Annotated in this window: 54 protein-coding genes and 1 pseudogene (2 of these 55 only partly in view); 29 read left to right on the top strand and 26 right to left on the bottom strand. The window is 64.1% G+C overall.

Translation table 11 applies throughout. From position 1 onward, the window contains the following. Positions 1–689 carry the 3' portion of a transcriptional regulator HexR gene (gene hexR, locus ACZ46Y_RS00740; protein WP_311956236.1) on the top strand. 175 nt of this gene lie to the left of the window's left edge, so only the last 689 of its 864 coding nucleotides appear in the window; its start codon lies beyond the left edge, outside the window; the stop codon is at positions 687–689. 19 nt (positions 690–708) lie between these two features. Continuing rightward, on the top strand, positions 709–1,785 hold the full coding sequence (locus ACZ46Y_RS00735) for an NAD(P)H-dependent flavin oxidoreductase (RefSeq protein ID WP_464380059.1): 1,077 nt from the start codon (positions 709–711) through the stop codon (positions 1,783–1,785). A gap of 93 nt (positions 1,786–1,878) precedes the next feature. Here ACZ46Y_RS00735 and ACZ46Y_RS00730 read toward each other — a convergent pair whose 3' ends face one another. Further along, positions 1,879–3,594, bottom strand: coding sequence for an ATP-binding protein (locus ACZ46Y_RS00730; protein WP_464380058.1), 1,716 nt, complete (start codon positions 3,592–3,594; stop codon positions 1,879–1,881). A gap of 90 nt (positions 3,595–3,684) precedes the next feature. Here ACZ46Y_RS00730 and ACZ46Y_RS00725 point away from each other — a divergent pair. From ACZ46Y_RS00725 to ACZ46Y_RS00695, 7 genes and pseudogenes are all read left to right on the top strand, one after another. Next, positions 3,685–3,902: pseudogene (locus ACZ46Y_RS00725) on the top strand (transcriptional regulator); the annotation flags it as partial. Positions 3,903–4,255: 353 nt separating this feature from the next. After that, a complete protein-coding gene (locus ACZ46Y_RS00720; protein ID WP_311956234.1) occupies positions 4,256–5,188 on the top strand; it encodes an OmpA family protein in 933 nt (310 codons plus the stop codon). Positions 5,189–5,227: 39 nt separating this feature from the next. Continuing rightward, a complete protein-coding gene (locus ACZ46Y_RS00715; RefSeq protein ID WP_311956233.1) occupies positions 5,228–6,652 on the top strand; it encodes a hypothetical protein in 1,425 nt (474 codons plus the stop codon). Further along, complete coding sequence (locus ACZ46Y_RS00710; RefSeq protein WP_311956232.1) at positions 6,649–7,863, top strand: hypothetical protein; 1,215 nt, start codon at positions 6,649–6,651, stop codon at positions 7,861–7,863. The genes ACZ46Y_RS00715 and ACZ46Y_RS00710 overlap by 4 nt, the downstream gene beginning before the upstream one ends. A 48-nt stretch (positions 7,864–7,911) precedes the next feature. Then, complete coding sequence (locus ACZ46Y_RS00705) at positions 7,912–8,505, top strand: glycine zipper 2TM domain-containing protein (RefSeq protein ID WP_311956231.1); 594 nt, start codon at positions 7,912–7,914, stop codon at positions 8,503–8,505. 180 nt (positions 8,506–8,685) lie between these two features. Further along, positions 8,686–10,899 carry a DNA helicase II gene (uvrD, locus tag ACZ46Y_RS00700; RefSeq protein WP_311956245.1) on the top strand — a complete coding sequence of 738 codons (2,214 nt, stop codon included), beginning with the start codon at positions 8,686–8,688 and terminating at the stop codon, positions 10,897–10,899. Between the two features lie 168 nt (positions 10,900–11,067). Continuing rightward, positions 11,068–12,177, top strand: coding sequence for a TRAP transporter substrate-binding protein (locus tag ACZ46Y_RS00695; RefSeq protein ID WP_376717590.1), 1,110 nt, complete (start codon positions 11,068–11,070; stop codon positions 12,175–12,177). Positions 12,178–12,195: 18 nt separating this feature from the next. On the opposite strand, the gene ACZ46Y_RS00690 is transcribed toward ACZ46Y_RS00695, so the two are convergent. Continuing rightward, complete coding sequence (locus ACZ46Y_RS00690) at positions 12,196–12,630, bottom strand: acyl-CoA thioesterase (RefSeq protein WP_311956229.1); 435 nt, start codon at positions 12,628–12,630, stop codon at positions 12,196–12,198. A gap of 199 nt (positions 12,631–12,829) precedes the next feature. Between ACZ46Y_RS00690 and cysZ the strand changes: the two genes are divergently transcribed. Continuing rightward, the gene (cysZ, locus tag ACZ46Y_RS00685; protein WP_311956227.1) at positions 12,830–13,555 is read left to right on the top strand and encodes a sulfate transporter CysZ; all 726 of its coding nucleotides are present in this window, start codon (positions 12,830–12,832) and stop codon (positions 13,553–13,555) included. On the opposite strand, the gene ACZ46Y_RS00680 is transcribed toward cysZ, so the two are convergent. The 4 genes from ACZ46Y_RS00680 to ACZ46Y_RS00665 all read right to left on the bottom strand — a co-directional run bounded on the left by ACZ46Y_RS00680 (position 13,541) and on the right by ACZ46Y_RS00665 (position 16,784). Beyond that, a complete protein-coding gene (locus ACZ46Y_RS00680; RefSeq protein WP_311956225.1) occupies positions 13,541–14,539 on the bottom strand; it encodes a phosphate regulon sensor histidine kinase PhoR in 999 nt (332 codons plus the stop codon). The two genes, cysZ and ACZ46Y_RS00680, sit on opposite strands and share 15 nt — an antisense overlap. Before the next feature lie 6 nt (positions 14,540–14,545). Beyond that, the gene (phoB, locus tag ACZ46Y_RS00675) at positions 14,546–15,235 is read right to left on the bottom strand and encodes a phosphate regulon transcriptional regulator PhoB (RefSeq protein WP_311956222.1); all 690 of its coding nucleotides are present in this window, start codon (positions 15,233–15,235) and stop codon (positions 14,546–14,548) included. A 34-nt stretch (positions 15,236–15,269) separates the two neighbouring features. Further along, positions 15,270–16,160: a 4-hydroxybenzoate octaprenyltransferase gene (gene ubiA, locus ACZ46Y_RS00670; RefSeq protein ID WP_311956220.1), complete on the bottom strand. Its 891-nt coding sequence runs from the start codon at positions 16,158–16,160 to the stop codon at positions 15,270–15,272. A 66-nt stretch (positions 16,161–16,226) separates the two neighbouring features. After that, complete coding sequence (locus ACZ46Y_RS00665) at positions 16,227–16,784, bottom strand: chorismate--pyruvate lyase family protein (protein WP_311956218.1); 558 nt, start codon at positions 16,782–16,784, stop codon at positions 16,227–16,229. A 121-nt stretch (positions 16,785–16,905) separates the two neighbouring features. On the opposite strand from ACZ46Y_RS00665, the gene ACZ46Y_RS00660 reads away from it, so the two are divergent. The 3 genes from ACZ46Y_RS00660 to ACZ46Y_RS00650 all read left to right on the top strand — a co-directional run bounded on the left by ACZ46Y_RS00660 (position 16,906) and on the right by ACZ46Y_RS00650 (position 18,854). Next, a complete protein-coding gene (locus ACZ46Y_RS00660) occupies positions 16,906–18,105 on the top strand; it encodes an NAD(P)/FAD-dependent oxidoreductase (RefSeq protein ID WP_311956216.1) in 1,200 nt (399 codons plus the stop codon). Between the two features lie 120 nt (positions 18,106–18,225). Further along, positions 18,226–18,498, top strand: coding sequence for an HU family DNA-binding protein (locus ACZ46Y_RS00655; protein WP_311883993.1), 273 nt, complete (start codon positions 18,226–18,228; stop codon positions 18,496–18,498). After that, positions 18,498–18,854: a hypothetical protein gene (locus ACZ46Y_RS00650; protein ID WP_311956214.1), complete on the top strand. Its 357-nt coding sequence runs from the start codon at positions 18,498–18,500 to the stop codon at positions 18,852–18,854. Before ACZ46Y_RS00655 ends, ACZ46Y_RS00650 begins: the two co-directional genes overlap by 1 nt. Positions 18,855–18,951: 97 nt before the next feature. Here the strand turns inward: ACZ46Y_RS00650 and recG are convergent, their stop codons facing one another. After that, positions 18,952–21,033, bottom strand: a complete 2,082-nt coding sequence (gene recG / locus ACZ46Y_RS00645) for an ATP-dependent DNA helicase RecG (RefSeq protein WP_311956209.1) — start codon at positions 21,031–21,033, stop codon at positions 18,952–18,954. Next, the gene (locus tag ACZ46Y_RS00640) at positions 21,030–21,959 is read right to left on the bottom strand and encodes a hydrogen peroxide-inducible genes activator (RefSeq protein ID WP_311956205.1); all 930 of its coding nucleotides are present in this window, start codon (positions 21,957–21,959) and stop codon (positions 21,030–21,032) included. The genes recG and ACZ46Y_RS00640 overlap by 4 nt, the downstream gene beginning before the upstream one ends. A 132-nt stretch (positions 21,960–22,091) precedes the next feature. On the opposite strand from ACZ46Y_RS00640, the gene ACZ46Y_RS00635 reads away from it, so the two are divergent. After that, a complete protein-coding gene (locus ACZ46Y_RS00635; RefSeq protein WP_311956203.1) occupies positions 22,092–22,982 on the top strand; it encodes an SDR family oxidoreductase in 891 nt (296 codons plus the stop codon). A 64-nt stretch (positions 22,983–23,046) separates the two neighbouring features. On the opposite strand, the gene ACZ46Y_RS00630 is transcribed toward ACZ46Y_RS00635, so the two are convergent. The 5 genes from ACZ46Y_RS00630 to ACZ46Y_RS00610 form a co-directional block, all read right to left on the bottom strand. Continuing rightward, on the bottom strand, positions 23,047–23,436 hold the full coding sequence (locus ACZ46Y_RS00630; RefSeq protein ID WP_311956201.1) for a RidA family protein: 390 nt from the start codon (positions 23,434–23,436) through the stop codon (positions 23,047–23,049). A 128-nt stretch (positions 23,437–23,564) separates the two neighbouring features. Further along, a complete protein-coding gene (locus ACZ46Y_RS00625) occupies positions 23,565–25,691 on the bottom strand; it encodes a RelA/SpoT family protein (protein WP_311956199.1) in 2,127 nt (708 codons plus the stop codon). A gap of 38 nt (positions 25,692–25,729) precedes the next feature. Further along, a complete protein-coding gene (rpoZ, locus tag ACZ46Y_RS00620) occupies positions 25,730–25,987 on the bottom strand; it encodes a DNA-directed RNA polymerase subunit omega (RefSeq protein ID WP_311956198.1) in 258 nt (85 codons plus the stop codon). Positions 25,988–26,114: 127 nt separating this feature from the next. Continuing rightward, positions 26,115–26,729, bottom strand: coding sequence for a guanylate kinase (gene gmk, locus ACZ46Y_RS00615; RefSeq protein WP_311956195.1), 615 nt, complete (start codon positions 26,727–26,729; stop codon positions 26,115–26,117). Positions 26,730–26,859: 130 nt separating this feature from the next. After that, positions 26,860–28,074, bottom strand: a complete 1,215-nt coding sequence (locus ACZ46Y_RS00610; protein WP_311956192.1) for an MFS transporter — start codon at positions 28,072–28,074, stop codon at positions 26,860–26,862. A gap of 53 nt (positions 28,075–28,127) precedes the next feature. Between ACZ46Y_RS00610 and ACZ46Y_RS00605 the strand changes: the two genes are divergently transcribed. Next, positions 28,128–28,754 (top strand): DNA-3-methyladenine glycosylase family protein, encoded by a 627-nt coding sequence (locus ACZ46Y_RS00605; protein ID WP_311956190.1) that lies wholly within the window; start codon positions 28,128–28,130, stop codon positions 28,752–28,754. A gap of 10 nt (positions 28,755–28,764) precedes the next feature. Here ACZ46Y_RS00605 and ACZ46Y_RS00600 read toward each other — a convergent pair whose 3' ends face one another. Together ACZ46Y_RS00600 and ACZ46Y_RS00595 are read right to left on the bottom strand one after the other, a co-directional pair. After that, positions 28,765–29,607, bottom strand: coding sequence for a TraX family protein (locus tag ACZ46Y_RS00600; protein WP_311956187.1), 843 nt, complete (start codon positions 29,605–29,607; stop codon positions 28,765–28,767). Between the two features lie 89 nt (positions 29,608–29,696). Further along, positions 29,697–30,242, bottom strand: a complete 546-nt coding sequence (locus tag ACZ46Y_RS00595) for an O-acetyl-ADP-ribose deacetylase (protein WP_311956185.1) — start codon at positions 30,240–30,242, stop codon at positions 29,697–29,699. A 181-nt stretch (positions 30,243–30,423) separates the two neighbouring features. On the opposite strand from ACZ46Y_RS00595, the gene ACZ46Y_RS00590 reads away from it, so the two are divergent. The 6 genes from ACZ46Y_RS00590 (at position 30,424) to ACZ46Y_RS00565 (ending at position 35,305) form a co-directional block, all read left to right on the top strand. Next, complete coding sequence (locus ACZ46Y_RS00590; protein WP_311956182.1) at positions 30,424–30,717, top strand: sll1863 family stress response protein; 294 nt, start codon at positions 30,424–30,426, stop codon at positions 30,715–30,717. Between the two features lie 133 nt (positions 30,718–30,850). Continuing rightward, on the top strand, positions 30,851–31,816 hold the full coding sequence (locus ACZ46Y_RS00585; RefSeq protein ID WP_311956179.1) for a cytochrome ubiquinol oxidase subunit II: 966 nt from the start codon (positions 30,851–30,853) through the stop codon (positions 31,814–31,816). Next, positions 31,809–33,884 (top strand): cbb3-type cytochrome c oxidase subunit I, encoded by a 2,076-nt coding sequence (locus tag ACZ46Y_RS00580; RefSeq protein WP_311956176.1) that lies wholly within the window; start codon positions 31,809–31,811, stop codon positions 33,882–33,884. The genes ACZ46Y_RS00585 and ACZ46Y_RS00580 overlap by 8 nt, the downstream gene beginning before the upstream one ends. Then, complete coding sequence (locus tag ACZ46Y_RS00575; RefSeq protein ID WP_311956174.1) at positions 33,881–34,507, top strand: cytochrome c oxidase subunit 3; 627 nt, start codon at positions 33,881–33,883, stop codon at positions 34,505–34,507. The genes ACZ46Y_RS00580 and ACZ46Y_RS00575 overlap by 4 nt, the downstream gene beginning before the upstream one ends. Continuing rightward, the gene (gene cyoD / locus ACZ46Y_RS00570; RefSeq protein WP_311956171.1) at positions 34,504–34,809 is read left to right on the top strand and encodes a cytochrome o ubiquinol oxidase subunit IV; all 306 of its coding nucleotides are present in this window, start codon (positions 34,504–34,506) and stop codon (positions 34,807–34,809) included. Before ACZ46Y_RS00575 ends, cyoD begins: the two co-directional genes overlap by 4 nt. A gap of 67 nt (positions 34,810–34,876) precedes the next feature. Continuing rightward, positions 34,877–35,305 (top strand): carboxymuconolactone decarboxylase family protein, encoded by a 429-nt coding sequence (locus tag ACZ46Y_RS00565; protein ID WP_311956168.1) that lies wholly within the window; start codon positions 34,877–34,879, stop codon positions 35,303–35,305. Positions 35,306–35,345: 40 nt separating this feature from the next. Here ACZ46Y_RS00565 and ACZ46Y_RS00560 read toward each other — a convergent pair whose 3' ends face one another. Continuing rightward, entirely contained in the window at positions 35,346–35,966 is a 621-nt protein-coding gene (locus tag ACZ46Y_RS00560) for a GNAT family N-acetyltransferase (protein WP_311956165.1), read from the bottom strand. Positions 35,967–36,009: 43 nt separating this feature from the next. Here ACZ46Y_RS00560 and ACZ46Y_RS00555 point away from each other — a divergent pair, with 43 nt between their 5' ends. Beyond that, positions 36,010–36,342 (top strand): YnfA family protein, encoded by a 333-nt coding sequence (locus tag ACZ46Y_RS00555; RefSeq protein ID WP_311956240.1) that lies wholly within the window; start codon positions 36,010–36,012, stop codon positions 36,340–36,342. Between the two features lie 35 nt (positions 36,343–36,377). On the opposite strand, the gene ACZ46Y_RS00550 is transcribed toward ACZ46Y_RS00555, so the two are convergent. Then, positions 36,378–37,256, bottom strand: a complete 879-nt coding sequence (locus tag ACZ46Y_RS00550; RefSeq protein WP_311956162.1) for a YicC/YloC family endoribonuclease — start codon at positions 37,254–37,256, stop codon at positions 36,378–36,380. Positions 37,257–37,382: 126 nt separating this feature from the next. On the opposite strand from ACZ46Y_RS00550, the gene rph reads away from it, so the two are divergent. Further along, the gene (gene rph, locus ACZ46Y_RS00545) at positions 37,383–38,132 is read left to right on the top strand and encodes a ribonuclease PH (RefSeq protein WP_311956159.1); all 750 of its coding nucleotides are present in this window, start codon (positions 37,383–37,385) and stop codon (positions 38,130–38,132) included. A 2-nt stretch (positions 38,133–38,134) separates the two neighbouring features. Here rph and ACZ46Y_RS00540 read toward each other — a convergent pair whose 3' ends face one another. Beyond that, the gene (locus ACZ46Y_RS00540; RefSeq protein ID WP_311956156.1) at positions 38,135–38,902 is read right to left on the bottom strand and encodes an exodeoxyribonuclease III; all 768 of its coding nucleotides are present in this window, start codon (positions 38,900–38,902) and stop codon (positions 38,135–38,137) included. A gap of 86 nt (positions 38,903–38,988) precedes the next feature. On the opposite strand from ACZ46Y_RS00540, the gene pyrE reads away from it, so the two are divergent. Continuing rightward, a complete protein-coding gene (pyrE, locus tag ACZ46Y_RS00535; protein ID WP_311956154.1) occupies positions 38,989–39,675 on the top strand; it encodes an orotate phosphoribosyltransferase in 687 nt (228 codons plus the stop codon). Here the strand turns inward: pyrE and ACZ46Y_RS00530 are convergent. Continuing rightward, on the bottom strand, positions 39,668–40,153 hold the full coding sequence (locus tag ACZ46Y_RS00530; protein WP_311956152.1) for a tRNA (cytidine(34)-2'-O)-methyltransferase: 486 nt from the start codon (positions 40,151–40,153) through the stop codon (positions 39,668–39,670). The genes pyrE and ACZ46Y_RS00530 overlap by 8 nt on opposite strands. Positions 40,154–40,283: 130 nt before the next feature. Between ACZ46Y_RS00530 and rep the strand changes: the two genes are divergently transcribed. Beyond that, on the top strand, positions 40,284–42,353 hold the full coding sequence (gene rep / locus ACZ46Y_RS00525) for a DNA helicase Rep (protein ID WP_311956150.1): 2,070 nt from the start codon (positions 40,284–40,286) through the stop codon (positions 42,351–42,353). A gap of 82 nt (positions 42,354–42,435) precedes the next feature. Here the strand turns inward: rep and ACZ46Y_RS00520 are convergent, their stop codons facing one another. The 5 genes from ACZ46Y_RS00520 to ACZ46Y_RS00500 form a co-directional block, all read right to left on the bottom strand. Continuing rightward, positions 42,436–43,293 carry a c-type cytochrome gene (locus ACZ46Y_RS00520; RefSeq protein WP_311956147.1) on the bottom strand — a complete coding sequence of 286 codons (858 nt, stop codon included), beginning with the start codon at positions 43,291–43,293 and terminating at the stop codon, positions 42,436–42,438. Positions 43,294–43,448: 155 nt separating this feature from the next. Beyond that, the gene (locus ACZ46Y_RS00515; RefSeq protein ID WP_311956144.1) at positions 43,449–44,372 is read right to left on the bottom strand and encodes a metal ABC transporter permease; all 924 of its coding nucleotides are present in this window, start codon (positions 44,370–44,372) and stop codon (positions 43,449–43,451) included. Between the two features lie 41 nt (positions 44,373–44,413). Further along, positions 44,414–45,538: an iron chelate uptake ABC transporter family permease subunit gene (locus ACZ46Y_RS00510; RefSeq protein WP_311956141.1), complete on the bottom strand. Its 1,125-nt coding sequence runs from the start codon at positions 45,536–45,538 to the stop codon at positions 44,414–44,416. A 3-nt stretch (positions 45,539–45,541) separates the two neighbouring features. Continuing rightward, positions 45,542–46,405 carry a metal ABC transporter ATP-binding protein gene (locus tag ACZ46Y_RS00505; protein ID WP_311956138.1) on the bottom strand — a complete coding sequence of 288 codons (864 nt, stop codon included), beginning with the start codon at positions 46,403–46,405 and terminating at the stop codon, positions 45,542–45,544. A gap of 26 nt (positions 46,406–46,431) precedes the next feature. Further along, entirely contained in the window at positions 46,432–47,409 is a 978-nt protein-coding gene (locus ACZ46Y_RS00500) for a metal ABC transporter solute-binding protein, Zn/Mn family (RefSeq protein WP_311956135.1), read from the bottom strand. Positions 47,410–47,645: 236 nt separating this feature from the next. Between ACZ46Y_RS00500 and mntR the strand changes: the two genes are divergently transcribed. Next, the gene (gene mntR, locus ACZ46Y_RS00495; protein WP_311956133.1) at positions 47,646–48,134 is read left to right on the top strand and encodes a manganese-binding transcriptional regulator MntR; all 489 of its coding nucleotides are present in this window, start codon (positions 47,646–47,648) and stop codon (positions 48,132–48,134) included. A gap of 13 nt (positions 48,135–48,147) precedes the next feature. Here the strand turns inward: mntR and ACZ46Y_RS00490 are convergent, their stop codons facing one another. Then, on the bottom strand, positions 48,148–50,316 hold the full coding sequence (locus tag ACZ46Y_RS00490) for a heavy metal translocating P-type ATPase (RefSeq protein WP_311956130.1): 2,169 nt from the start codon (positions 50,314–50,316) through the stop codon (positions 48,148–48,150). 135 nt (positions 50,317–50,451) lie between these two features. On the opposite strand from ACZ46Y_RS00490, the gene ACZ46Y_RS00485 reads away from it, so the two are divergent. After that, on the top strand, positions 50,452–50,907 hold the full coding sequence (locus ACZ46Y_RS00485; protein ID WP_311956128.1) for a MerR family transcriptional regulator: 456 nt from the start codon (positions 50,452–50,454) through the stop codon (positions 50,905–50,907). Positions 50,908–50,915: 8 nt separating this feature from the next. On the opposite strand, the gene nhaD is transcribed toward ACZ46Y_RS00485, so the two are convergent. Beyond that, positions 50,916–52,382 (bottom strand): sodium:proton antiporter NhaD, encoded by a 1,467-nt coding sequence (nhaD, locus tag ACZ46Y_RS00480; RefSeq protein ID WP_311950969.1) that lies wholly within the window; start codon positions 52,380–52,382, stop codon positions 50,916–50,918. A 732-nt stretch (positions 52,383–53,114) separates the two neighbouring features. Here nhaD and ACZ46Y_RS00475 point away from each other — a divergent pair. Together ACZ46Y_RS00475 and ACZ46Y_RS00470 are read left to right on the top strand one after the other, a co-directional pair. Continuing rightward, the gene (locus ACZ46Y_RS00475) at positions 53,115–53,519 is read left to right on the top strand and encodes a transposase (protein ID WP_464380057.1); all 405 of its coding nucleotides are present in this window, start codon (positions 53,115–53,117) and stop codon (positions 53,517–53,519) included. After that, positions 53,516–54,391, top strand: partial view of an IS3 family transposase gene (locus ACZ46Y_RS00470; RefSeq protein WP_464380030.1) — the 5' portion only. 237 nt of this gene lie beyond the right edge of the window; 876 of the gene's 1,113 nt are visible here — the first part of the coding sequence; its start codon is at positions 53,516–53,518; its stop codon lies beyond the right edge, outside the window. Before ACZ46Y_RS00475 ends, ACZ46Y_RS00470 begins: the two co-directional genes overlap by 4 nt.

Raw genomic sequence — 54,391 nt, 5'->3', positions numbered from 1 at the left:
CGCTGGGCTGCGGCGGCTTCCAGGACTTCAAGCTCAAGCTGGCGCAGATGCTGGCCACGGGCAGCCAGTTCGCCCAATTTTCGATGAATGACAGCGACTCCGTGGCCGAGTTTTCCCACAGTATCTTCGACTCCACCGTGGGCACGCTGCTCTCGGTACGCGACCGCATCGACAACCAGGCGCTGGGCCAAGCGGTCAACGCCCTGGCCAGCGCCAACCGAGTGGAGTTTTACGGCTTTGGCGCCTCCGGCGCGGTAGCCGTGGATGCCCAGCACAAGTTCTTCCGCCTGCAGATATCCACCTCGGCCTACTCCGACCCGCACATGCAGAACATGTCGGCGGTCACGCTCAAGGAAGGCGACGTGGTGGTGGCCATCTCCCAGACCGGGCGTACCCGGGCGCTGGTGGCAAGCGTACGCCTGGCCCGGGAAGCCGGCGCCACGGTCATCGGCCTGTGCCCCAGCGGCTCACCGCTGGCCGCAGAGGTGACCCTGGCGCTTTACGTCGACGTGTTCGAAGATACCGAAATCTACACCCCCATGAGCTCGCGGATTGCGCACCTGGTGCTGGTCGACGTGCTCGCCGTGGGGGTGGCCAAGACCCGCGGCCCCAAACTTGCCGAACAGCTCAGGGAAGTGAAAAAAAGCCTCGGCCCGCTGCGCTTTCCCGAAGACGACGCCACGCCCTAATGAAGCAAGGAGGAATACCATGTGCTTTGCCAATTCGCTGACGCGTCTCGCCCGCATTCGGCACCCTATCGTTCAGGCACCGATGGTTGGCGTCTCGACGCCGGCGCTTGCCGCAGCCGTCTCCAACGCCGGGGCGCTGGGCTCCATCGGCATCGGGGCAAGCTCAGCCGAACAGGCGCGGGAGATGATCGCCGCGACCCGGGCGCTGACGGAAAAGCCGTTTAATGTCAATGTCTTCTGCCACCGCGAAGCGACACATGATTCAGCCCGTGAGGCTCAATGGATCCGCTACCTGAAGCCCTTTTTCGAAGAGTTCAAGGCGCCAGCCCCCTCCCGGCTCACCGCCGCCTACCCAAGCTTTAACGACAACCGCCCGGCTTTGGACATGCTGCTGGAAGAAAAGCCGGCGGTCGTCAGCTTTCACTTCGGCTTGCCGCCTGCGGAATGGATTCAAGCGCTTCAACAAGCGGGCATCGTCACCTTCGGCTGCGCCACCACGCCGGAAGAGGCGCGCATGGTGGAGGCCGCGGGCGTCGATGCCGTAGTGGCCCAGGGCGCCGAAGCCGGCGGGCACCGCGGTGTCTTCGCCCCCGAGCAGGGCGACCGGCAAATAGGCAGCCTAGCGCTTACTCGTCTGATCAGCGCCGCAAGCGGCATACCGGTGATTGCCGCCGGCGGCATCATGGATGGCCAGGGCATCGAAGCGGCATTGAACCTGGGCGCCGCCGGGGCTCAGCTGGGCACGGCCTTTATCCTGAGCCCCGAGTCCGCAGCCGGTACGGCCCACCGCCGGGCGCTAAAAAGCGAGCGCAGCCACCATACGCAAATCACCAGCGTCATCTCAGGTCGCCCCGCCCGGGGCCTGGTGAACCGCATGCACACAGACGTTGACCGGCCTGACGCCCCGGCCCTGCCCGACTACCCAATTGCCTACGCCGCGGGAAAAGCGCTGGCCGCCGCCGCCACGGCCGGCAACAGCACGGAGTTTTCCGCCTACTGGGCAGGCCAAGGCGCACCGCTGGCCCGCGAAATGCCGGCGGGCGAGCTGATCGAAAGCCTGGTGCAGAACTGCCGGTTTTTATCCCTGGCGCGATAGCGGCGTTTCACGGGAGGCTCTGGCCAGCGCATTGCGGGGTGAAGCACAAGGGGACGCCAGCGAACGTGTCGAGGATCATATTCCTGGACGTGGTCATTCGGTGACACCCTCTACCGTGCGATAGCCTTGCCGGCTATGGTTCGGAACGTTGGGATAGCGAAGTTGCAACTTGCCCGCCTTAACCAGGGGAGCAATGTGGCGCTCACCCGTATTTTTGGGCGAGCGCTGGAGCAGTTCAGACAGCTGGGCAAGGGTAAGGAATCGGCCTCGGCAGAGTCGAAGTAACGTGATCTGCATCGTCTCTGGTGGGGCGCGCCTGGTTTCTGCAACCGGGGCCGCTATCTGCTGTAGCTCTTGCCAGGCCTGAATGTCTTCAGCGATATCGCTATGCGGGAAGCTCTCCTCATTGCGGGGGGAGCTAGCATCCTTTTGAGGTATACCAGCCTCCATCTTCAAGTCGGCTGGAATCTCCAGGGGGAGCGTGTAATAGGCCCCCCGACGACGGCCGTGGGGCACCAGCATGCCTTTCTCTACCAAGCCACTGAGCATTTGAGTGATATCGACTCGATGCAGGGTGAGCATCTCCTGCAAGCGGCGGTTGGTGACCTGCTGTTCCAGGACAGCGATGATCAGCGTCTGGGCTTCATCAGCAGAGAGCTCCTGAAAGGCCTCACCAAAACACTGCTGCAGCCTTTTCATCACATCTTCGGGCATCACGCTGATCAGCGGCAGCGTCAGCATGACCCGATCCGGGCGGAAACGCTCACCAAGGCTGGGCGGTTGCCAAAGGTGTGCATGCCAGCTGCGCCGAATCTTGTCGAGGCCGGAACCCGCCTTATCGCCTACGCCCAGCAGCTGAAACATCAGCTGCAATGACTTGTTGCGGCACTCACTGACACCGCCTTCCATCAGCTGCTCCTGCGAAAGCAATAGCGTACCGGGGTTGGAGAACTCGAAACGGTTCTTGAAGCGATCCACCACAATGCCGCCCTGACCGTGATGCTCGGCATGGATCAAGGCATTGACTAGCGCCTCCTTCAACGCCTCATGGGCATCGCTTTCACCACGGCGATCGGCGCTGAAAGGCACCTTGAGTGCCGGGTCGTGTGCAAGCTTCTGGGCAACACGCAGATAAAACTGAAACAGATTGGCTTCCCAGGTGCCGTCGATGGTAAGCCGATCGCTCCAGCGAGTGTTCTCCTCTTCAGCCAGGCGCTCACGATAGTCAAGCTGGAAGCCTGGTAAGGCTGCGACATCCTGAATGGCTTCGACTTTGCCAAACATCAGCAAGCCCGAAAGGGTAAGACCCTCATCTCCGCTGCGCCGATCCTTGCGCCATCCACCCAGCTTGGCCAGCAAGCCCAGATCATCCTCGGTAAGCCAAGGGTGATCGGGCACCCGCGAGGCCACCCGATTGCGGTACTGTTTGAGCGAGGCGGAATCAAGATCATCGAAGTCAAAGTACTCGAGGATGCGGCTATCGGCCGGTTGCTGCTCGAGCCGGTCGGCGAACATTCGCTGCACTTCGGCCTCATTACAGCGGAAGTCCCCCTCGTGGTTACGCCGATAGGTGCCCTTGAAAGGGTCAACGCCAATATAGACCGGCCGCTCGCTGCGCGTGGCCCGAGGCACCTCGACGATAAGGATAGCGCTGCCCTCAAAAGACTCGACGCTGACATGGCGCTCCTGGAGGATGTTGGCGCTGATCTTCTGAGAGTTATTGAGCGTCATCCAAAAGTCACGCTGCAGCTTATCCACATCCGCCCCGGAAAGACCGGCTGTGGATGGCCCCTCATTACCCTCCTTCACTCCCAGATAGAGAGTTCCGCCTGCGGTATTGGCGAAAGCACTGTAGGTTTCCCAAAGGCTTTTATGGACGACGTGACGGCGATTCTCGGCTCGCTGCTGGCCGCGGAGGTGGCCCTCGCGCTTTACGACGTGTTCGAAGACACCGAAATCCACACTCCCATGAGCTCGCGGATTGCGCACTTGGTGCTGGACAACGTCCTCGCCGTGGGGTGGCCAAGACCCACGGCCCCAAAATTGCCGAACAGCTCAAGGAAGTGAACAAAAGCCTGGGGCCGCTACGCTTTCCCGAAGACGGCGAAGCGGTCTAGGTGTTTAGTCTCACGGCATAGTCGTTTATAGTATAAGACCTTGGCCCGGGAGGGTTTGGCGTTTTCATCAGCCTGCCAAGGCTATAATAAACAGCGCTATCATCCTTAAGGCTGAATTGTATATTCTGTATGGCCCAGCAGTGATCAAGCGCGCTGCAAGCCGACCTGCTTATCAGGTCTTTATCATACCGCCTCCTACTATTTGCGGCCCCTCACGCTGACGTCGCACAGGTGGCACTCGGAAATTGTATGAAGGATGACAGCGGCACTATAGACGTCTAGAGTCTTGTTCCCGCGCGCGCAGTAGATGCCAATACATTGCCCGCAAGCTTGATCATGTATCTGGAGTTAGGATGATACGTTTGTCTATCATGGCGCTGCTTTGCGCTGCACTGGCTGGCTGCAACGCTGCCACTATGGCGACAAAAAAGCCAACGATTCGTGTTCAACAGCCGGAGGGAGCGCAGCTCTCCAGTCAAAGCGAGCTGATTGAGCAGGAGCATGCCGATCGTATCCACCGCATTCGCCGTCTCGCGGACAAATGTGACGTCCCGGCGCCCAGCATTGACCAGCAGCTGCTACTGCCTAAAACACTGTTCGATACGGACCGTGATCTACCGGTCATTCGCGTAGCATGGGGTGATCGGGCTTTCTTTGACACCGACGAAGCCACACCATTGGCCTCTTCCGAGCCGATACTCTGTGTCCTGGCTGGCGTGCTTGAAGGCGACCTCCCTGATACCCATCTGGCGGTGGTAGGCCACACCGATGCACGCGGCAGCAAGGCTTATAACGAGGAACTAAGCCTGGCCCGCGCTCGGAACGTAACGCAGCGGCTGGTAGAACGGGGAGTACGACCGCAGCAGGCTGATTATATCGGTATGGGAAAACTACAGCCTGTAGCGCCTAACAACACGCCGGAAGGCATGGCCAAAAATCGCCGTGTAGAATTTTTCCTGGGGGCCTACCCCGAGATTACGCTGGAAGCGGTGAGTCGGGTGCCGGTCAATGAAGAGCACCGAGAGTTGGCCGAGACCCATTCACGAGAGCGCCAACCAGCAAGCGTGGGTAAAAAACGTTCTGTGCAAGTACACACACCGGCATCGCGCGATACTGATACCGTCGACCAGTCTCGCAAGACTAACGTAGAGAGCGCGCAGCGTCAGCCTGACGCCGGCGAAGCCAAGTCGCGGGAAATAACGGTCGGCGGTCGCCAGCGTAGCCTGGACCTTCCTGCCGTTGTGCATCGCGAGCCGGCTATTGGCAGCCGGCGCAGCGGTTTTTAACTTATTTAGCCACTGATATTAGTACGCAAAGGACGCCATATGCAGGATAAAGAAAAAGAAAAATACCAGGATGATACTGTAACCATCGACGACGCAAAAGTACGACAGGTAGCGGAGCAATGCCTGGCGTTCCGCTGGTCATTTCCTGATGAGGCCACCTTCAGTCAAGAACTGAGAGAAGCGGCAAATAGCGAAGCACAAACCTCTCAGGGGCAGATTGTGCTAACCGAATATGGCTATACGCCACAAATGGAAGGGCTGGTCTTTTTTCCTTTACTACGCCAGACCGCACGCTGGGTCGAGGTGAAAACCGCTTTCACTAATATTCTTGCTCCCCACAGCAAACTGCTGGAAGAAACGGCTGACCTCAAGGAACGCAAAACCACTCTGGAGAAGCAGCGTACCACCTTAAAGCAGGACATTAGTGCGGAATGGGTCGAAAAGAAGAAGGGCTTCAAGGACGATCGCCGCGAAGCGGCAAATGCCGAAGAAGAATACGACAGGCTTTACGAACGTCATGGCAATCGCCATGCCAAAATCGTCAAATTGGGGGTTTACCTGCCCATACTGGCGCTGGTCGGCATGGTCGAATGGCTGATCAACTGGGAAGCAGCCAATGCGCTTTTCGCTCAGCCTTATCTTGCCGCGGGCATTGTTATCGTCGTCGCGATGGCGGTCGCTGCCGCCTCTCACGAGCACGGTAGTCTAGCCAAACAGTGGAGCCACCGCTGCGGCTTTGCAGCCACCTCGGAAACGCGCAAGCGCAACTTTACCGTACTGACCTTCACCACACTGCTATTTATTGCCGCCATGACGTTGGTGGGCTATATGCGCTACAAGCTGGCTTATAGCGATCTGATGGGCGGATCGGCATTCGACAGTAGCAACCCTTTCGGCGAGCGAGGCTCGACAGGCGAAGTGTATACCGCTGTTGCCATGACGCTACTCGGCAATCTCATCGTCTGGCTACTGGGATCGATGGTGGCCTATTGGTTTCATGACAGCGATCCCAACTTTGCCGATGCCCGTGTACGTCATCTGGCGGCCAGCAAGAAATTTGCCGCTTGGTCGCGTCGTATGGAAAAGGCAATGGGAGAGCGCGAGCAACATCTGAGCATGCAGATTGACCAGGTCGACAACATGCTCAACTCACGCAACAATCAGGGACGACTTCTGGTGGATATGAGTGAGCAAGTGCAAGAACATGAAGCCATGCTCTATGGCCGACTTAAGGAAGTGCTGGACGAAAACCTCAGAGCCTATCGTCGCAACCTGCTTGGCTACATCAAGGCCGGCAACCTGAACGTGAGCTTCGTGGATCTTGAGCACGGCACGCTAACTCCCCAGGAGTATGAAACCTATCCGGTAGCAGCACCCGGCAAAGTGCTGAAAAAGCGCATGGAGTTTGGACCTTTTATTGAGCGTCGTGCAGCCAAGCGCCGTATGGAGGAAGCAGTAGCATGAACGGGCAACGACTTTCCCTATCTTTGGCGGTGATAATAGGTCTCGCTGCTGGCCCAATGAATGCCGCACAAGCACAGGGTCTATTTCGCAGTTCCACGGGATCAATCTGTGAGCCTGCTAAAGAAGCAGGCGTCAAGCCAGTGCGTCGCACCTTGCTTTATGTGGATAAACAGGCGCTCTCGCTCTCACCGGATGAGCAGGAGTGGTTCGGCGCTGTGAACCAAATGCTTCAGCAAACAATGACCACCGCTGAGCCGCTGGATATTGTGGTATTGGACAGCGCCAAAGGAACTGCCAAAGCCCACGGTTCTACGCTTTGCTATCCGGTTATCGAAGAGCGTTATCATGACCGTTTTGCCGGCTCCGGCATCAGCGGCCTTTTAACCAACGATCTCATTGACCAACTGCCCGACCTCAAAAAAGAAATCACGGTGCAGATGCAGGATCAGGTTGGACCAGGCTATGCCGACGCACCGCAGCAGCGCCGTCAGAGTAAAGCCGAAGATATTGGGAAGCGCCACTTACTGCGCGCACTGCAGTCGGATGCGGCACGCTTTGGTGGTGATCTTCCCACACGCGTGATCCTCTATTCAGACATGATAGATAACTCGGACTTAGTCGATTTAAACGCGGTTTTGTCAGGAGATGACGAGCAGCGTTTGAATTCGGCTACGTCGGCGATAGACGACCTGCCGCGTCTCGATTTCCAGGGGGCCATGGTATATGGCTTTGGTACGGCTGCTGCCCTTAAAAATCCGGTGGCTGCTGACGCTCTGAATGGCTTTATGCAGCAGGTAGTGTATCTTTCCAACGGCTATCCGGGAGACTTTTCCCGTGAGCTGTCTGTCCCTGCCATCAGGCCTGAAAGTGTCGCGCAATACGATATGGAAGTGACGGTAGAGGAGCGTACCTTCAAGGGCAGAATGCAATTAATGAAGGGTGATAATGGGCGCCTGACCGATAGCTTTCTTGACCTGGGTACAGACAATCGTAGTGCGCACTTCACAAGCGGACGTCTAATTTGCAGCCAGGACAACAGTTGTCAACTTGAAGGCAAGCTGGCCACAGCACTGCTGTTTGAAGACCCGGAGAACGTTTTCCTGGAAGGATCTCAGGATACACTGTCAGGGCATCTCGGATTTCGTAACGACAGGCTGGCAGACAGCGATAACCCGGCGCTACTTCCCATAGAGGCTGAAGTAAGGCCATGAGCCTATACCCTTTGATTTCTATCCCCAACTCACTAAGGAAGCTAAAAAATGCAAAGCCCTTTCCGTCCGGCTGTCGTCATCATGGCCATACTGGTATTTTCGCTGTTTCTCAGCGGCTGCCAATCTCTCTCGTCTCAACAGCGCTCCGCACTGGGGACAACGGTAGGCTCTGTAGCGGGCGCGCTGGCGGGCTCTCAGATAGGCGGCGGAAAAGGCCAGGTTGTGGCCATGGCCGTGGGCGCAGCCCTGGGCGGCTATGTTGGCAACCGCTTTGCTAACCACCTAAATCAGCAAGAGCAGGAGTCGCTAGCTCAGACGACTCAAGAGGCGCTACGTGCTGATGAAAGTCGTGCTGGTGCCGTTGATTGGCGCAGTGGTCAGCGCACGGATGTCGGGGGCCAAGTCTATTATGGCAAAACAGTGTCGGCACATGACAATCAAGCGGGGGACTACTTGTCCGACGTGCGCGGGAAAACCATCTCTGCTCAGGAACGCGCCAAACTGGCCAGCTTGGATGAAGGCACAAGCTGCCGTCCGACGCGCACCTCATTATCGGTAGAAGAACGTGGCGTCGCAGACGGTGTCATCTGGTGCCGCACGCCTAAAGGCGACTATAAGCCGCTGGACGCGATTGCTGCCTGATACCGTGGGAAACCGCCGATACGGCAAGAGGTCGGCTCTCGACCTCTTGCCCTGTAGCTAGACGCCGCACTTTTCGTTCCAATCACTACACTCTCGCCCCAATACGCCTGACGAACCGCCCACAAAGCAGGCGCTATGATAGACTATCAGCCCACTTTTCAACCCCCGGCAGCGGCTTTTATGGACGACGTGACGGCGATTCTCGACTCGCTCAACTCCGCCCAGCGCGAGGCGGTGAGCGCTCCCCAGGGCAACCTGCTGGTGCTGGCCGGTGCCGGCTCGGGCAAGACCCGGGTGCTGGTGCACCGCATCGCCTGGCTGATGCAGGCCGAAGGGCTTTCGCCCTATGCGCTGCTGGCGGTGACCTTTACCAACAAGGCCGCCCGGGAGATGCGCACCCGGCTCGAGGCGCTGCTTAACATTTCCATGCGCCACGTCTGGGTGGGCACCTTCCACTCCATCGCCCACCGGCTTTTGCGCACCCACTGGCAGGATGCGCGCCTGCCCCAGCACTTCCAGATCATCGACGCCGACGATCAGCTGCGCCTGGTCAAGCGCCTGCTCAAGGACTACAGCATCGACGCCGAGCGCTTTCCGCCGCGCCAGGTGCGCAGCTTCATCAGCGGCTGCAAGGAAGAGGGCCTGCGCCCGGCCCAGGTGAATACCGCAGGCGATGCCTACCTGAGCCAGATGGTCGAGCTCTACCACTTCTACCAGCTGACCTGCGAGCGCGGCGGGCTGGTGGACTTCGGCGAGCTTCTGCTGCGAAGCCTTGAGCTTCTGCGCGACAACCCCGCGCTGCTGGCGCACTACCAGGAGCGCTTCGGCCACGTGCTGGTGGACGAGTTTCAGGACACCAACACCCTGCAGTACGCCTGGCTCAAGCTGATCACCGGCCAGCAAACGCCCACCACCGTGGTGGGCGACGACGACCAGTCGATCTACGGCTGGCGCGGGGCCAAGGTAGAAAACATCAGCCGCTTCGAAAACGAGTTTGATCAGGTACACACCGTGCGCCTGGAGCAGAACTACCGCTCCACCAGCGCGATCCTCGACGCCGCCAACGCGCTGATCAGCCACAACAGCGAGCGCATGGGCAAGCACCTGTGGACCGACGGCGCCCGGGGCGAGTCGATCTCGGTCTACGCCGGCTTCAACGACCTGGAAGAAGCGCGCTTTATCGTCGATACGATCAAGGAGCGCACCGCTTCCGGGCTCAGGCGTCAGGACGTAGCCATCCTCTACCGCTCCAACGCCCAGTCGCGGCTGCTTGAGGAGACGCTGATTCGCCAGGGCGTACCCTACCGCATCTACGGCGGCCACCGTTTCTACGAGCGGCTCGAAATCAAGAACGCCCTGGCCTACCTGCGCCTGCTGCTCAACCGCGACGACGACGCCTCCCTCGAGCGGGTGATCAACGTGCCCACCCGGGGCATCGGCACGCGCACGGTAGAAACCCTGCGCCTTCGCGCCCGGGAGCAGAGCATTCCGCTGTGGCAGGCGCTCCACGACTGCGCCAGCGACGGCACGCTCAAGGGCCGCGCCGCCACCGCCGTGCGCGCCTTTGCCAATCTGATCGAACAGCTGGACAACGACGCCGCCGGCCTCTCCCTGCACGAGATCATCGAGCACGTCACCGCCCTCACCGAGCTGATTGAACACCACCAGGCCGAGCCCGGCGAGAAAGGTCAGGGCCGGGTAGAAAACCTCGAAGAGCTGGTCAACGCCGCCCGGGCGTTTACCCAGGGCGATGTCTTCGACGCCCCGGAAGCCGGCGAGGGCCTGGTGGCGCTGGAAGCGTTTCTCTCCGAAGCGGCGCTCAACGCCGGCGAGCACGAGGCCGAGGAGTTCGAGGACAGCGTGCAGCTGATGACGCTGCACTCGGCCAAGGGGCTGGAGTTTCCGCTGGTGTTCATCGCCGGCGTCGAGGAAGGGCTGTTCCCGCACAAGATGTCGCTGGAAGAGCCCGGCCGGCTGGAAGAAGAGCGCCGGCTGGCCTACGTCGGCGTTACCCGGGCGATGCACAAGCTCTACCTGACCCACGCCGAAACCCGCCGCCTCCACGGCAAGGAAATCTTCCCCCGGCCGTCGCGCTTTCTGCGCGAGCTGCCCGCCGAGCTGCTGGAAGAAGTGCGCCTGCGCGGGCAGGTCTCGCGCCCGGTCACCGCGCCCCGGCGTGGAGCTGCCTCCGACCTTAGCCAGCAGAGCGTGGAAGGCGACGACGACACGCCCAGCCTGCACATCGGCCAGGTCGTGGAGCACCCGGTGTTCGGCGAAGGCGTCATCCTCAACGCCGAGGGCGAAGGCGCCCGGGCCCGGGTGCAGGTCAGCTTCGAGCGCGAAGGCGCCAAATGGCTGGTGCTGGGCTTTGCCAAGCTGATTCCGCTATCGTAAGCCAGACGATTGGTTAATACCGCCGAAGATAGGGTGGCGAGGGGCGCTGTAAATCCCTCCCTGGACGCTACCTACGCCATCCTTGGCGTAGAACCCCTCGCCACCCTATTCTCCGGCATGTTGGTTAGCCCAAAGCAGTATTCTTTCAATAACAACCGGAGCCTCACCATGACCCTGCCACGCCGCCATTTTCTCAAGCACACCCTGACCACCGCCGGGCTGGGTGCCGCCGGTGCCGCCGCCGCGCCCTTTGTCGCCACCGCCAGCGCCGACGAGACGGTCTCCTGGGACATGGTCACCTCCTGGCCGACGAACTTCCCGGCCCTTGGCACCGGCGCCAGCGAGTTTGCCAAGCAAGTGGAGATACTCTCCCAGGGGCGCATGCGCATCCGCGTTCACGGCGCCGGCGAGCTGGTGCCGGCCATGGAAGTGTTTGATGCGGTGTCGTCGGGCACCGCGCAGATGGGCCACTCGGCGTCGTACTACTGGCGCGGCAAGGTGCCGGCGGCGCAGTTTTTCACCGCCGTGCCCTTCGGCATGACCACCCAGGAAACCAACGCCTGGCTTTATTACGGCGACGGCCAGAAGCTCTGGGACGAGCTTTACGCCGAGCACAACCTCAAGCCCTTCGCCGTGGGCAACACCACTACCCAGCCCGCCGGCTGGTTCAAGAAGGAAATCAACTCGCTGGACGACCTTCAGGGCATCAAGCTGCGCCTGCCCGGCCTTGCCGGCGAGGCCATGAACCGCATCGGCGTGACCACGGTGAACATGCCCGGCAGCGAGATTTTCACCTCCATGCAGACCGGCGCGCTGGACGCCGCCGACTGGGTCAGCCCCTACAACGACCTGGCCTTCGGCCTGCACGAAGTCGCCGACTACTACTACACCAACGCCTGGAACGAGCCCAGCGCGGTGCTTGAGGGCACGGTCAACCTGGACGCCTGGAAGGCCCTGCCCGACGACCTCAAGGCCGTGGTCACCGAGGCCGCCCGGGCTGCCAACCTGGCGATGATCAGCGAGTTCACCTTCCGCAACGCCCAGGCGCTGAAGGCGCTGGTGGACGAGCACGGCATCAAGCTGCGCACCTTCCCCGACGACGTCACCCGGGCGCTCTACGAAGCGTCTAATGCGGTTATCGAAGAGCAGGTAGCCGACGACCCGGCGTCGAAGAAGATCCACGACTCCTACCGCGCCTTCCAGCAGACCGTACGCCCGGTGACCGATACCGGCGAGTATGCCTACTTAAAGACCCGGGACGCGCTAACCCGCGGCTAGCCGCCCGGCAGGCCTGGGTCAGCCCTGGTGATGCGCCGCACGGATGCGGCCGTTGTCATCAAGCGCCACCATGATAAAGCGCGCCTCGGTGACCTTGAGGCGCTCGTGGCAGCCTTCGTGGGGCGCGCGTACCCAGACCTCGACGTCGATCTTGATCGAGCTGTGGCCGACCTCGCACACCCGGGTGAAAAGGCTCACCACCGAGCCCGCTCGCACCGGGCTCAAAAAGTCCATGGCTTCGATAGCCACCGTGGCGGTTCGCCCGCCGGCTTCCCGCCCGGCGGCGAGCTCGGCGGCCTGGTCCATTTGGCTGACCAGCCAGCCGCCGGGAATGTCGCCGTACAGGTTGGCCTCCTGGCGCGTGGCCGGCAGCTTCAGCGTCAGCTGGCCGTCGGGGGCAGGAATGTCATCCACGCCGCCGGGAGGCGGCGCGTCGTTGGTTTCCAGTGTCATGTCGCTATCGCTTCTACCGGTTATTGTTGTCCGCCGGGGAAGCGGCCGCCGCCTTCGCGGGGGCTGCCGTCTACCCGGGCGCTGCAGTTAACCACAGGAGATCAGCGGTTTGAACCAGACGGGCAGCAGAAACGCTTGACCTCGGGCCCTATTGGCCCTGCAATACGCGCTTTCGCTCATCGCCACACAGGGTCATGCCATGCTGAACGCCGTTGAAGCCATCGCCCAGGGCACGCGCTGGGTCTATCGTCCGGGGCTGCGGCGCTACGTTTTTGCCCCCATCGCGATCAATCTGGTCGTCTACGTCACCCTGCTGGGCGTGGTCATCCAGCGTTTCGGCGGCTGGGTCGACTACTGGATGAGCCTGGTACCGGGCTGGCTCGACTGGCTGTCGTGGCTTATCTGGCCGCTGTTCGTGCTGTGCCTTTTAGTGGTGATATTTTTTACCTTTACCCTGGTCACCCAGCTGATCGCCGCGCCGCTTTACGGCTTTCTGGCCGAAAAGGTGGAAGTCGTCGCCACCGGCCGCGAGCCGCTGGACGACCGCGGCCTGGCCAAAACCGCCGTGGACGCCCTGGGCCGCGAGCTGATCAAGCTGGGCTATATACTGCCCCGGGCGGCGGTGCTGTTCATCATCAGCTGGATCCCCGCCGTCAACCTGCTAGCGCCTTTCCTGTGGGCGCTGTTCTCCGCCTGGATGATGGCCATTGCCTATCTCGACTACCCCATGGACAACAACAAGGTCAGCTTTGCCGACATGCGCCGCCGGCTCGCCCGCCGCCCCTGGCACAGCCTGAGCTACGGCGGCGCGGTGACGCTGATCACCTGGATACCGCTGGCCAACCTGTTCTTGATCCCCGGGGCCGTGGCCGGCGCGGTGCTGATGTGGGACGCCCACTACCGCCAGGCGCTACCCGCCGCTTAGCCGGGCCGGGGGAAACGCGCAGCGAAACAGCGCGCCTTCGCCCGGGCCTGACTCAATCTCCAGGCGGGCGTCGTGGCGCAGCAGCACGTGCTTGACGATAGCAAGCCCCAGGCCGGTGCCGCCGCTTTGGGTACTGCGGCTTTTGTCCACGCGGTAGAAACGCTCGGTCAGGCGGGGAATATGCGCCGGATCGACGCCGTCGCCGTCGTCCTCGACCTCGATCACGCCGCCGCCGGCCTCGCGGCGCCAGCGCAGCACGATGCGGCTGCCCGCCGGGGTATAGCGCACGGCGTTGAACGCCAGATTGGAAATCGCGCTTTGCAGCTCCTCTTCGCTGCCCAAAAGCGTTAGCCCCGGCGCCGCGCCCTCTACCGCGATCGTCTGGCGGTCGGCGGAAAGCGCCCGGGTTTCTCCGGCGATGCGCTCGAGCAGCTTGGCCGGGCACAGCCAGGCGTGATCCTCGCCGCCCTGGTCGATCTCCAGCCGCGAGAGCAGCAACAGATCGTTTACCAGGTTCTGCATCCGCGCGGTCTGGGCCTGCATCTGCTCGATGCCGCGCCCGAGCCTGGGCGGCAGCGCTTCGGCCAGGTCGCCGTAGGTTTCCAGATACCCCGCCAGCACGGTGAGCGGCGTGCGCAGCTCGTGGGACACGTTGGCGACGAAGTCTCGACGCATCTGCTCCAGGCGGTTCAGCCGGGCGGCGTCCCCGGCGACCGGCAGCCGCTCGCCGGCGGCATCGAGCGGCGACGGCCGAGCCAGCCGGGCAAAAACGTCGCCCCAGAGGCCGGGCGCCCGGGGCGGGGGCTTGTCGGGGCAGCGGGCAAGCCATCGGTAGAGCGTCCCGAGCCGGTAAAGGTGGGTCCCCAGCACCGCGCCCAGCCCCAGAGCCAGCCCCGCAAAGGCGTGGCCGAAAACGCCGCCAAGCCCCGCCCCCAGCGCGGCCAGCCCGGCGAGATAGGCGAATTCGTAAAGCCACGGCCGCATACGGCGCTACACCTGGGGGGAGAAGCGGTAGCCGGTGCCGCGCACCGTCTGGATCAGCGCCTTGTGCGGCTGGCCCAGGGTCTTGCGCAGCCGGCGGATATGCACGTCCACGGTGCGCTCCTCGACGTAGACGTTGTCGCTCCAGACCTCGCCCAGCAGCTGGCGGCGGGTATAGACACGCTCCTGATGAGTCATGAAAAACAGCAGCAGGCGGTACTCGGTGGGGCCAAGCTCCAGCGGCACGCCGTCAACGCTGACCCGGTGGCTCAACGGGTCCAGCCGCAGGCCCGCCACCTCGATGACGTCTTCTCCGCCCGGCGGCGCGGCCCGGCGCAGCACGGCCCTGAGCCGGGCCATCAGCTCCCGGGGCGAGAACGGCTTGGTGATGTAGTCGTCGGCGCCGGCCTCCAGCCCCTGGATCTTGTTGTCCTCTTCGCTGTTGGCGGTGAGCATGATGATCGGCAGCTCCGCCGTGGCGGCGTCGCGCTTCAGCCGCCGGGCAAGCTCGATACCGCTGACCCCGGGCAGCATCCAGTCAAGCAGCACCAGGTCCGGGCGCTGGTCGACGATCATGGCGTGGGCGTCCTGAGCGTTGCCGGCCTCGAGCACCCGGTAGTCGGCCATTTCCAGCGCCACGGCGAGCATCTCGCGGATGGAGACTTCGTCTTCGACCAGCAACACGGTTTGAGCGGTCATGCAGCATCCTCACGATACGCCGATGCGGCAGCGGCTAACCCACCGCCGGCCACAGGCCCAGGGCAATCCCGGCAAACACGATCAGCCCCGACCAGAAGTTATTGAGAAAGCCCTGAAAGCAGCGCTCGCGGGCGCGCTCGTGGATCAGCCACTGCTGGTAAACAAAGGTCGCGGCCATGCCGGCAAGCCCCAGCCAGAAAAAACCGCCCGCCGCCAGCCGCCAGCCGGTCCAGCCGAGAAAGCCAAGCGCCACCAGCTGAAAAATCCCGATCATCAGCTTGTCGGCACGGCCAAACAGCACGGCGGTGGACTTTACCCCGATCTTCAAATCGTCGTCGCGGTCCACCATGGCATACTGGGTGTCGTAGGCAACGGTCCAAGCCACGTTGGCGATGAACAGCAGCCAGGCTTCCACCGGCACCTGCCCCAGCACCGCGCCGTAGGCCATGGGAATCGCCCAGGAGAACGCCGCGCCGAGAAACAGCTGGGGCAGATGGGTGTAGCGCTTCATGAAGGGGTAGATAAACGCCAGCGCCACCCCGCCAAGGGAGAGCAGAATGGTAAAGAGGTTGGTCATCAGCACCAGGAGGAAGGCGATGACCACCAGCCCGGCAAACACGCCCTTGGCCTCGGCCTCGCTGATGCGCCCGGTCGCCAGCGGGCGCTGGGTCGTGCGCTTGACGTGGCCGTCCACGTAACGGTCGGCGTAGTCGTTGATCACGCAGCCCGCGGCGCGCATGACGTACACCCCGGCGACAAAGATCAGCACCACGCCGCGGCCGGGCACGCCGTCGGCGGCCAGCCACAGCGCCCAGAGGGTCGGCCACATCAAAAGCCAGGTGCCGATGGGGCGGTCCAGCCGGGTCAGGTGAAGAAAATCCGCTACCCGGGAAAGCCCCGTGGGCCGCAGCAATGAACGGTTCATGCCCTACCTCGTCGTGATCAGAACCGGCCCGGGTAAAGGCCGGCTACAGGTAAACGTCGTCCGGCGTCAGGTCGGCGGCAATGCCAACGCCTCGGCCATGGCCGGCAAAAAGTACTCCTGCACCAGCAGCGCCAGCCGGCGGTGGCGAAACACCGAGCGCCGCCCCCAGAGGCTGGGCACGGCCACAAACCGCGGCGGCGCTCGGGTGACTTCCAGCGGGCGGCGGACAAGCCCCGGCTGGGCAAACAGCCAGCTTCCCAGGGAGCGCTCGCCGAGCGCATACAGCCGCTGGCCGCGCAGGGCGGCGAGCGGTGCTACCGAGCGCGCCACCACCCAGGGCACGCCGTCGAGGCACAGCGCCACTTCGCGCCGCCAGGCAAGCCGCCCGGGCGCCATGCCCAGCGCCCGGGCCTCGTCGGCAAACGGATAGCCCGTGCCCTGGCGCAGCAGGCGCACGCTGAACTGCCGGGAGCCGCCCGCATTGATCAGCCGCGCGGTCAGCGAGTCCGTGGAGGCCACCCAGCGCCACCAGCGCGGCGACATCAGCGGGCGCGCTGCCGCTGCCGGGCGCCAGCGCACGGGCAGGCCGGGCGCTATACTGCTTCGCCGGACGTTATCCTTCACCGCGCTGCTCCCCCAGAGTTAAAGGCGGCTAGTGTAACATGGGCTTCTCCATGCGCTGATAGGGCCTTACCGTGCAGGCGGTTTTTATCGTGCCACTTACTTTCCGGATTCAGGGGATAACATGCCTGTTCAACACGCCGAGCTGGTGATCATCGGTACCGGCATGGCCGGCGTCGGCCTGGCCCGGGCGCTGCGCCAGACAGGCGACAGCCGCACGCTGGCGCTGATCAGCCAGGATAGCGGCGACGCCTACAGCAAACCGCTGCTGTCCACCGGCTTTGCCAAACGCCTGCCGCCGGATCGGCTGGCCCAGCAAAAGGCCGCCGCTCTCGCCGACGAGCTTGACGCCACGCTGTGGACGCACACCATCGTCACCGGCATCGACCCCGACGCCGGCATGCTTACCCTCAGATCGCGAGATACGGGCGATGAAGCCGCGGCAGGCGCCCAGACGCTTGCCTTTACTACCCTGGTGCTGGCCACCGGGGCCGAGCCGCGCCTCCCCTTCTCCCTGCCTGCCGAGGCTGCCCCGCGCTGTTTCAGCGTCAACGACCTCGACGACTATCGCCGCTTTTACGCTGCCCTGGGCGACGCCCCCGCCCGGGTCGCGATAATCGGCGCGGGGCTCGTCGGCTGCGAATTTGCCAACGACCTTCACGCCGGCGGCCACCGGGTCAGCCTGGTGGCCCCGGAATCCACGCCGTTGCCCCGGCTCTTGCCCGAGGCCCCGGGCCGGGCGCTGGGCGAGGCGTTCCACGCGGCGGGCATGGCGCTGCACCTGGGCCGCACGCCCGAGCACTTAGGCCTCGACGCCGACGATAACCTGGCCCTCAAGCTCGATGACGGCGAGACGCTGCGCGCCGACGTCGCCCTGCTCGCTACCGGCCTGGTAGCGCGCACCGAGCTTGCCGAGGCCGCCGGACTCGAGGTGGTAGCGGACGGCATTGTCGTGGACCGCACCCTGGCCACCTCTCACCCGCGCGTTTACGCGCTGGGCGACGGGGTCTGCATCGACGGCGTCAGCGCCATGTACGTACAGCCCTTGCAGGCAAGCGCCAAGGCGCTGGCCAAAACCCTGAGCGGCACGCCCACCCCGGTGCGCTTTGGCGCCTGGCCGGTGGTGGTCAAGACCCCGCTGCTGCCGGTGGTCGCCTACCCGCCGCTGACGCCGCCGGCGCACTGGCGGATCGAAGCCGACGGTCACAACATCAGCGCCCTTGCCGAGGATAAAAACGGGCGTTTGCTGGGCTTCGCGTTGACAGGGGACTGCGTGAAAAGGAAAGTGAAGCTTTCCAGAGCGGCACCGGCGCTGCTAGGCTGACGTTTGCTGCCTGCGGGCGCCGGCTCTGGGCCGTTCTGCCAACCATAGCGGCACGGGCCTTGCCACGCTCCGGTTATAATCACAAACAACGCGCTTGATCCATCACAAGGGAGATATCGTATGCGCAAACCCGAACTGGCTGCGGCCATCGCCGAAAGCGCCGACCTGTCCAAGGACAAGGCCGGCCAGGTACTCAACGTAATTCTGGATGAAATTACCCACAGCGTCGCCCAGGGCGACGACGTGGCGCTGATCGGCTTTGGTACCTTTACCGTCCGCGAGCGTGCCGCGCGCACGGGCAAGAACCCGCAGACCGGCGAGCCGCTGCAGATCCCGGCCAGCAAGAACGTGGCTTTCAAGCCGGGGAAAGCGCTCAAGGACGCGGTTTCCTGATGAAACTCCGGCTTGCGCTGTGGCTTCTGGGCTTGCTGCTCAAGCGCGCGCTGCGTCGCAAGCCGCGCTTTGCCGAACAGCTGGAAAAGATGCGCGGCCTGGACTTCGGTATTGCCACCGAAGACCTATCCATCGCCCGCCACTACCGCATGACGCCGGCCGCTATCCACAGCGGCAAAGGGCTGCCCACCGATCTGGATCTGGAGCTGCGCTTTGCCGACGCCGACACCGCCTTCAAGGTGCTGAAAAAGCCCACTTCCCGGGCGTTTTTCGACGGCATGCGGCACAACAAGGTGCGCCTGGTAGGCGACTCCGCCGATATGACCCGGCTGCAAAAGCTGCTCAAGCACCTCTAGCCGGCGGCCACGCTTTCCGGCACGGCACAAAAACGCGGCGCCTCGGGCCAGTCACCGAGGCGCCGCGTTTTTTTATGGCGGATGCCCGGCGGAGGCGCTACACCTGGCCGTAGCGGCCCGCAGCGTCGCCCAGCCAGCGGCGGATCAGCACCGTGGTCGCGTCTGCGTTGCCCTGGAGCTCGGCGGCCAGGGCGCTGACGCTATCGAGCAGGTCGGCGTCGCGCTCCAGATCGGCGATTTTCATCTGCGCCAGGCCCGTCTGGCGGGTGCCCAACACCTCGCCGGGGCCGCGGATTTCCAGGTCTTTTTCGGCGATGCGAAAGCCGTCGGTGGTGTCGCGCATCACGCCCAGGCGCTGGCGCGAGCTTTTTGAAAGCGGCGGATGGTAGAGCAGCACGCAAAAGCTTTCGGTGCTGCCGCGACCGACCCGGCCGCGCAGCTGGTGGAGCTGGGAAAGCCCGAGCCGCTCGGGGTTTTCGATCACCATCAGGCTGGCGTTGGGCACGTCGACGCCGACCTCGATCACCGTAGTGGCCACCAAAAGGTCCAGCTCGCCTTCCTTGAAGGCGGTCATTATCTCGGCCTTCTCGGCGGCCTTCATGCGCCCGTGCACCAGGCCCACGGCGAGCCCGGGCAGCGCTTCCGTGAGCTCGTCCCGGGTTACCTCGGCGGCCTGGCACTGCAGCGCCTCGGACTCCTCGATCAGCGTGCATACCCAGTAGGCCTGGCGGCCCTCGCCGCAGGCGCGCTCGATGCGCTGCACCACCTCCGGGCGGCGCTCGTCGGCCACCACCACGGTTTTTACCGGCGTGCGCCCGGGCGGCAGCTCGTCGATCAGCGAGACGTCAAGGTCGGCGTAGGCGCTCATGGCAAGCGTTCGCGGGATCGGCGTGGCGGTCATGATCAGCTGGTGGGGCGTGAGCCCCCCGGCCTCGCCCTTTTCGCGCAGGGCCAGGCGCTGGTGGACGCCGAAGCGGTGCTGCTCGTCGATGATCACCAGGCCCAGGCGCTGGAAGTGCACGTCGTCCTGGAACAGCGCGTGGGTGCCCACCACCATGCGCGCGCGGCCGTCGGCAATGGCGGCCTTGGTATCCAGCCGCGCCTTGCCCTTGAGCTTGCCGGAAAGCCAGGCCACCTCGATGCCCAGCGGCTCGAACCACGCCTGGAAGGAGCGGTAGTGCTGCTCGGCGAGAATCTCCGTGGGCGCCATAATCGCCGCCTGGCAGCCGCTTTCCAGCGCGGCGAGCGCGGCCATGGCGGCCACCACCGTTTTGCCCGAGCCTACGTCGCCCTGAACCAGCCGCAGCATGGGCGCCGGGCGGGCAAGGTCGAGGATGATTTCTTCGAGCACCCGCTGCTGGGCGCCGGTCAGCGCAAAGGGTAGCTGGGTCAAGAACCGCGCCTGGAGGCCGCGCCCGTCGGAGAGCGCCGGCGCGCCGTCCTGCTGGATGCGCTGGCGCACCTCGCGCAGGCTAAGCCGGTGGGCTAAAAGCTCCTCCAGCGCCAGCCGCCGAGTGGCCGGGTGCTTGCCGGCGCCCAGCTGTTCGATGTCCGCATCCGGCGGCGGCTGGTGCAAAAACTCAAGGCTTTTGTGCAGCCCGGGCAGTCGAAAGCGCTGGCGCAGGGCATCGGGCAACACCTCGGGCAGGGTTTCCGGCTGGCGCTCCAAAAGCGCCAGCGCCTGCTTGACCAGGGCGCGCAGGCGCGGCTGGTTGAGCCCTTCGGTCGTGGGGTAAATCGGGGTGAAATGCTCTTCGACCGGGGGCTGGGCGCCCGCGTCCACCAGCCGATATTCCGGGTGGTAAAGCTCAAGCCCGGTGGCGCCGGCCCGGGCTTCGCCGAAGGCGCGCACGCGAACGCCGGGGCGCAGTTGCTGCTGCTGGGCCGGGGCAAAGTGGAAAAACCGCAGGCTGATAATGCCGCTGCCGTCGCGCAGACGCACCAGCAGGCTGCGCCGGCGGCCCTTGACCACGTCTCCGGCGGTGACCTCGCCCTCGATCACCGCTTCCTGGCCGGCGTGCAGGGTGCCCATGGGTGTTAGCCGAGTGCGGTCCTGATAGCGCAGCGGCAGGTGAAACAGCAGGTCGCTGGCCCGCTCGATGGAAAGTCGCTTAAGCTTTACGGCCAGCGCCTCGCCCACGCCCTTGAGCGCGGTGACCGGCGCGTCAAGGGAGCTCATGCCACCTCTACGGCGCCGTTGACCGGCTGCCGGCAGCGCTCGGCGGCGCGGATCAGCGCCTCGATGGCCTGGGGCCGGGGGAAGCTTGCCCGCCAGGCAATGGCCACCGTGCGCGACGGCGCCGGCGGCACGAACGGCCGGCTGATCAGCATCGAGTGCTCGTGGTTCTCGCTGCCGAGCGCCGACTGCGGCAGCACGGTGATACCCAGTTTGGAAGCCACCATGTGACGGATGGTCTCCAACGAGCCGCCCTCGGCAATCAGCGTATTGCTGGGGCTATTGAGCTTTTGGCTAATCGCCGGGCAGGCTTCAAGAATCTGGTCGCGAAAGCAGTGGCCTTCGCCCAGCAGCAGCAGGCGCTCGTCCAGCAGGTCTTCCTTGTGGATGGCCTCGCGCTCGGCCCAGCGGTGGTCGGCGGGGAGCAGGACCTCAAAGCGCTCCTCGTAAATCGGGCGGTTGAGCACGTCGGTCTCGGTAAACGGCAGCGCGATGATAATGGCGTCGAGCTCGCCGCTTCGCAGCTTGCCGCGCAGAGCTCCGGTGAGCCCCTCTTCGATGTACAGCGGCATCTGCGGCGCGGCCCGGGCAATCTCGGGGATCAGGTGGGGGAACAGATAAGGCCCGATGGTATAGATCGCGCCGATGCGCAAAGGGTTGGCCAGCTGGTCCTTGCCTTCGCTCGCCATGGCATAAATCATGCTGCTCTGCTCCAGCACGCGCTGGGCCTGGGCGACGATTTTTTCGCCCAGCGGGGTCACCTGCACGGTGGATTTGGAGCGCTCGAACAGCGGCACGGCGAGCTCTTCCTCGAGCTTTTTGACCGCCACGGAAAGCGTCGGCTGGGAGACGTGGCAGCGCTCGGCGGCGCGGCCAAAGTGGTGCTCCTGGGCCAGGGTTACGATATAGCGGAGTTCTGTTAGAGTCATGGTGGTGCCCGTGGCATCCTCCCGTGATAAGCGTGCTGGCGGCATTCTCGTCGAGTAAAGCCCTGTCTGATAGTGAGGGTCTATCAACAGGGAGCGCTTTGTCAAAAGCGCCTGTCCAACAGGAGTCAAATAGTGAAACCAAGCGTACTGATTATCGGCTGTGGCGACCTGGGAACCACGCTCGGGCGCGAGCTGGTGGCCGAAGGCCACCGGGTCACCGGCGTGCGCCGCCACGCCGACGCCCTGGCCGGCACCGGCATCGAGCCTTTGGCGCTGGACCTCGCTACTCTCGACGGCAAAGGCGCTGACGCGCTGCCCGAGGCGGACTACGTCATTTACACCGTGAGCGCCGACCGCTTTGAAGAAAGCGCCTACCAGCGCGCCTATCCGGACGGCCTGAAGCACGTGCTTGGCGTACTCGAGCAGCACAAAACGCCGCCCAAACGGCTATTTTTCGTCTCCTCCACCAGCGTCTACGGCCAGCAGGAGGGCGAAGCGATCAGCGAACAGAGCCCGGCCAGCGCCCAGAGCTTCTCCGGTTTGCTGATGCGCGAGGCCGAACGTGCCCTGCTGGATCACGCCATTCCCGGCACCGTGGTGCGCTTCTCGGGCATTTACGGCCCCGGGCGCGATCGTCTGATCCGCCAGGTCGCCGAAGGCCGGGTCGCCGCGGTCACGCCGGAAATCTACACCAACCGCATCCACCGCGACGACTGCACCGGTATCCTCTACCACCTGATTCAGCACCAGGAGCGCGGCGATAGCGTAGAGACGCTGTATCTGGGCAGCGACAGCGAGCCTGCCACCCAGCACAACGTCATGAGCTGGATGGCCCAAATGCTCGAGGTCGCAGCCACCGAGACCATGCAGTCGCCCCTGCGCCGGCGCGCCAGCAAGCGCTGCGACAATACCCGCATCGTCGAGAGCGGCTACGATTTCCGCTACCCGACCTTCCGCGAGGGCTACGCCCAGGTGCTCAGGGAAGGCGGCTTTCTACCCGAACAGACGTCGGAGCAGACATAAAAAGCCGGGAGAGCCAAACAGAGGCACTCCCGACGCTTTGCAGGGACATTGGCAACGGCGCGGCTTAATCGCCCAGCACCATCACCGCTTCGGCTTCGAACCGCGCGCCCTTGGGCAGCGCCTTGACGCCGACGGCCGCGCGGGCGGGGTAGGGCTCGGTGAAGAACTCTTCCATCACGGCGTTGACCACGCCAAAGTGCTCAAGCTCGGTGAGATAGAGGTTGAGCTTGACGATATCCCCCAGGCTGCCGGCAGCTTCTTCGCACACTGCTTTAAGGTTGGTAAATACCTGGCGCGCCTGGGCCTCCACGTCGCCTTCCACCAGCGCCATGGTCGCCGGGTCCAGCGGGATCTGCCCGGACATGTACACGGTGTTACCCGCCTTGATGGCCTGGGAATACGGGCCGATCGCCGCCGGGGCTTTTTCGCTATTGATGGCTGCCTTGTTACTCATTGGGTTGATCTCCTTGGCGGATAAAAACTGATGGATGAAAACTGGTGGATAACAACGTGATAGATGCCAACAACGGCGTACTCTGGCGCGGTGCGCCGGATCGCAGGGGAAACGAATGACGTGCCGGGCTACTGAACCAGCCGGTAGATCTTTTCCACGTTGGGCAGGTTGCGGATACGCTTGATGATCCGCGCCAGGTGCACGCGGCCCTTGACCGCCAGGGTCAGATTGACCGAGGACAGCCGCGCATCGCGCTCTTCGATGCCGATACGCTCGATATTGGCATCGGCGTCGGTGACTACTCCGGCAAGCTCGGCCACCAGCCCCCGGCGGCTTTCCACCTCGATGCGCAGCGCGACGAGGAAATCCTCGTCGATATCCTCCGCCCACTCCAGGGTAAACAGCTTGTCGGGGTGATGCTTGTCGATGAGGTTCTTGCACTCGGCGCGGTGCACCACCAGCCCCTTGCCGGCGGAAAGGTGGCCCACCACGTCGTCGCCGGGGAGCGGGTGACAGCAGCGGGCGAAGTTGGTGACCATGCCTTCGCTGCCGCTGATGACCACGGGCTGCTGGCTCTTGACCTCGCTGCTGGCCGGCGTCTGGCCGTCGAGCAGGTCGATCAGGTGGCGCGCCACCACGTAGGCCATGTGCCGGCCAAGCCCGATGGACTCCAGCAGCGTATCCATGTCCTCGACGTCGAGCTCCTCAAGGGCGCGCCCGACCACGGCGTCGTCCAGCGCCTCAACGCTGGTGTCAAACCCCGACAGCGCCTTGTTCAGCAGCCGGCGGCCCAGGTGGATCGCCTCGTTGCGCTGCTGATGCTTGAGCGCATGGCGAATAGCCGAGCGCGCCTTGGCGGTGCCCACGAAGTTGAGCCAGGCAACGTTGGGGCGCGCCGCCGGCGCGGTGATGATATCCAGGGTCTGGCCGCTTTCCAGCCGGGTCGACAGCGGCGCCAGCTGGCGGTCGATACGACAGGCGATGCAGCTGTTGCCGATATCGGTGTGCACGCTGTAGGCGAAATCGATCACCGTGGCGCCCCGGGGCAGCTCCATGATGTCGCCCTTGGGCGTGAACACGTAGATATCGTCGGGGAAAAGGTCGTTTTTGACGTGCTCGATGAACTCCAGCGAATCGCCGGCGTGGCGCTGCATCTCCAACAGACCCTTGACCCAGGACCGCGCCCGCTCGCGGCTGCCTTCGGCGATCGGATGGTCGGTCTGACCCGCCTTGTAAAGCCAGTGGGCGGCAATGCCGTTGTTGGCCATGGCCTCCATTTCCCGGGTGCGGATCTGGACTTCCACGGGCATACCCCGGGGGCCGAACAGCGTCGTGTGCAGGCTCTGGTAGCCGTTGGCCTTGGGAATGGCGATATAGTCCTTGAAGCGCCCGGGCACCGGCTTATAGAGGTTGTGCACCACGCCCAGAATACGGTAGCAGCTGGCGACGTCGTCGGTGACGATGCGAAAGCCGAACACGTCCATGATGTCGGCGAAGGGTTTGCGCTGATCGCGCATCTTCCGGTAGATCGACAGAAGATGCTTCTGGCGCCCCATGACCGTGCCGCCAAGCCCCTCGTCCTCAAGGCTTTGCTGCATGGTGTCCTGCACCTGGCGCATGGCGCTGCGGCGGTTGCCCCGGGCGCTGACCACGGCGCGCTTGATGCGCTCGGCGCGCATGGGGTGGATCGCCTGGAAGGACAGATCCTCAAGCTCGATGCGGATGGTGTTGATGCCCAGCCGGCCGGCCACCCGGGCGTAGATTTCCAGGGTTTCCCGGGCGATGCGGCGCTTCTTGTCCGGCCGCAGCGCCCCCAAAGTGCGCATGTTATGCAGCCGGTCGGCGAGCTTGACGATGATCACGCGGATATCCCGGGACATCGCCAGCACCATCTTCTGGAAGTTCTCCGCCTGGGCGACGGCCTTGTCTTCAAAGGCAATCTGGGTGAGCTTGGAGACGCCGTCTACCAGCTCGGCGACCGCCTCGCCGAACTGGGATTCCACCGCCGGCTTGTCGACGCTGGTGTCTTCGATGACGTCGTGCAGCATGGCTGCCATCAGGCTTTGATGGTCCATGTGCATGTTGGCAAGGATGGTCGCCACCGCCAGCGGGTGGGTCACGTAGGCTTCGCCGGAGCGGCGATGCTGGCCGTCGTGGCACTGCTCGGCGTAGTAGAAGGCGCGCTTGACCTGCTGGATTTCGTCCGGGGGAAGATAGCCGCCAAGTCGATCCGCCAGGTCATCAATGGTAAACATTCACCGCGCCTCTGTGGGTATCAGGGAGTGCCGGGACGCTATTCGTCCGCGGGCACGCCGGTGTCCATCGGGCGCGGGCGCACCGGCGCCTCTACCGGCTCGTCAAGCACGCTGCGGTCGACCAGGCCGGCGGCGATCTCGCGCAGCGCCATGACGGTGGGTTTGTCGTTTTCCCAGGGCAGCTGGGAATCCCGAGATCCGCGCGCCAGCTGGCGCGAACGCTGGCTGGATATCATCACCAGCTGAAAGCGGTTTTCCACGTTGTCCAGACAATCTTCGACGGTAACACGAGCCATGGGCATCTTCCTGTCATAGTCATTCGCCGAGCCGATGCGGCATCGACCCGGGCACAAAGGGGTAACAAGCGTTACGTTGAGACGGATAGCCTACTCGACGCCGGACTCCCGTGACAAGCGGCGCGCGTCACGACAGCAGCGCCTCGAGCAGCGGCGTGTGGCGTTCGCGGATGAGGGCCGTGGTCAGCCGCCGGCTGATGACCAGCGCGCGCAGCTCCTCAAGGGCGGTGGTGAAGTCATCGTTGATGACGATGTAGTCGTATTCATCAAAGTGCACCATTTCGCTGACCGCATCCAGCATGCGCCGCTCGATCACCGCGTGGACATCGGTGCCGCGCCCGGCCAGCCGGCGCTCAAGCTCGTCCCGGGAGGGCGGCAGAATGAAGATCGACACCGCCCCGGGCATCTTTTCGCGCACCTGGCGCGCGCCCTGCCAGTCGATCTCGAGGATCACGTCCTGGCAGGCGTCCAGGCGCTCCTGCACCGCCCGCTGCGAGGTGCCGTAGTAGTTGCCGAACACCCGGGCATGCTCGAAAAACTCGCCGCGCTCCGCCATCGCCTCGAACTCGGCGGTCTCGGTGAAGTGGTAATTGACGCCGTCCACTTCGCCTTCCCGGCGCTCGCGGGTGGTGTGCGACACCGACACCTGAATACCGCTCAGGCTCTCGACCAGCTCGCGCACCAGGCTGGTTTTCCCGGCCCCGGACGGGGCGGACACAACAAAAAGCGTACCTTGGGACATGACGCGCTTCCCTAGCCTTGGCAATAAAGCCGCCTTGGCGACACAGCAGGATGAATAAAAAGCTGACGCAGCCACCCGGTAAGGGGCGGCCCCCGTCATCAACCGTTACCGCAGTGATACAAGCGCCGGATTATCGCATATCCGGCCTGGGGACTGTAGAGATATTGCCGCCTCCGCGCCGCTCCATGCGCTGCCCCAGCGCGAACAGCGCAAGCCCTACAAGCGCCAGGGCGGTGCCGACAAGGCCAGTGCTCGACCAGCCAAGCTCGGCGCTGATGGCAAGCCCGGCAAGCCACGCCCCCAACGCGTTGGCCGCGTTGAACGCGGCGTGGTTGAGCGAGGCGGCCATGGTCTGAGCCTCTTCGGCCACGTCCATCAGCCGGGTCTGCAGCGCCGGCGCCAGGGCAATGCTGGTGCCCACCAGCGCCACCGAGACAAGCCCCGTCCAGACGTTGTCAGCCGCGAAGAAAAACAGCCCCTGTACCACCGCGCACCACACCAGTATCCACGGTATGGCGCGCAGCAGATTCCTGTCCGCGGCGCGCCCGCCCACTACGTTGCCGGCAAGCGTGCCCAGCCCAAACACCGCCAGCACCAGCGGCCCCAGGGCTTCGCTCATGCCCGCCTGGCGGGTCAGCGTGGGCATGGCGTAGCTGAAAATCGCGAACATGCCGCCACAGCCGATGCAGGCCACCGCCAGGGTCATCAGCACCCGGCGCTTAAGCAGCGCAGAAAGCTCGCGCACCGGGCTTGCGGCCTCATCCACCGGCTGCACCGGCACCCACAGACGGATGCACAGCGCGGTAATCAGCGCGTTGACGCCCACCGCGGCAAAGGCGATCTGCCAGCCGAACTGGTTGCCCGCCCAGGTGCCCAGCGGCGCGCCGATGAGAATGGCCACGGTGAGCCCCAGCATCACCCGGGACACCGCCCGGGCGCGCTGGTCCACCGGCACAGCCCCGGCCGCCACCAGCGCGGCCACGCCGAAGTAGGCGCCGTGGGGCAGCCCGGCAACAAAGCGCAGCGCCACAAAGGAGACAAACCCCGGCGCCAGCGCACTTGCCACGTTGCCCACGGCAAACAGCAGCATCAGCGCCATGAGCAGCCCGCGCCTGGGCGCCCGGGCGGCAAGCGCAGCGATCAGCGGCGCGCCGACCACCACCCCCAGCGCATAGCTGCTGATGGCATAGCCCGCCTGGGGGACGGTCACGGCCAGGTCTTCCGCTACCCGGTTCATCAGCCCCATGATGACAAACTCGCAGGTACCGATGCCGAACCCGCCCAGCGCCAGCGAAAACTCGGCCAGACGGGGATGGGCGGCACGGCCGGGCGTTGACTGCTGCATGAAGACTCCTGAACGATGGCTATTGCCGACATTAGCAAACACAGGAAAATACCATGCCACAACGCGACCTTGAACTCGGTGACCTTGAACATGCCCTGCAGGCGCTAGCCGGCCAGGACGCCGATATCGCCCGGGCGCTGCCCCAGGTCGGCGTACCCGAACCGCGCCGGCGCGACAAGGGCTTTGCCACCCTGCTCGGCACCATTGTCAGCCAGCAGATATCCACCGAGGCCGCGAGCGCCATTAGCGGGCGCCTGAAGGAGCGCCTGCCGGCGTTAAGCGCCCGGGCCGTTGCCGCCGTCGACGGCCAGACGCTGCGCGACGCCGGGCTTTCCTGGCGCAAGGTGGAATATGCGAAAGGGTTGGCCGAGGCCGAGCTTGCGGGCACCTTCAACGCCGCCGCCCTGGAGGCCATGAGCGACGCCGACGCCGTTGCCGCCATCACCGCCCTGCGCGGCTTCGGCCGCTGGAGCGCAGAAATCTACCTGATGTTCTCGCTGGCGCGCGGCGATATCTTCCCCGCCGACGACCTGGCCCTGCGCGTCGCCCTGAGCAAGCTAAAAAGGCTGGATGAGCGCCCCACGCCCGGCCAGTCGCTCCGCCTGGTGGAGCACTGGGCGCCCCACCGCAGCGCCGGGGCGCTGTTTCTGTGGCACTACTATCGCGGCGCCCCGGTTTAGGCGGCCGGGTTTACAGGCCAATATCCGCCTGGCCGACGGCCAGCAGAAAAAGCGCAATCACGGCAAAGTGCCCGGGGTACCAGGCAAGCCATGCCCGCCGCGGCATCAGCCAGGGCGACCTGGGAATCAGCGCGCAGGCCCCGGCGGCGAGCAGCAGCACGCATAGCGTGGTTACCACGGTAAACGACTTGGCCGTATCGGAGCTGTTCATCATGCCGGCCACCGCCAGCAGCGGCAGGCAGGCGGCGACGGCTCCAAGGCGCGAGGAGAGCGCCGGGCCTGCGCGAAACAGCGGGCCGATTGCCAGCATGAAAAACGGCACCAGCAAGAGCCCCAGGTGCGAGTACTCTACCCAGGGGCCAATCAGGTACCACGCCACCGCCACCAGCACGGCCTCCAGCGCCATCCGCCCGGCTACTGAGGAACCCTGCTGCCAGCGCTGCGGAAGCCGCGTCAGCCAGGTACCGGCCAACAGTCCCAGCCCTAGCGTGAAGCAGATGTTGAACTGCACCAGCGCCTCCCGGGGCATCAGCTGGTAGGGCAGCTGGGCCACCACGCCAATCACCATCACCCGGCGGGCATAGCGCACCGGGTTGCGCGTGTTAAACAGGCCGTGCCAGGCCACCATGCCGGCAAACAGCGGAAAGGCAATGCGCCCCACGGTGCTGTCGACCCAGCCAAGCCCCCAGCTCCCCGTGGCCATGTAGCGCGCCACGTGGTCCAGCGTCATGGTGATCAGCGCCAGCCACTGCCCCCAGCTCGTCCAGTCGGACGACGGGCGCGTTGGCGCGGCGCTTGCCGGCGATGTCACGGACGACGGCGGCGGCTGAGGGCTTGGCGCAGTAGAAGACATGGGGCACTCCAGGTAGTCGGGTTGCCATGAAGACAGCCGCCCGCGCGGCAAGTTCGACGCCCTTCACGCCCGGGCAGGCGAGTTCAAGATTATTGCGCAAAGTCCCGGCCGGCCACCCGACGAAACGCCGCCGCATCGTTCTCGCTGAAAAAGCACAGCGTTACCCTGAGCGCCGGGTAGTTCGGAAGCTCCTCCTCCATCACCCGGAGCACGACCCGGGCAGCCTCATCGAACGGATAGCCGTAAACCCCGGTGGAGATCGCCGGAAAAGCGATGCTCTGGCAGTCGCGCTCGCCGGCCAGGCGCAGCGCGTTGCGGTAGCAGTCGGCCAGCAGCCCGGACTTGTCCTCGTTCTTGGCGTACACCGGCCCCACGGTGTGAATCACATAGCGCGCCGGCAGCTTGAAGCCACCGGTGAGCGCGGCCTGGCCGTCCGGCAAGCCGTCGGGCCAGTCGCTGTCGCGCAGCCGCTGGCAGGCCGCCTTCAGCTCCGGACCGGCGGCGCGGTGAATCGCGCCGTCGACGCCCCCGCCACCCATCAGGCTATGGTTGGCGGCGTTGACGATGGCATCCATATCAAGCGCAGTGATATCGCCGGTGATGACTTTCAGGCGAGAGGCAATATCGGTAGTCATGGCAGGCTCCTTCGCACGCGATGAACAAGCCATGATCATCACCCCGGCCAAAGCACTCTGACAAGAGCCACCGGCCGCGTCTTGCCATGCCGGCAGCAAACTGCCATGGTCAAAGCGACGCTCGACACATTTAAGCTTTGACCCTCTACCCTCTGATCACCGACCAGGAAGACAGCGACTTATGAGCCAACGCGACGCCTACGAGCAGAAACTGCGTGCCAAGCTGGATGAATGGCAGGCCGAGATCGATCGGCTCCGCGCCAAGGCCCGGAGCGCCGAGGCCGATGCCCAGCTCAAAAAGGAACAGGAGCAGGAAGCCGAGCGTCTGGAAGAGCAGCGCGATGAGATGCGCCAAAGGCTGGACAGGCTGCGCGACGCCAGCGACGACGCCTGGGACGACATCAAGGACGGCGCCGAACGCGCCTGGAGCTCGGTCAGCGACGCCTTCAACAAGGCCCGCTCGCGCTTCAAGTAAGCGCCCCGCTACCCCGGCGCCAAACGCCCGGGGCTTTTACCACGCCATGGCTAAGCGCCGGCAAAGCGCCCTACACTGTTTTTGATCTTCGTTCGACCTGCCACATTTTTCGGCGGTCAAGGATTATCAAGCCATGAACGCTAAGCATGAGGGGTTGATGCATACCGCTGGCTACCTGGGCATGGTAGGCCTGCTGATAGTGCCGGGCTCATTGCCCGGCAGTGCCCTGGGCGCTAACTCCTTTCTTACCCCGCTGGGCCCGGTGGCAGATGCCGAGCGTGAGTATCTGCTGGATATCATCGGCATCACCATGATCGCTATTATGCCGGTGCTGATTGGCGTGCCGCTGATCCTGTGGCGCTATCGGCGTGGCAATAAACGCGCCACCTACCGTCCCCACTGGACATTTTCCAAGCCGCTGGATATTGCTATGTGGGGCGTGCCGGTGCTGATTATCAGTTTTCTCAGCGTCTGGCTTTGGCACCATACCGTGAAATACGACCCCTACAAGCCGCTGGGCGTCGACCCGCTGCATATTCAGGTGGTGGGGCTTGACTGGAAGTGGCTGTTTATCTACCCCGAGCAGGGCGTGGCCAGCGTGGGCGAAATGGCCCTGCCCGTCGATCGTCCGGTGTCGCTGAGTCTGACGACGAATACGGTCATGCAAAGTTTCATGGTGCCGGCGCTGGCCGGGCAGATTTACGCCATGGCGGGCATGCAGACTCAGCTCAACTTTATTGCCGACCGCCCGGGCACCACCCGCGGGCAAAATACCCAGTACACCGGCGCGGGCTTCTCCGAGCAGTTTTTTACCGTGCATGCCCTGCCCGAGGGCGACTGGCAAGGCTGGGTAGCCAAAGCCCGCACCGCGCCGCTGGCGCTGAACAAGCGCACCTATGCCAGGCTTGCCAAACGCGGCTCCCGGGCCGAGGCTCGCCAGGCGCTGGCGCCTGGGCAGGACTCGGGGCCGCTGTTGTTTGCGTCGGTGCCCCCGGATCTTTTCCAGCAAATCATCAACCGCTATCACGACGGCAAAGGGCTGACGGCGCAGCAGCAGCCGGGCTCGCCCGCCTACCGGGCCGGAGGCGAAAATGAATGAGCTGATATTCGGCCGGCTGGAGTGGTCGAGCTTTTTCATCCACGAATTTATCGCCGAGCCGAGCATCGACAGCGCCGTGGCCGCCGGGGCAGGGCTCGCGGTGGTACTGGGGGCGCTGGCCCTGCTCGGCGTGCTGATTCGCTACCGGCTCTGGGACCGGGCGTGGCGCGACTGGCTGACCAGCGTTGACCACAAGAAAATCGGCATCATGTATATCGTGCTGGCGCTTGTGATGATGGCCCGGGGCGTGGCCGAAGGCGTCGTCATGCGCGCCCACCAGGCCACCGCGCTCGATGGCGGCGTGCTGTCGGCCGAGCACTTCGCCCAGCTGTTCAGCACCCACGGCACCATCATGATCCTGTTTGTCGCCATGCCGCTGCTGATCGGCCTGATCAACTACGTGGTGCCGCTGCAGATCGGCGCGCGCGACATGGTCTTTCCGGTGATGAACCAGGTCAGCCTGGGGCTAACCACCGCCGCGGCGGCGCTGATCATGGTATCGCTGGTGGTGGGCCACTTCGAAACCGGCGGCTGGTCGGCGTATCCCCCCTACACGGGGGCCGACTTCAACCCCGGCGTGGGGCCCGACTACTGGATCTGGGCGATTGTGCTGTCGGGCATCGGCACCACCCTCACCGGCATCAACTTTGCGGTCACCATCTACAAGTCGCGTGCGCCCGGCATGCATTTCATGCGCATGCCGATGTTTACCTGGACCGCCCTGTGCACAGCGATCATGATCGTCTACGGAATGCCCCCGCTCACCGTCGGCTCGCTCATGCTGGCCCTTGACCGCTATCTGGACTTTCACTTCTTCACCAACGATCTCGGCGGCAACATGATGAACTACGCCAACATCTTCTGGATGTTTGGCCACCCCGAGGTGTATATCGTGGTGCTGCCGTCGTTTGGCGTTTTCTCGGAAATTTCCGCTACCTATGCGGCCAAGCGTCTTTACGGCTACGCCTCGCTGGTGTTCGCCACCATGGCCATCGCGGCCGTTTCGTTCACCGTCTGGCTACACCACTTCTTTACCATGGGGCAAAGCGCCAGCGTCAATATCGCCTTCGGTATTGCCACCATGGTTATTGCCGTCCCCACCGGGGTCAAGATCTACGACTGGATGGCTACCCTCTATCGCGGGCGCATACGCCTCACCGCCCCCATGATCTACATGTTGGGCTTTTTCTTTCTGTTCGTCATCGGCGGGCTGAGCGGCGTAATTCAGGCCAACCCCACCGTGGACTTTCAGGTACACAACACGCTGTTTCTGGTCGCCCATTTCCACAACGTGCTGATCCCGGGCACGCTGTTTGGCCTGCTCGCGGGGATCCACTACTGGTTTCCCAAGGCGTTTGGCTTTCGTCTGGATGAGCGCCTGGCAAAGCGCGGGGCCTGGCTGTGGATCATCGGCTTTTGCTTTACCTTTCTGCCGCTTTACTGGCTGGGGCTGTTGGGCATGCCGCGGCGCTCGGCGAGCTTCAGCGACCCGGCCTTTGTGCCCTGGATGCTGGTCACGCTGGCCGGCGCGCTTACGCTGCTGGGCGCTTTTTTCACCATGCTGCAGACGGGCTGGGTGAGCGTTCGCGATCGTGCGCGGCTGGCGGTGCCCATAGGCGACCCCTGGGACGGGCGCACCCTCGAATGGTCCGTTCCCGCCCCGCCCCGGGAGTGGAACTTCGCCGCCACGCCTCGGGTGCATTCGCGGGACGCTTTCGCCGTCGAGAAAGAAGCCGGCCACCCCTATCAGCCGGCGCAGCGCTATACAGACATCGAGATGCCCAAGGCCACCTCCATGGGCATGGTGGTAGGCGTTGCCGGCACTCTCATGGGCTTTGGGCTGATATGGCACATATGGTGGCTGGCCATGGTGGGCCTGCTGGGTATGCTCGCCAGCATGGTCGCCCGCGGCCTTGTCATCGATACGCAGCATACGCTTTCAGCGGCCGAGCTTGAGCAGGCACATCGCGACTGGCTTACCCAGGTGGCCAGCACTCGCGCCGTCACCCGCGATGAAGAAACCACCCCTGGCAACCGCGGCCTTGCCGCGGCGGATGTAGTGCCATGACACGCGATACTCTTCTCCATCCCGGCCTCAACCTGGGCGCCGCGCACGGCACGGCCCATACGCGCTCGGAGCCTGTGCTCTTCGGCTTCTGGGTTTTCTTGATGAGCGATCTCATCATCTTCGGCATCCTTTTTGCCACCTACGTGGCCATGCGCGACGGTACGGCGGGCGGGCCGGGGCCCCACGAGCTGTTCAACCTGTCAAGCATCGCCGTTCAGACCGGGCTTTTGCTACTGAGCAGCATGACCTACGGCTTGGCCAGCCTGCAGCTCAAGCATGGCAACGGCCAGCGCTACAGGCTGGTGATTTGGCTGATCATTACCGCCGCGCTGGGGTTGGCTTTTCTGGGGTTCGAGCTGGCCGATTTCCACAGCATGGCCCAGGAGGGCGGCGTGCCTTCGCGCAGCGGCTGGCTGTCGGCCTATTACGCTCTGGTGGGCCTGCACGGCCTGCATATTACCCTGGGTCTGCTATGGATCGCGGTCATGCTGGTTCAGATTCGCGTGCTGGGGCTGAATGGCCTGGTCAAAACGCGATTGCTGATGCTGGGGCTGTACTGGCACTTTCTGGACCTGGTATGGATCGGTATTTTTTCCATTGTGTTTCTTGCGGGGGTCGCATGAAATCCACGGCTTGGCAGCGTGAACGGAAACACTACCTGATTGGCGGCTTGCTCTCGCTGATTCTCACCGCCGTCGCCTTTATCGCCGTCATGGGGATCGAGCTTTCCCGCCCTGCGACGCTGGCCGTTATCGCCATCGCGGGAGTGGCTCAGCTGATCGTGCAGGTGCGCTTTTTTCTACACATCGACCTTAGCCGGCAAAAACGCGAGGACCTGCACCTCATCCTGTTTTCGCTGCTGCTGCTGACACTCATGGCCGGCGGCACTATCTGGATCATGGGCGACCTGGCCGGGCGCATGTAGCGGCTGGCCTTTGCCCCACATACCCACCACAATCGGGCCATATTTCAATGTGCTAAAGGAGGAAGATTTGGCTACCGAGCGTTACCAGCAGGGCATGGACAAACTCAAGGAGCTGACCACTCCGGAAGCCGGCAAGCCCACCGGCCATATGGAAGTCGGCGAAAGCTTCAAGGGTATCGCTCCGGACCTTACCCGCATGGTGGTCGAGTTCGCCTTCGGCGACGTCTACTCGCGCCCGGGGCTTGAGAACAAGCAGAAAGTGCTGGCTACCATTTCCGCGCTGGTCGCCCAGGGGACCCCGCAAATCGGCATGCACGTGGTCACCGGCCTGAAAGTCGGCCTCACTCCGGACGAAATCGCCGGCTGCATCATCCACCTCATCCCCTACGTCGGCTTCCCCCGCGCGTTAAGCGCGCTGAAGGTCGCCCAGGACGTGTTCGCCGAAGAAGGCGTGGTGATCAGCGAAAAGCTGGCCGAAGAGCTGAAGCAACGCTAAGGGGCAAGGCGCCGGCTACCCGGGTCTGTGGGATGCCGATTTATCGGGCGAAGCGGCGCTGCATAAACCAGTGATTGACCCCGATGACCGGCTGTTCGGCCACGGTAGTAAAGCCAAACCGCTGGTAAAGCCGGACGTTGGCCGTCAGATCGGTTTCGAGGTATCCGACCAGCTGGCGCTCGCTCAGCTCGTCGCAAAGCCGCTGAAAGAGCGCGCTGCCGATGCCCTGGCCTTGCCGCTTGGGCGCTACCGCCATCGGGCCGAGGTGGGCGTGCCGGGGCATTTGGGCGTCCTGCTGCGCCCAGACCCGCGTCCAGCGGTAGACCCGCCACAGGCCGCCCGGGCCGCTGGCTGAAAACAGGGCCGGCAGGGCGCGGAGCTTGTCGGCAAGCGCCGGCTGGCAGCGGCCGGGCAGAGAAAGCCCGGCCACGCCAACAAGCTCATCCTCGGTAAAGGCACCCAGCACCACGCCGTTAACCGCCTGGCGACGCATAAAGGGCGCAAACATGGCGCTTAGCGCACGCTCCCGGCGCGCCGGCTGACTGCCGAACGCCCGAATATGGGTAGGGTTATCGCGCATGCCCCGGCCCAGCAGCGCGCTGGCGGCGGGTATCTCCGCGACGGCAAGGCGGCGTATGCTAACGGCATTGGATTGGCTCATGATATGCATGATGCCTGATAACACGACCAGGGAACCAATGTTACTGCCTGATAGTAAAACCGTGGGGCTGTTTCTCCTTACCGCGCTTGCCGAAATCGTCGGCTGCTATTTGCCCTACCTCTGGCTGCGGGAAGGAAAGACGGCCTGGCTACTGATTCCGGGGGCGCTGAGCCTTGCCGCCTTTGCCTGGCTGTTAACGCTGCACCCTACTGCGGCGGGCCGGGTCTACGCGGCCTACGGCGGGGTCTATATCTTTACCGCGATCATGTGGCTGTGGCTTGTCGATGGGATAAAACCCACGGCGTGGGATCTGGCAGGCTCCGCCGTGGCGCTTTTGGGCATGGCGATTATCATGCTGGGGCCGAGGGCGGCCTAATCGTACTGTCTGCTCCCCACCCACACGGCACCCGCTCACTCAACGTTCTGCACCTGCTCGCGCATCTGCTCGATGAGCACCTTTAGCTCCACCGCGCGGCGGGTGGTCTCGGCGACCAGGGATTTGGACGAGAGAGTGTTGGCTTCGCGGTTGAGCTCCTGCATCAGAAAGTCCAGCCGGCGGCCCTTGGGGCCTTGCTCGGCGAGCTGGCGGTGGGCTTCTTCGACGTGGGCATCCAGCCGGTCAAGCTCTTCGGCGACGTCGCTTTTTTGCGCCACCAGCACCAGCTCGGCTTCAAGGCGCTGGGGCTCAAGCTCGGTGCGGGCGGCATCCAGGCGTTCCAGCAGTTTTTCGCGCTGGGCCTGCTGTATTTCCGGCATCAGCGCGCGTACGGCGGCCACTTCGCGGCGCACGCCCTCAAGCCGGGTCGCAATCATTCCGGCAAGCTTTTCCCCTTCCCGGGCCCGGGCCTCAATCAGCTCGTCCAGCGCCCGCTCGAACAGCGACCGGGCGGCGGTGAGAACGACGTCGCTATCCTGACGGCCGCTTTCCAGCACGCCGGGCTGGTTGAGCAGGTCCAGCGCGGTGGGCGCGGCGGTGCCGGGGACTTCGCGCTGGACGACTTCCAGCGCGCGGGCAAGCTCGGCCAGGTAGGCGGTATTCACCGCCGGGGCGTGGCCGGCTTCCGCGGTATCCAGGCGCAGGGTGCACTCCACCTTGCCCCGGGCCAGGCGCTGGCGCAGGGCCTCGCGCAAGGTCGGTTCCAGCGCGCGCAGCGGCTCGGGCAGGCGGAAGGTCGGCTCCAGATAGCGCTGATTCACCGAGCGCAGCTCTATCTGAAGGGTGCCAAAGCCTTCGGCCTGCTCGGCGCGGGCGAAGGCGGTCATGCTGTGAACGGATGCTGTAGCGGACATATCGACTCCCGAATCCTCATTTTTTGCCAGTTTATCCGATATCCCGCCGGAACCGGGCAAGGCATGTACAATGACCGGCCCGATTTTCGTCTTTACCTATCCAGACTAACCACGAGGTAGCCCATCATGAGCAAGGTGTCTCAACCCGAGGTCATCCGCCCAAGCGACCGTGCGCCCGACGAGCCCCGGGCGGTGCGGCTAACGCGGAACTATACCCGCCACGCCGAGGGCTCGGTGCTGGTGGAGTTTGGCGACACCAAAGTACTGTGTAACGCAAGCGTGGAGGCCGGCGTGCCCCGCTGGCTGCGGGGCAAGCGCCAGGGCTGGGTCACCGCCGAATACGGCATGCTGCCGCGCGCGACCCACACCCGGGGCGGGCGCGAGGCGACCCGGGGCAAACAGGGCGGGCGTACGCTTGAAATCCAGCGGCTGATCGGGCGCAGCCTGCGCGCGGCGGTGGATCTGAAAAAGCTCGGCGAGTTCACCATCACCGTGGACTGCGACGTCATTCAGGCCGACGGCGGCACCCGCACCGCGGCGATTACCGGCGGCTGCGTGGCGCTGGTGGATGCGCTGCGCTACCTGCAGCGGGAGAAAAAGATCAAGGCCGACCCGCTCAGGCAGCTGGTCAACGCCGTCTCGGTAGGCCTATACCGAGGCGTGCCGGTAGCGGATCTGGACTACGCCGAGGACAGCAGCGCCGACACCGACACCAACGTGGTGATGACCGAAGCCGGCGGGTTGATCGAGGTGCAGGGCACCGCCGAAGCGGGCGCGTTCAGCCGTACCCAGCTCAACGCCATGCTCGACCTCGCCGAACAGGCCGGCGGCCAGCTGACCCGCTATCAGCGCGAAGCGCTGGAAATGCGCGGCTGAATTTATAAAGCCAGGTCGTACTCGACGATCAGCGGCGCGTACTCGGAGAAGGTAGCGTCGTAGTCGATCCAGGCGTCGACCACGTGGCGGCGAAAGTTGGGCCCGACCATCTGGTAGTCCAGCCGCCACCCTTCCTGGCGCACCCGGGGCACGTCCTGATCAAGCTTTGGCCACCAGGTATATTCGCTGGCGTCGCGGTTGATCTCGCGAAACGTATCGATAAAGCCGGTGGGGCCGAGAACATGGTCCATCCAGGCGCGCTCCTCGGGGCGAAAGCCCGGGGTCAGCTGGTTGTCGGACCAGTTGGTCAGATCGATCGTCTTGTGCGCCACGTGCCAGGTGCCGCAAATGATGTATTCGCGGCGCTTGCGCGCCATTTTGCTCAGGTATTCCTGATACTGTTCCATGAACTGCTGCTTGGCGCGCTGGTCGCGGCCGTCGGGCATCAGGAAGGTGGCAATGCTGAAGCGGTCGTAGTCGGCCTGCAGAAAACGCCCTTCGTGGTCGCACTGGGGAAAGCCCAGGCCGTACATGATAGCTTTGGGAATCTTGCGGCAGTACAGCGCCACGCCGGAAAAACCGTCTTCTTCGGCGTCGAGAAAATAGCCTTCGTAGCCCTCGGGATAAAGAATGTGATCGCCCAGCTCGAAGCTTTTTACCTGAGTATCCTGCACGCAGACCACATCGGCGTCCTGCTGCGCCAGCCAGTCCAGAAACCCACGCTCGACGGCGCCGCGAATACCGTTGACATTGATGCTGGCAATTTTCATAAATCGTCCCTTTTGCGTCGCTGCTGTATGATACCCGACGTTTCCACCTTTGGGTAAATCCCCCCAGCAAAAAAGCGAGGAGTGCCGTGGCTGCCCCCCGATCATCCGATCCCCAACACGCTCTCAAACCCTATCAGCGCGATTTCATCCGCTTTGCCATCGAGCAGGGCGTGCTCAAGTTCGGCGAATTCACGCTGAAGTCCGGCCGCGTCAGCCCGTACTTTTTCAACGCCGGGCTGTTTCAAACCGGCGGTGCGCTGTCACGCCTCGGGCGCTTTTACGCCCGGGCCATGGTGGAAAGCGGCCTTGCCGCCGACGTGCTGTTCGGCCCGGCCTACAAGGGCATTCCGCTGGCCGCGGTCACCGCGGCTGCCCTTGCCGACCACCACGACCGCGACATGCCCTACGCCTTCAACCGCAAGGAGGCCAAGGCCCACGGCGAAGGCGGCAGCATCGTCGGCGCATCGCTTGAGGGCGATATCTTCATCATCGACGACGTCATCACCGCCGGCACCGCCGTGCGCGAGGTGATGGATATCATCGCCGAGCACAGCGCCCGGGCCGCCGGGGTCCTCATCGCCCTGGACCGCCAGGAGCGCGGCCAGGGCAAAAAAAGCGCGATTCAGGAAGTCGAGGCCACCTACGGTATGCCGGTAGTAAGCATCGTCACTCTGGACCAGGTGCTTGAGTACCTGGAAGAGCACGCCGGCCCCGAGATGCAGCCCCACGCCGAGGCCATCCGCGACTACCGCGCGCGCTACGGCATCAGCTGATATCTGCCTGAGCCTCAACCGCGCCGGCAAAATCGTTTTGCCGCCAGGCCTCGAAGCTGACCAGCGCCACGGCGTTGGAGAGATTGAGGCTGCGGTTATTGGGCCGCATGGGAATGCGCAGCTTGTGCGAGCCGGGCAGGCTTTGATGAACCTCGGCGGAAAGCCCGGCGGTTTCCGAGCCGAACAGCAAAACGTCCCCCGGGGCGAAGGCGGCGTCGGTATAAAAGCGCGTACCGCGCGTGGTCAGCGCCCACACGGTGCGCCCCTGCATGGCGCGCATAAAAGCGCTAAAATCCGCGTGCCGGGTGACGTTGGCCGCATCGCGGTAGTCCAGCCCCGCCCGGCGCAGCTTGCGCTCTTCCAGATCAAACCCCAGCGGCTCGATCAAATGCAGCCGGCAGCCGTTATTGGCCGCCAGGCGCATGATGTTGCCGGTATTGGGTGCCATGCGCGGCTCGAACAGCGCAATCTCGAACATGTGTTTTGCCTCGTTGACCTTTCGCCTAGTTAAGTCACGGCGCCGATTATCGCAGCCGGCAACACGCCCCTGCCAGCGCGACGCGTTTTTTGCCCGGGCGGTCACTACCGTGATGCCCAAGGAGTCCCCGATGAACCCCAGCATTGCCCAGCGCCTGCGCGGCCTGAACCCCCGCCAGCAACAAGCGGTACGCGCCATCGACGGCCCTTGCCTGGTGCTCGCCGGTGCCGGCTCGGGCAAGACCAGCGTGATCACCACCAAGATTGCCTACCTGGTCAAGGAGTGCGGCATGAGCGCCCGGCGCATCGCCGCGGTGACCTTCACTAACAAGGCCGCCCGGGAGATGAAGGAGCGCGTGGGCGGGATGCTACAGGGCAAGGAAGGCCACGGGCTTACGGTCTCGACCTTTCACACCCTGGGGCTCAACATCATCCGCGGCGAGCTCAAGACGCTGGGCTACAAGCCGGGCTTTTCGCTGTTTGACCCCGAAGACGCCAAGGCGCTGCTGCGCGACCTGATGGACAAGGACGCCCAGGTCGACGCCGAGGCGATCAACGCCGTACAGGGCATGATCTCCCAGTGGAAAAACGACCTGGTGCTGCCCGGCGAGGCGCTGTCCCACGCCGCCGATGACGACGCCCACTACGCCGCCCGGGTGTACGAAGCCTACGTGCGCCACCTGCGCGCCTACAACGCCGTGGACTTTGACGACCTGATCCTGCTGCCGGTGGTGCTCTTGCGCGACGACCCCGAGGCGCTGGCCCGCTGGCGGCGCAGGATCCACTACATGCTGGTGGACGAATATCAGGACACCAACGTCAGCCAGTACCTGCTGGTCAAGCTTCTGATGGCCGAACGCCAGACCTTCACCGTGGTCGGCGACGACGACCAGTCGATCTACGCCTGGCGCGGCGCGCGGCCGGAAAACCTCGTCACCCTGGGCGAGGATTTCCCCCGGCTCAACGTGGTCAAGCTGGAGCAGAACTACCGCTCAACCGGCACCATTCTGCGCGCGGCCAACGCGCTGATCGCCCACAACCCCCACGTCTACGAAAAGACCTTGTGGTCGCAAATGGGCGACGGCGCGGCCATCCGCGTGGTGGTCAACCGCCACGAAGAGGCCGAGGCCGAGCGGGTGGCAAGCGAGATCCTCACCCGCCGGATCAAGGAGTCCGCCGCCTGGCGGGACTTCGCCGTGCTTTACCGGGGCAACTTCCAGGCGCGGCTTTTGGAGCTTAAGCTGCAGCACTACCAGATCCCCTACAAGCTCTCCGGCGGCACCTCGTTTTTCTCCCGGGGGGAAATCAAGGACGCCATGGCCTACCTGCGCCTGCTGATCAACCCCGGCGACGACAACGCCTTTCTGCGCATCGTCAACGTTCCCCGCCGGGAGATCGGCCCGTCCACGCTTGAGAAACTCGCCAACTATGCGACGGAACGCGAAGCCTCGCTGTTTGCCGCCTGCCACGAAATGGGTCTCGAGCAAACCCTGCCCGAGCGCGCGGTGGAAAGGCTTGCGCGCTTTACCCGCTTTATCGACGGTACCCGCCGGCGCATGGACGAGGGCGACGCCATCGCCGCTATTCGCCGGATGATGACGGAGATGGACTACGAGGCCTGGCTGTATCAGAACGCCAGCGCCCCGACCGTGGCCGAGCGGCGCATGGCCAACGTGTGGACGCTGATCGACCAGCTGGAAAAATCCCTCGACCGCGAGCCGGAAGACGACGACGCCGACAGCACCGACTCGACGGCGACCCAGACCGACAGCGTCGAAGACGCCATTTCCCGGCTGGTGCTGCGCGACATCCTCGAACAGCAGGCCGAGGAAGACGACTCCGACCGCGTGCAGCTTTTAACCATGCACGCCTCCAAGGGGCTGGAGTTTCCCCACGTCTACCTCATGGGGCTGGAAGAGGATCTTTTGCCCCACCGCAACGCCGTGGAAAACGGCACCGTGGAGGAAGAGCGCCGCCTTGCCTACGTGGGCATTACCCGGGCGCGCCGGACGCTAACGCTGACCCTTGCCCGCCAGCGCAAGACCTACGGCGAGCTTTCCGACTGCACCCCCAGCCGCTTTCTCGACGAGCTGCCGGCAGAGGATCTGGAGTGGGAAGGCCGCCCCGACAAGGAAGACCCGGAGAAAAAGCAGGCCCGGGGGCAAAGCGCCATCGCCGGGCTGCGCTCGCTTCTGGACTGATGATCGGGCACAAAAAACCCCGCAGGGCCGGCGGATAAAACCGGCTCTGCGGGGTCAGGCGCGATACCGCTATGGCGTTACGTTACTGCGACTCTTCCACCATGTAGTCAACGGAAGCCTTGACCTCGTCGTCGGACAGGGTGGCATGCCCGCCCTTGGGCGGCATGGCGTTGAAGCCGTTGATCGCATGGTCGTAAAGCGTATCCATGCCCTTCTCGATGTGCGAAGCCCACTGCTCGGCGTTGCCGGAAATCGGCGCACCGGCAGCCCCGGTAGCGTGGCAGGCCATGCAGGCCTGGTTGAAGATGGCCTCGCCGTCGATGTCGGCCCAGGCAACATCGCCGCCGGCACCGTCATCGGCCTGGCTGTCTTCACCGCCTTCGTCGGCGCTTTCGGCCGCGACGGCCTCTTCTTCGGATGCGCCGTCTTCAGCCGCTTTATCCTCGGCCGACTCGTCGCTCTGCGCCGCGTCCTCCGCTGCGGCATCGTCGTCGGGCACGTCCATTACCGGTTCGACCATGTAGGCCACGGCGGCGTGCATGTCGTCATCGCTAAGGTTGGGGTTGCCGCCCTTGGCCGGCATGCCGTTAAAACCGTTGATGGCGTGATCCAGCAGGGTGTCAAAGCCCTTGTCGACCCGATCGGCCCAGTCTTCTTCGTTGCCGCGCACCGGCGAGCCGGCGGCTCCCGTGTCGTGACAGGCGGTGCAGACGTTGCCGTAAATCTCTTCGCCGTCGGCCGCGCCGCCGTCGTCACTGCTGCTATCGGCGGGCTCTGCCGACGCAGAGCCGCAGTCCTGGCTTGCCAGGCAGACCTCGCCCACCGGCGCCAGACGCTCGGCAATGGCGTCCTTGTCCACTTCGGCCTGGGCGCCGGCAACGCTTACCAGCACGCCCAATGCCGCCAGACCGCTTTTGATTAGCTTGGAATCCACTCTCATTACCTCGTTGTATTATCGTTGAAACCTGCACGAGCCTCTGCGCGCGGCGGCGTCGGCGACGGTCAGCCGTGACGCCCGGGCGAGTCTATCGCGGTAGTATACCGGCAACGCCAGGCCCGGAAAATGCCGGGCGGCGCCTTGCCGCGGTTTCAGGGTCAATACAAGGCGGATTCGCGGCTGTCGGCGAGGCCGCGGGCACGCTGACGACGCAGGCGCTGGCTAACCACGCCGTAGCGCGGCCCGGCGATAAACGCCAGCAGCAGAAACACCCCGGTCATTACCGCCATCATGCCGCCGATGGACACGTCCCAGTGCACGGCGATGAAGTAGCCGCTCACGCTTGCCGCGGTGGAAATCACAGCGCCCAGCACCAGCATCAGCCAGAGGCGGTCGGTGAGCAGGTAAGCCGCCGCCGGCGGGACGATGGCAAAGGCGATGAACAGCACCGCACCCACGGCGTCAAAGGCGGCAACGGCGGTGGAACTTGTCAGCATCAAAAGCGCGTAGAACATCAAGCCGGGGGCAAAGCCCAGCGCCTTGGCCAGCGCCGGGTCAAAGGTGGAAAGCTTGAGCTCTTTGAAGAACAGGCCAATAAACGCAAGGTTGAGCGTAAGCATGATGGTCATGGAAACCACCGCCTGGGGAATGTGGTAGCCCAGCACGCTGACGGTATCCAGCCACACAAAGCCGATCTCGCCCAGCAAAACCGTGTGGGTGTCGATGTGCACGTCGTGGGCGTAAACGTTAAGCAGCAGTACGCCAATGGAAAAAAGCGCCGGGAACACCAGCCCGATGGCGGCATCCTGCTTCATCCGTTTGGAGCTGGCCAGAAGCTCGGTGAGAAACACCGTTAAAAGGCCGGTAAGGGCCGCGCCGATCAGCTGCACCGGGCCGCTCTGGTGGTGGGTCAGCATCCATACCACGACGATGCCGAGCACGATGGAGTGGCTGATGGCGTCGGACAGCATGCTGTTGCCGCGCAGTACCAGAAACGTGCCCACCATCGAGGAAGCAGTGCCCACCATCGCCCCCACCAGCATGATTTGTAGCTCGATATTGTTGAAAAATGCCTCAAGCATGATGGCCCCTGTGGTAAAAGTGCCGGGTGGTAAAAATGCCGTTAAGCCGCGTTGAACATCGCCGTGACCTGCTTCGCCTCACGAACGCCCTTAGGGGTTAGCCGCCACTGACGGGCGGGCTTGCCCGCCGCTGCCTCAGGGCGCGTAGCGGTCAAAAGCCCCTGGCGCTTCAGGCGGTAAAGGGCAAAAGCGGTAAAGGCGCTGCGGCTAAGCCAGGGGCTGCGCTCGTGCTCTTCCTGCTCGAGGCGCGTCTGGTAAAGCACGTAAAGAATCTGGTTCTTGTGCAGCGCCCAGCGCTGGCGCACCAGGCGCAGGGATTCCCAGAGAATGCCTCGGCCGGGCGCCACGGCAAGCGACACCAGCACAATGGCCGAGGCGCTGAGGACAATCAGCGGCCCGGTGGCAAGCCCCCGGCCCAGGGTGCTGATGGTGGCGCCGGTAATACCGCTGATCACCCCGACGCCGGCGGCAATCACCACCATGCCGCCCAGATGGCGGCTCCACTGGCGGGCGGCCACGGCCGGGGCCACGACCATGGCGGCCATCAGCACCACGCCGACCATCTGCAGCCCCACCACCACCGCAAGGGTGATCATGGTGGTCAGCATCACGTCGATCAGAGTCACGGGCATGCCCAGGGTGCGGGCAAACTCGGCGTCAAACGTCACCAGCTTGGCCTGCTTCCACAGCGCGGCCAGCACTGTCAGAGCCACCAGGGTAATCCCGCCCATGAACCAGACGTCCGAACGCAGGGTGGCCGCCGCCTGGCCGAAGAGGAAGGCATCCAGCCCGCCCTGGGAGGCGTTGTCGGTCCCCTGGATATAGGTCAGCAGAACCACGCCGATGGCAAAGAACAGGCTCAGGCAGGTGCCCAGCGCCGCGTCGGTCTTGAGCCGGCTTAGGCGCGTCAGCGCCAGCATCAAAAGGGCCGCCAGCCCGCCGGTGATCATGGCGCCGACCATGATGCTGCCCATGTTGCGACTGCCGGCCACAATGAAGCCCAGGCACACCCCGGGAAGCGCGGCGTGGGAGATGGCATCGCCCAGCAGGCTCTGCCCGCGCAGCACCGCAAAGCTGCCCAGAGCGCCGCTGATGATACCCAGCAGCGCCGCCCCCATAACCACGTTTTGAAAGGTGTAGTCACCCAGAATCGATAGCCAGGACATGAGTTATTTCGCGCGCTCTATTGCCGTGAAGGGCGGTGTCTTGAAGGACGATGCCGTGAAGGACGGGTCCTGCGTTGCCGCGGGGTCGTCAGCCGTAGGCGCAGCCTCTTTGTCGGCCACGCCGCCGGCAAACCGATGGCTTTCATCCAGCAGCGCAATCTGGCCGCCGTAGGCGCGCTTCAGGTGCTCGCCGGTAAATACTTCCTTCGCCGGACCCGAGGCAACCACCTGGACGTTGAGTATCAGCAGCCAGTCGAAGTAGCTGGTCACCGTCTGCAGGTCATGGTGTACCACGATCAGCGTCTTGCCAGCGTCGCGCAGGCGGCGCAGGATGTCGATGATCGCCCGCTCGGTAGTGGCGTCCACCCCGGCCATGGGCTCGTCGAGGAAGTAGATATCCGCCTGCTGCACCAGCGCCCGGGCGAGAAACACCCGCTGCTGCTGGCCGCCGGACAGCTGGCTGATCTGGCGGTCGGCAAAATCCTGCATGGCCACCATGTCCAGCGCGTCAAAGGCTTCCTGGCGCTCGCGGCGGCCGGGGCGTTTGATCCACCCCAGACGGCCGTAAAGTCCCATCATCACCACGTCGAGCACGGTCGTGGGAAAGTCCCAATCCACGCTCGAGCGCTGGGGCACATAGCCGATGCGCTTGCGCTGGGCCTTGTACGACCGGCCGTGAAAGCTCACGCTGCCAGAAAGCGGCGGCACCAGCCCTAAAAGGCTTTTGATGAAGGTACTCTTGCCCGCTCCGTTGGGGCCGACGATGCCGGCCATGACCCCGGCGGGAACGTCAAGATTGACGTCCCACAGTACCGGCTTGTTGTGATAGCTCACGGTCAAATGCTTGACCTTGACGGCGGAATCCATAGTGATACCCCTGTTGTGCTGTTCGCTTACGCTTCGTCGAGGTCCCAGCGCTCGGCCCAGGACGCCAGGGCGTCCGGCAGCGGGGCTACCTCGCCGCCCAGGGCCTCGACAATGGCCTGGGTGTTGGCACGTAGCATCCCGATATAGGTACCGTCAGCGGTGCCTTCCTTGCCCATGGCGTCGGAATACAGCTGGCCACCGATCACCACTTCGTGGCCGCGCTGTTCCGCCGAGTCGATCACCGCCTGGACGGTGCGCGGATTAATGGTGCTTTCGATAAACACCGCCGGCACTTCGCGCTCGATGACGGTGTCGGCCATGTGGCGAATGTCGGCAATGCCGGTTTCGGTATCGGTGCTGATGCCCTGAATACCTTCCACCTCGATGCCGTAGGCGCGGCCGAAGTAGTTGAAGGCATCGTGGGCGGTGACCAGAATGCGCTGCTCTTCGGGAATGGTTTCAACGCTTTCCTTCACCCACTGATGCAGCGCACCGAGCTGCTCGGTGTAGGCCTCGGCGTTGGCTTGAATGCTGTCCTTGCACTCGGGGCGGGCCTCGATGAAGGTCTCGCCGATGGTGTCCACGGTTTGGGCCCAGAGCGAGACATCCATCCACACGTGGGGATCAATGCCGTAAACGTCGTCGGCAGTGAGCATCCGGGAAAGATCGATGGACTCAGGCGATACGGCTACGGTCGTTTTCCGGCGCGAGAAGTTTTCCAGCACCTCGCCCAGCTGGCCTTCCAGCGAATAGCCCGCATAGAGGATCTGGTCGGCATTGCGCAGGGTTTTCACATCGCTGGCGCTGGCCTGATAAAGATGCGGATCGACCCCCGGGCCCATCATGGGCTCCGCTGCCACGCACTCGCCGCCGACCTCGCTGGCAACGTCGGCAATCATGCCGATGGTGGTCACCACGTTGAGCGGTGCCTTTTCAGGTTCGGCGTGGGCCAGCGGGGCAGCCAGCGCCATTGCCAGCAGCGGGGCGGCATAGCGGGTGTTCATGGGGGTCTCCTGAGCAAGCGTATTTACTGTACAAATATTCAACGAGCCAATATTTAGCGTACAGTCAGAAAGTAAGCCTTGGCTAAGTTTAGAGAGGCGACCCGCCAAACACAAGAAAAGCTTGCGCTATCTTCGGTATCCGGGCCCGGCTTACGGCTTCATGGCAAAATGCGCTACCATGGGTTCGGCTTTATGCCGTTCACACCCACTTTTCATGTCGAGACGCTGCTGTTTTCATGAGTCATGATTTCAAGCCCCAAGGGGCGTTTGCCCACAGCGCAAGCGTGGACGCGCTGCCGCCGGTCGAGCAGCACGCGCGCCAGTACGCCACGGTGCGCCAGGCCCATGAAACCGAACTGATCGAAGACTACGTCGAGCTGATCGGCGATCTGCTGACCCATCGCGGGGAAGCTCGGGCGGCGGATATCGCCGCGCGCATGGGGGTCAGCCAGGCGACGGTGTCAAAGATGATCCGCCGGCTCAACGAGCTTGAGCTGGTCACCAGCCGCCCGTACCGCTCGCTGTTTCTCACCAGGGCGGGCAAGGCCATGGCGTCCCAGTCCCGGGAGCGCCACGATATCGTGCTGCATTTCCTGCGCGCGCTGGGGGTGAGCGACGACGCTGCCCGCATCGACGCCGAGGGCATGGAACACCACGTAAGCGATGAAACCCTCGACGTCATGCAGCGCTATATCGCCGCGACCGCCCGGCAAAGCGAAGGCTAAAAGCGGCCGCCGGTTAAAACCGGTGGCGCAGCAGGCGCATGGCGTTAAGCGTCACCAGCACGGTGGCGCCGGTATCGGCCATCACCGCGATCCATAGCCCGGTGATACCCAGCGCCGTGGTCACCAGAAAGATCGCCTTGAGCCCCAGCGCCAGCGCCACGTTGGTCTTGACGTTGGCAAGCGTCGCCCGGGACAGCCGAATCAGCTCGGCGATGCCTGCCACCCGATCCTTGAGCAGCGCGGCGTCGGCGGTTTCCAGCGCCACGTCGGTGCCGCCACCCATGGCAACGCCTACGTCTGCCGCCGCCAGCGCCGGGGCGTCGTTGATGCCGTCGCCGACCTTGCCCACCGGCCCTTCGCCTGCCTCTCGCCACTCGGCTACCCGGGCAGCCTTGTCTTCGGGCATCAGCCCGCCGTGGGCTTCGATGCCCAGCAGTTTGCCGATCGCCGCCGCGCTGCGGGGGTTATCGCCGCTCAGCATGACCGCCCGTATGCCCAGCCGGGAAAGTGCATCAAGCCCTGTGCGGGCATCTTCCCGGGGCTCGTCGCGCAGGGCGATAGCGCCCACGGCCACGCCCGCTTTCACCAGCACGGTGACGGTCTTGCCATCCTCTTCAAGCGCCTGGATATGCGCCTCGTCGGCGTCGCTGAGCGAGGCGATACTCGCCGCGTAGCCGGGGCTGGCAAGGATCACCTCCTCGCCGCCAATGCGCCCGCTGACGCCGGCGCCGGCCAGCGCCCGGCCGCCTTCTACCGCCGGCAGCGCAAGGCTCCGCGCCTTGGCCTGGCTGACAATGGCGGCGGCGATGGGGTGGCCGGATTCGCGCTCAAGCGCAGCGGCAAAGGCCAGCACGTCGTCCTCGGCGGCACCCTGCCAGGCGTCGATGTCGGTGACTTCCGGGGCACCGGCGGTGAGCGTGCCGGTTTTATCCAGCGCGATCACCTTGAGCTTGCCCAGGCTTTCGAGCACCGCGCCGCCCTTGATCAGAAGCCCGTGCCGGGCCCCGCTGGAAAGCCCCGCGGCAATGGCGGCGGGCGTGGAGATCACCAGCGCGCAGGGGCAGGCAATCAGCAATAGCGCCAGCGCCCGGTAGACCGATTCCGACCACGCCATGCCCGCTACCAGCGGCGGCAGCACGGCAAGCGCCAGCGCCAGCGCTATCACCGCGGGCATGTACCAGCGGGCAAAGCGGTCGATGAAACGCGCCACCGGTGCCTTGGCCGCCTGAGCCTCTTCCACCAGGCGGATGATACGCGCGATGGTGTTGTCCTCGGAGCGGCGGGTGACCTCTACGGTCAGCGCCCCGTCGCGGTTGATGGTGCCGGCAAACACCTCCTCGCCTGCGCTCTTGTAGCGCGGCTCGGCCTCGCCGTTGACCGGCGACTCGTCGAGGTAAGAGCCGCCCTCGGCAATGCGGCCGTCGCAGGGCATTCGATCCCCCGGGCGGACCAGCACGCGCTGCCCCGGGGCCAGCGTTTCCGCTGCGACTTCGGTGACCTCCTCGCCGTCAAGCCGCCGGGCGGTCGCCGGCGCCAGGTCGGAAAGCGCGGCAATACTCCGCCGCGCCCGGGTCGAGGCCACGCCCTCCAGCAGCTCGCCGACGGCAAACAGCACCACCACCACGGCGGACTCTGCCGCCGCGCCGATGATCAGCGCCCCGGCGGCGGCAATGGTCATCAGCGATTCGATGGTGAATACTTCGCCCACGCGAAGCGCCTGCCACGCCGACCTGGCAATGGGGTAAAGCCCGACCAGGGTCGCCGCCACGAAGGGCCAGTCGCCAAGCACGGGCCAGAACAGATGGAGCACGGCCGCCACCGCCAGCAGCGCGCCGCTGACCAGTACCAGCTTGCCCTTGGCGCTTTGCCACCAGGCGGTTTCCGGCGTAGCGCCGGCCGCAGACGACGTCCGTTCGTCGTGAATGACCTCGTAGCCCAGCCCGCGCATCGCCTGATCGATGGCTGCCTCATCGGGTGGCGTCTTCCCTTCAAAAAACACATCCAGCGTGCCCGCTGCGGCGTTGGCCTCAGCATCAACCACACCTTTTACGCGAGACGCGGCCGCCACCGCCTTGCGCTCGCAGCCGCCGCAGTCCATGCCGCTCACGCGGAAGCGCTCGTACGGCGTCTTTCCGCCTTCGGCGCCGCGGGGGTTCAGGGTCTCGCTAGCAGATAGCGTCATTCACATTCTCCCGGCCGACTGGCCTTGCATTCCGGGTATCTACGTTCAAAATAGGACCTAAAGCCACTATAGGTTCAATATCCGTGGCAAAATCCGGTGACACCATCCGGTTGAAGACGCGAGTCGGGAGGCAAAATGCAGGAACAGGAGACGTTCAGCATCGGCGCGCTGGCAAGCCGGGCCGGCTGCCAGGTGCAGACCGTGCGCTACTACGAGCAGATCGGCCTTTTGCCCGAGCCCGCGCGCAACGCCGGCAACCAGCGCCGCTACAGCACCGCCACTCTGCGTCGGCTGACGTTTATCCGCCATTCGCGGGATTTCGGCTTTTCGGTGGAGGCCGTGCGCGAGCTGCTGGGCATGGCCGATCATCCGGACATGCCCTGCGACCACGCCGACGCCATCGCCAAGCGCCACCTGGAAGAAGTGGAAGCGCGGATTGAGCGGCTTTCCGCCCTGCGCGACGAGCTGAAAAGGATGGTGGCCCAGTGCGCCGGCGGCCGAGTGGAGGAGTGCCGCATTGTGGAAGTGCTAAGCGACCACGACCAGTGCCTCCACGCCAGCGGCCACGGCGGCCGGGAAGCAATTCGCTAGGGCAGCGCTCAGAACATCGAGGCGTTGACCAGCAGGTGCGCGCCGACGCTTGCGGCGTAGCCGAGCAGAATGGCCGGCATCCAGCGCAGGTGTACGGCAAAGGTATAAATGCCCCTGGCCTGGCCCATCAGCGCCACGCCCGCCGCCGAGCCCATGGCCAGGAGGCTGCCGCCGACGCCGGCGGTCAGGGTGATCAGCAGCCAGTTGCCCTCGGACATATCCGGGGCCATGGAGAGCACGGCAAACATCACCGGAATGTTGTCCACCACGGCGGAAATCATGCCCAGGATAACGTTGGCCAGCGCCGGATGGCCGCCGCCGTAGAGGCTTTCGGAGAGCAGGCTCAAATAGCCCAGAAACCCAAGGCCGCCCACCGACATCACCACGCCGTAGAAGAACAGCAGGGTGTCCCACTCCGAGCGCGCTATCCGGCTGAAGATATCGAATGGCACTACGCTTCCCAGCTGCTCGAGCTTGCGCCAGTCGCCGCGGCGGGAGTAGCGCTCGCGCTTGCGTTCAAGCGAGCGCGGCAGGCTGCGGCGCAGGTAGTAGCCGAAAAACTGCAGCATCCCCAGGCCGAACATCATGCCCATGGCCGGCGGCAGGTTGAGCACCGAGTGGCACAGCACCGAAATCGCCACGGTAAACAAAAACAGCAGCACAATGCGCCGGGCACCGCGCTTGAGCCAGACGGTTTCGGTCAGCGACGCCGGCTTCTGGTTGACGATGAAAAAGTTCATGATCAGCGCCGGCACCATGAAGTTGACGATGGCCGGAATCAGCAGAGCAAAAAAGCCGCCGAAGGGAATCTGCCCGGCCTGCCATACCATCAGCGTGGTGATGTCGCCAAAGGGGCTGAACGCGCCGCCAGCGTTAGCCGCCACCACCACGTTGACGCAGCACAGGCTGATGAACTTGTTGTCGCCTTCGGCGACCTTGAGCACCACCGCGCACATCAGCATGGCCGTGGTCATGTTGTTGGCAATGGACGAAATCCAGAACGCCAGAACGCCGGTAATCCAGAACAGGCTGCGGTAGCTGAAGCCCTTGTACACCAGCCAGGCGCGCAGCTTGTCGAACACCCGGCGCTCCTCCATGGCGTTGATGTAGGTCATCGCCACCAGCAAAAACAAGAGCAGCTCGGTGTATTCCAGCAGGGTTTCGCGAAAGGCGTTTTCGGCCACGTCCGGCAGCCCCGCGCGCATGTACATCCACGCCACCAGCGTCCAGATCAGCCCGGCGGCGATCAGCACCGGCTTGGACTTGCGCATATGCAGTATTTCTTCGCTCATCACCAGCGCGTAGGCCAGCAGGAAAATCACCACCGAGGCGATGCCGGCCACCGAGAGCGTCAGATCGAGCGGTCCGGCGTCGGCAAAGGCAAAAGCGGGAAAACACAGCAGACAGGCAGCAAGAAACCGCCGGCGGACCCGAAGAGAGCGGGGCCGGGAGGCAGGGGCGTTGAAGGGTCGCATGGCACAAACCTTGGGAGGCAGGAGAGGAGAGAAAACCTGCTAATGATAAGCACCCTAAGGGAAGCCCGCAACACGCGCGGCAAGAAATACCAATACCGGCGAGCGGGATGCGCACTCCGGCGTTAATGGGCCACCGGCAGAGCGCATTGGAACGTTATGACAAGAGGAAAGCTATTGGCCCGGCCGGTCCGACTGGGCAGGCGCTCCCGGCCGGCTAAGGGGTGCCGACTGGCTCGACTGGCCCGGCTGGCCAGCTCCGGCTCCGCCGGTCCGGTCCGGCATTTCCTGAGCAGGGCCTTCACTCGCTCGCGGGCTCGGCTCCGGGCTATCCGGATGGCTGCTGCAGGCGGCTAGCGCAACAATGCAGGCAGCAGACAGCGAGGACAGTAGCAGCGGACGTACGTTGTTAAGCATAAATCCCCAGGCGTTTTATCAGCAGATCAAAGTGCGACACATACAAGAGAGCAAGAACTATGTGCCGCACTTCGATAGAGTTTAAAAGTGTAAGAAAGAATCGTTACCTATTGGCTATTACCAGGTAGTTACCAAGTAGTATCTTCCTCATCCTCGTCGCCCGTTTCCGGCGTGCCCGGCTCAGGCTGCTCGTCTTCGCCGAAGCCACCTTCTGTCTGGCCGTTGGTCTGCGGCCCTCCCTGTGTGTCAACCTGAATCCATACACCGGCTCAGTGAGTTAAACTCGATTTCAGAGCCCGAGGTTCAGGAGCCCATATCATGCCTAAACCGCCAACCGAGCTGCCCGATCACCAGGTCACGCCGAATCCCAAGCTGGAGAAGCGCACACGTCGCCAGTTCTCGACGGAGTACAAGCTGCGCATCCTGGCGGAAGCTGATGCCTGCCGGCATGGCGAGCTCGGAGAACTGTTGCGCCGAGAAAAGCTGTACAGCAGCCAGTTGACCGCATGGCGCAAGGAACTCGCCGAGAACGGCGTGGAGAAGCTTCACAAGACCGCCCCGGGGCCGCCCCCGAGCAAGACCCCGGAGCAGAAGCGTATCGAGGCACTGGAGCGTGAAAACGCCCGTCTTCAGCAGAAGCTCTCGACCGCCGAAGACTGCCTCTCGCTCCAAAAAAAAGCGTTATCGATGCTCGATCGCATGAACAATGGGAGCGAACCATGATCACGGTGCTCGAAGAACGCCCGGCGCATCTCCCGTTGGCCATGGCTTGCCGAGCACTGGGCATCAACCGCAGCACGGTGTATGCCTGGCGAAAACGGCGCCACGAGCCCGCCACAGAGGCATCTACGTCGCGTCGGCATTGTCCGCAGCCCAGAGCCCTATCGGCCGAGGAGCGAGCAAAAATGCTCGAGATCGCGCATAGTGAGGCCTACCGGGATCAGCCGGTCTATGAGATCTACCACGACCTGCTGCAGCAAGGGATCTATCTCGGCTCGCTCAGCACCTGGTACCGGCAACTGCGTGAAGCCAAGGAGAGCGGTGACCGTCGCCCACAGCGGGCGCCTCAGCACCATGCCATACCGCGAATCACGGCATGCGCCGCCAACGAGGCCTGGACGTGGGATGTGAGCAAATTGCCGACCCAGCGCCGTGGTGTCTATCTCAACCTCTACGTCGTACTGGACCTGTACAGCCGCCTCATCGTGGCCTGGATGGTCTCTCACAAGGAGAATGCCGCATTGGCCCAGCAGCTCTTTCAGGAAGCGGTCGACCGCTACGGCATTCCGCATGGAGCGCTGACGCTCCACCAGGACCGGGGTTCGCCGATGATCGCGCACAGCTACCTGGACCTCATGGGAGAGTTGGGGGTGACGTGCAGCCATAGCCGGCCACGGGTCAGTAATGACAACCCCTTCAGCGAAAGCCAGTTCAAGACCAGCAAGTACCAGCCGGACTACCCGGGACGATTCGAGAGCATCGCGCACGCCCGGCAGTGGTACAGCGCCTATGTCGATTGGTACAACCTGCAGCACCATCACAGCGGGCTGGCCGGCTTCACGCCAGAACAGGTCTTCACTGGGCGTTATCAAACC

It is taken from the genome of Halomonas garicola (assembly GCF_055382465.1).
Note: the sequence above shows the minus strand (reverse complement) of the source record. Positions and strands in the feature narration are given on the sequence as shown.

Excerpts from the sequence above, each read along its gene's own strand:
- ACZ46Y_RS00735 (WP_464380059.1), top strand. The coding sequence starts at position 709 with ATGTGCTTTGCCAATTCGCTGACGCGTCTCGCCCGCATTCGGCACCCT.
- ACZ46Y_RS00720 (WP_311956234.1), top strand. The coding sequence starts at position 4,256 with ATGATACGTTTGTCTATCATGGCGCTGCTTTGCGCTGCACTGGCTGGC.
- ACZ46Y_RS00715 (WP_311956233.1), top strand. The coding sequence starts at position 5,228 with ATGCAGGATAAAGAAAAAGAAAAATACCAGGATGATACTGTAACCATC.
- ACZ46Y_RS00710 (WP_311956232.1), top strand. The coding sequence starts at position 6,649 with ATGAACGGGCAACGACTTTCCCTATCTTTGGCGGTGATAATAGGTCTC.
- ACZ46Y_RS00705 (WP_311956231.1), top strand. The coding sequence starts at position 7,912 with ATGCAAAGCCCTTTCCGTCCGGCTGTCGTCATCATGGCCATACTGGTA.
- uvrD (WP_311956245.1), top strand. The coding sequence starts at position 8,686 with ATGGACGACGTGACGGCGATTCTCGACTCGCTCAACTCCGCCCAGCGC.
- ACZ46Y_RS00695 (WP_376717590.1), top strand. The coding sequence starts at position 11,068 with ATGACCCTGCCACGCCGCCATTTTCTCAAGCACACCCTGACCACCGCC.
- ACZ46Y_RS00690 (WP_311956229.1), bottom strand. The coding sequence starts at position 12,630 with ATGACACTGGAAACCAACGACGCGCCGCCTCCCGGCGGCGTGGATGAC.
- cysZ (WP_311956227.1), top strand. The coding sequence starts at position 12,830 with ATGCTGAACGCCGTTGAAGCCATCGCCCAGGGCACGCGCTGGGTCTAT.
- ACZ46Y_RS00680 (WP_311956225.1), bottom strand. The coding sequence starts at position 14,539 with ATGCGGCCGTGGCTTTACGAATTCGCCTATCTCGCCGGGCTGGCCGCG.
- phoB (WP_311956222.1), bottom strand. The coding sequence starts at position 15,235 with ATGACCGCTCAAACCGTGTTGCTGGTCGAAGACGAAGTCTCCATCCGC.
- ubiA (WP_311956220.1), bottom strand. The coding sequence starts at position 16,160 with ATGAACCGTTCATTGCTGCGGCCCACGGGGCTTTCCCGGGTAGCGGAT.
- ACZ46Y_RS00660 (WP_311956216.1), top strand. The coding sequence starts at position 16,906 with ATGCCTGTTCAACACGCCGAGCTGGTGATCATCGGTACCGGCATGGCC.
- ACZ46Y_RS00655 (WP_311883993.1), top strand. The coding sequence starts at position 18,226 with ATGCGCAAACCCGAACTGGCTGCGGCCATCGCCGAAAGCGCCGACCTG.
- ACZ46Y_RS00650 (WP_311956214.1), top strand. The coding sequence starts at position 18,498 with ATGAAACTCCGGCTTGCGCTGTGGCTTCTGGGCTTGCTGCTCAAGCGC.
- recG (WP_311956209.1), bottom strand. The coding sequence starts at position 21,033 with ATGAGCTCCCTTGACGCGCCGGTCACCGCGCTCAAGGGCGTGGGCGAG.
- ACZ46Y_RS00640 (WP_311956205.1), bottom strand. The coding sequence starts at position 21,959 with ATGACTCTAACAGAACTCCGCTATATCGTAACCCTGGCCCAGGAGCAC.
- ACZ46Y_RS00630 (WP_311956201.1), bottom strand. The coding sequence starts at position 23,436 with ATGAGTAACAAGGCAGCCATCAATAGCGAAAAAGCCCCGGCGGCGATC.
- ACZ46Y_RS00625 (WP_311956199.1), bottom strand. The coding sequence starts at position 25,691 with ATGTTTACCATTGATGACCTGGCGGATCGACTTGGCGGCTATCTTCCC.
- rpoZ (WP_311956198.1), bottom strand. The coding sequence starts at position 25,987 with ATGGCTCGTGTTACCGTCGAAGATTGTCTGGACAACGTGGAAAACCGC.
- gmk (WP_311956195.1), bottom strand. The coding sequence starts at position 26,729 with ATGTCCCAAGGTACGCTTTTTGTTGTGTCCGCCCCGTCCGGGGCCGGG.
- ACZ46Y_RS00610 (WP_311956192.1), bottom strand. The coding sequence starts at position 28,074 with ATGCAGCAGTCAACGCCCGGCCGTGCCGCCCATCCCCGTCTGGCCGAG.
- ACZ46Y_RS00605 (WP_311956190.1), top strand. The coding sequence starts at position 28,128 with ATGCCACAACGCGACCTTGAACTCGGTGACCTTGAACATGCCCTGCAG.
- ACZ46Y_RS00600 (WP_311956187.1), bottom strand. The coding sequence starts at position 29,607 with ATGTCTTCTACTGCGCCAAGCCCTCAGCCGCCGCCGTCGTCCGTGACA.
- ACZ46Y_RS00595 (WP_311956185.1), bottom strand. The coding sequence starts at position 30,242 with ATGACTACCGATATTGCCTCTCGCCTGAAAGTCATCACCGGCGATATC.
- ACZ46Y_RS00590 (WP_311956182.1), top strand. The coding sequence starts at position 30,424 with ATGAGCCAACGCGACGCCTACGAGCAGAAACTGCGTGCCAAGCTGGAT.
- ACZ46Y_RS00585 (WP_311956179.1), top strand. The coding sequence starts at position 30,851 with ATGAACGCTAAGCATGAGGGGTTGATGCATACCGCTGGCTACCTGGGC.
- ACZ46Y_RS00580 (WP_311956176.1), top strand. The coding sequence starts at position 31,809 with ATGAATGAGCTGATATTCGGCCGGCTGGAGTGGTCGAGCTTTTTCATC.
- ACZ46Y_RS00575 (WP_311956174.1), top strand. The coding sequence starts at position 33,881 with ATGACACGCGATACTCTTCTCCATCCCGGCCTCAACCTGGGCGCCGCG.
- cyoD (WP_311956171.1), top strand. The coding sequence starts at position 34,504 with ATGAAATCCACGGCTTGGCAGCGTGAACGGAAACACTACCTGATTGGC.
- ACZ46Y_RS00560 (WP_311956165.1), bottom strand. The coding sequence starts at position 35,966 with ATGAGCCAATCCAATGCCGTTAGCATACGCCGCCTTGCCGTCGCGGAG.
- ACZ46Y_RS00550 (WP_311956162.1), bottom strand. The coding sequence starts at position 37,256 with ATGTCCGCTACAGCATCCGTTCACAGCATGACCGCCTTCGCCCGCGCC.
- rph (WP_311956159.1), top strand. The coding sequence starts at position 37,383 with ATGAGCAAGGTGTCTCAACCCGAGGTCATCCGCCCAAGCGACCGTGCG.
- ACZ46Y_RS00540 (WP_311956156.1), bottom strand. The coding sequence starts at position 38,902 with ATGAAAATTGCCAGCATCAATGTCAACGGTATTCGCGGCGCCGTCGAG.
- ACZ46Y_RS00530 (WP_311956152.1), bottom strand. The coding sequence starts at position 40,153 with ATGTTCGAGATTGCGCTGTTCGAGCCGCGCATGGCACCCAATACCGGC.
- rep (WP_311956150.1), top strand. The coding sequence starts at position 40,284 with ATGAACCCCAGCATTGCCCAGCGCCTGCGCGGCCTGAACCCCCGCCAG.
- ACZ46Y_RS00520 (WP_311956147.1), bottom strand. The coding sequence starts at position 43,293 with ATGAGAGTGGATTCCAAGCTAATCAAAAGCGGTCTGGCGGCATTGGGC.
- ACZ46Y_RS00515 (WP_311956144.1), bottom strand. The coding sequence starts at position 44,372 with ATGCTTGAGGCATTTTTCAACAATATCGAGCTACAAATCATGCTGGTG.
- ACZ46Y_RS00510 (WP_311956141.1), bottom strand. The coding sequence starts at position 45,538 with ATGTCCTGGCTATCGATTCTGGGTGACTACACCTTTCAAAACGTGGTT.
- ACZ46Y_RS00505 (WP_311956138.1), bottom strand. The coding sequence starts at position 46,405 with ATGGATTCCGCCGTCAAGGTCAAGCATTTGACCGTGAGCTATCACAAC.
- ACZ46Y_RS00500 (WP_311956135.1), bottom strand. The coding sequence starts at position 47,409 with ATGAACACCCGCTATGCCGCCCCGCTGCTGGCAATGGCGCTGGCTGCC.
- mntR (WP_311956133.1), top strand. The coding sequence starts at position 47,646 with ATGAGTCATGATTTCAAGCCCCAAGGGGCGTTTGCCCACAGCGCAAGC.
- ACZ46Y_RS00490 (WP_311956130.1), bottom strand. The coding sequence starts at position 50,316 with ATGACGCTATCTGCTAGCGAGACCCTGAACCCCCGCGGCGCCGAAGGC.
- ACZ46Y_RS00485 (WP_311956128.1), top strand. The coding sequence starts at position 50,452 with ATGCAGGAACAGGAGACGTTCAGCATCGGCGCGCTGGCAAGCCGGGCC.
- nhaD (WP_311950969.1), bottom strand. The coding sequence starts at position 52,382 with ATGCGACCCTTCAACGCCCCTGCCTCCCGGCCCCGCTCTCTTCGGGTC.
- ACZ46Y_RS00475 (WP_464380057.1), top strand. The coding sequence starts at position 53,115 with ATGCCTAAACCGCCAACCGAGCTGCCCGATCACCAGGTCACGCCGAAT.